Genomic DNA, 57,671 nt, shown 5'->3' with positions numbered 1-57,671 from the left:
TCACCACCGTTACGGATGATACCGTCACAGTCTTTAACAGTACCGATGTTACCGCAAACTTCTACGCGGTGACCGTCAGTTGTTTCTGCGTGTAGGTCTTTTAGCTTAGCTAGCTCTTCTTTTTCAGCAAGGAATGCAGCTTTAACTGCTTTTGCTTCTTCTAGTTCAGCGTCAGATGGGTTGATAACGATCTTGTTGTTCATCGCATCAAGAATCAGCATGTCGCCGTTCTTAACTTGCTTAGTGATGTCGTTAGTACCAACGATAGCTGGAAGCTCAAGAGAGCGAGCCATGATTGAAGTGTGAGAAGTACGACCACCGATGTCACAAGCGAAACCAAGAACGTAGTCTAGGTTAATTTGCGCTGTTTCAGATGGTGTTAGGTCGTAAGCTACTAAGATAACTTCTTGATCGATATCGCTTAGAGAAACGATGTTGATACCTAGTGCGTTCTTAACAAAACGAGAACCGATATCACGGATGTCAGTTGCACGTTCTTTCAGGTATTCGTCATCTAGAGACTCAAGAGCACATGCTTGCTCTTCGATCACTGAGTGAATCGCGTGATCAGCAGTCATCTTGTCGTTTTTGATAAGTGCTAGGATTTCCTCTTCTAGCTCTTCGTCTTCAAGAAGCATGATGTGACCTTCAAAGATCGCTTCTTTTTCTTCGCCAAAAGTTTCAAGCGCTTTTTGCTTGATAGTTTCTAGCTGAGCTGCAGATTTGTTACGAGCGTCAAAGAAACGTGCAACTTCTGCTTCTACTTGATCATCAGAAATAGTGTTTGTGTTTAGGACAATTTCATCTTCTTGAAGTAGTAGTGCTTTACCGATTGCAATACCAGGAGATGCTAGGATGCCTGAAATCATAGCCTTACCTTAAGTTGGTCAACTTTATAAAACGGGAGAATAATGGGTGCGCTAACGAATAGTATTAGCTTAGTTTTGAGCCTATTTCCAACGAAGCCATTTTGCTTTCACAAAATGGCTTCTGAAATAGGAGACCGAATTAGTGTAGTTGGTCCATTAGAGCAACTAGGTGGTCAACTGCTTGCTGAGCTTGTGGGCCTTCAGCAGAGATAGTTACTAGAGTACCTTTTACTAGGCCTAGTGTTTGCAGCTTGAATAGGCTCTTAGCGCTAGCGCTTTTACCGTTAGAAGTCACAGTGATGTCCGCGTCGAATGCTTTAGCTTCTTTAACGAACTGTGCAGCTGGACGAGTGTGAAGACCGTTTTCTGCTGTGATTTCTACTTGCTTCTCGTACATGTGATATACCCCAATAAATGTATTTTTTTGTTAGTTTATGACTAAGTTTTAGCTTAACTGCTTTACACCTTGTGCGCTAGCACGGGAGAGTTCAAAGCGTGTCAGAACTGATACTAGTCAAAAGTTTGGTCATTACGCAACTGTTTGCGTGCGTAATCACACTGAAACCTTTTTGGTTTTGATTCTTTATTTTGAACCTAAAAATAAAACACCCTGATATTACCAAAGGTGGGGCAGGGATCAACAAAAAAGCCCCTGAACGGGGCTTTTTTAAACGAAAAATTGATTTGACCACATATTACTGTTGGTTCTCTTTCTCGGTAAAGATACCAGCAAATAGTGCTGTACTTAGGTAACGTTCACCAGAGCTTGGTAGAACGGTTACGATAGTTTTTCCTGCAAATTCAGGTAGTTCTGCAAGACGGTTTGCTGCAACAACGGCGGCGCCCGAAGAGATACCTGCTAGGATGCCTTCCTCTTCCATTAGGCGACGAGCCATCTCGATCGCTTCTTCAGAAGTGACTTGCTCAACGCGGTCAAGAAGTTCCAAATCTAGGTTGCCAGGGATGAAACCTGCGCCAATACCTTGGATTTTGTGTGGTGCTGGCTGGATTTCTTCACCCGCTAGCGCTTGTGCAATCACTGGTGATTCAGCTGGCTCTACTGCCACAGAAGTGATGGCTTTGCCTTTTTCGCCTTTGATGTAACGGCTTGTACCTGTGATCGTACCGCCCGTACCGACACCCGCTACGAATACATCGATTTCGCCGTCAGTTGCGTCCCAAATTTCTGGACCAGTCGTCTTTTCGTGAATCTCTGGGTTAGCAGGGTTGTTGAACTGTTGTAGAAGAAGGTATTTGTCTGGGTTGCTTGCAACGATTTCTTCTGCTTTCGCGATCGCGCCTTTCATGCCTTTTGCTGCTTCTGTTAGTTCTAGGTTTGCACCTAGTGCTTTAAGAAGTTTGCGACGTTCAAGACTCATAGACTCAGGCATAGTCAGTGTTAGCTTGTAACCGCGAGCTGCTGCTACGAATGCAAGCGCAACACCTGTGTTACCACTTGTTGGTTCAACTAGCTCAACGCTTGGCTTAAGCGTTCCCGCTTTTTCTGCTTCCCAAATCATGTTCGCGCCGATACGACATTTAACACTGAAGCTTGGGTTACGCGCTTCGATTTTCGCTAGAACTTTACCGTTGCTCACTTTATTTAGGCGAACGAGTGGCGTGTTACCAATGGTAAGAGAGTTGTCTTCGTAGATCTTGCTCATAGTGATGTTCCTTCATTACACGTTTTGTGAATATGGTTAGAAGAATATGCGGTATAAAAAAAAGGGAAAAGGATTAAAAAGTTATATCTTATGAGGTTGGTCGAGAAATGAGCAAAATAAAAGGGAAGGCTGATTCTGCCTTCCCTGAATAGGTTTAAAAGTGGGCTACTGTTGATGTTTAAATTCTGTCACCCACATGGCCGTCGCGCCACATACTGCAACTGGCATCACAATGAGATTAAGAATGGGAATGGTTGTAAAGACAGAAACCAGCACACCGAAGCCGTATGCTTTACCTTGCTTTTGTTTCAATTTGTAACGCATGTCATTGAAAGGTACTTTATGGTTATCAAATGGATAATCACAGTACTGAATTGCCAACATCCATGCAGTGAAGATGAACCACAAGAAAGGCCCAACGGTTTGGCCTAATGCTGGGATGAGTAGCAGCAAAAATAAACCTATCGCTTTTGGTAACACATATAGCAGCTTGCGCCATTCTCGGGCCATGACTCGAGGCACATCTTTAATCAAAGCTGCAAAGCCATCGTCATTGACTTTTTGTCCAGTGAGGGACTCTTCGACCTTTTCTGCCAACAAACCATTAAATGGCGCGGCGATGAAGTTAGCCAATGTGCTAAAGAAGTAAGAGAAGGTGGCAAGAATGGTCAACACCAAAATTGGCCACAAGATATAGGTGAGCCATGAGAGGAACTCAGGCAATTTGCCAATCCAACTCTCGATCCAAACATCGAGATGAGAGAATAAATAGAAGATAGCACCACCAACAAGCAAGATGTTGGCAAGCAGTGGCAAGACGACAAAGCGACGTATCTCTGGAGAAAGTGCTATTTGAATTCCATATAGGAAGTAACCGAATCCGGTTCTAGGCTGATTATTCGACTTCATATCCATTTTGCTTCGTGTAAGTGAAAACTCATTGTACCTGTGGATGCTTTTCTTTCAATGCCCTAACAATTTAGGTCTTGTAAAGTGGAATCGTGGCAAGAATCACAACAAAAAGCGGAACTTCTTGCATTAAGTTGTTCTAAACCTACATATAGTTTTGGTAAAGTAAAAGCATCATTCGGATTTATTGCACTTGGGTTGCTGCTCAAGGATGTGCGAGTAGTAAGAACAAGTAGATTGAGAGTAAATAATGCAGGAATTGCGATTCGTACTCATTGTTGTTGGCGCATTAGCCATCGCCGCGCTGCTGTTTCATGGTTTGTGGACAAGCAAAAAAGAAGGCAAAGCAAAATTTGGTAACAAGCCACTTGGCAAGTTGGACGTTGACCAAGAGGATAAAGACACTCCTGAACAAGAGCGCGATTTTGCTCCTGCTCCAGAAGACGATTTTGAAATCATTCGTAAAGATCGCAAAGAGCCAGATTTTGGGATGGAAAACTCATTCGATAACAAATTCTCGTCTGATCCTCTGATCGATGATGTCCTTGAGGCAAAAGAAGACAAAGAGCAGAGAGAAGAGCAAGAGATTCCAGCGTTTGTTGCGACGAAGACGGATGACGAGCAAGTCGAGCCTGTACTACAAGAACCTGTGAAGGCTTTTGCCGAAAAAGAAGAAGTTGCAGAAGTTGTTGAAGAAACTCTCCAACCAGTGTTTGAAGCTCCTTTAGCAGCGCAAGCGCCAGAAGTGGAAGTTGCGCCAGTGATCGTTGAGCCGGTTGTCGAAGAACCGAAGCCTGAACCAGAAATGCAAGTGATTGTATTGAACGTCCACTGCGCTGGTGATGAGCCTTTTGTGGGCACTCAATTATTCGACAGCATGCAACAAAATGGCCTCATTTATGGCGAGATGAACATTTTCCATCGTCATGTAGATTTATCTGGTAACGGCAAAGTGCTATTCAGCGTAGCCAATATGATGCAACCAGGTACGCTAGAGCATGGCGATCCAGCAGAATTTAGCACCAAAGGTATTTCGTTCTTCATGACGCTACCTTGCTACGGTGAAGCAGACCAAAACTTCAACCTAATGCTGCGCATTGCGCAACAAATCGCTGACGATATGGGCGGTAACGTTCTGGATGATCAACGAAACTTGATGACACCAGATCGATTAGCATCATATCGACGTCAAATAGTTGAGTTTAATGCTGCTAACGCATAACCTTAACACCAAATAATGAAAGGGCTCCGTTAGGAGCCTTTTTTCTTAGATTCCCAACCTCATTGATGAATATACACGGGGCTTTAATATGTCTGAATCAGTACTTCAGCGACTAGAAGAACTAAAAGAGTCGCTGCATTACCACGCTGTTCGTTACTACGTGGAAGATAACCCAGAGATTCCAGATGCAGAATACGACCGTATGATGCGTGAATTATTGGATATTGAAGCCGAACACCCAGAACTGGTCACTGTTGATTCTCCAAGCCAACGTGTTGGTGGTCAGCCATTGTCTGAATTCAGCCAAGTTACTCACGAAGTGCCAATGTTGTCATTAGATAACGCTTTTGATGATGCAGAGCTAGATGGCTTTCATAAACGTGCTCAAGACCGTGTCGTTGGCCATACCATTAAACAATACTGTTGCGAGCCTAAGCTTGATGGCTTGGCTGTGAGCTTACTGTATGAAAATGGTGTATTGGTGCAAGCTGCGACTCGTGGTGATGGTACGACGGGTGAAAACATCACTGAGAACGTACGCACCATCAGTGCCATTCCATTAAAGTTACAAGGTAAAGACTGGCCGACGCGTCTAGAAGTACGCGGTGAAGTATTCATGCCAAAAGCCGGTTTTGACAAACTTAACGAGAACGCACGAAAAAAAGGCGAGAAAGTTTTTGTTAACCCACGCAATGCGGCAGCAGGTAGCCTACGTCAATTAGATTCTCGTATCACGGCTTCACGTCCTCTAAGCTTTTATGCATACAGTGTTGGCGTTGTGGAGGGGGCAACTCTTGCTAACAGTCACTACGAACGATTCTTACAAATCAAATCGTGGGGCTTGCCAATGTGTCCAGAAACCAAGCGAGTCGATAGCTTGGAAGAGGTTAAAGCGTACTACCAAGATATTCTTACTCGTCGTGAAGCTTTGGCTTACGAAATTGACGGTGTCGTTATCAAAGTGGACGACATTGCGATTCAAGAGCGCTTGGGGTTTGTTGCTCGTGCTCCTCGTTGGGCGATTGCCTACAAATTCCCTGCTCAGGAAGAAATCACCACACTGAACGAAGTTGAGTTCCAAGTTGGTCGTACTGGCGCGATTACTCCAGTAGCCAAGCTTGAACCAGTATTTGTTGGTGGTGTAACGGTCTCTAACGCGACGCTTCATAACGCAGACGAGATTGAGCGTTTGCAAGTGATGGTCGGTGACCAAGTTGTTATTCGTCGTGCTGGTGACGTGATTCCACAAGTGGTGTCTGTTATCAAAGAGCGTCGTCCAGAAACTGCGCGCGAGATCGTTTTCCCGAATGCTTGTCCGGTATGTGGCTCTCACGTTGAGCGCATCGAAGGGGAGGCGGTAACACGTTGTACTGGTGGTTTAGTTTGTCAGGCTCAACGTAAAGAAGCGCTGAAGCATTTCGTGTCTCGTAAGGCTCTTGATGTTGATGGCTTAGGCGATAAGGTGATTGAGCAGTTGGTGGATCGCGAAATGGTGGAAACCCCAGCTGATTTATTCAAGCTTTCTGCGGGTGTCTTAACAGTACTAGAGCGAATGGGACCTAAATCGGCAACTAACGTAGTCAATGCGCTTGAAAAATCAAAACTCACAACGTTGCCACGCTTTTTGTACTCGCTGGGTATTCGTGAAGTAGGGGAGGCGACAGCGGCCAACCTAGCACAATACTTCAAAAACCTAGATGCAATTCAGCAAGCAACAGAAGAGCAATTGATTGAAGTTCAGGACATTGGTGTGATCGTAGCAAAACACATTACGACGTTCTTTGGTGAAGAGAAAAACCAAGCCGTTGTTCAAGACTTGCTAGCACAAGGCATCAATTGGCCAGAGATTGCAGCACCACAAGAAGGTGTTGAATTACCATTGGAAGGCAAGACGGTCGTATTAACTGGTACGCTTTCTCAACTCGGTCGCTCAGAAGCGAAAGAAGCATTACAGAATCTAGGCGCGAAAGTAACGGGTAGTGTATCGAAGAAAACAGACATTCTGTTTGCTGGTGAGAATGCTGGTTCTAAGCTTGCAAAAGCACAAGAGCTAGGTATTGAGATTCAAACTGAACAAGACTTGCTCAACTTAATGAAATAACACTTATCAAAAAAGCTAAAAAATAACTAAAAGCCCTAAATGCCAGTCGTTTAGGGCTTTTTCTTTGCAATTAAAAAGTCACTTAATAGCCATCCAATGCACCTTTTACTGATTTCAGTGATCAGGATCTCTCCTTCAGTTATTCATCTCTCATAGCAAAAAAGTCTGCGATCGACTTCAAATTGAGCGTTGTTGAATCTATTTAAGTTATTGAATAATAAGAATTTGGTGTTTGGTTGTGTCTTTGGTGTTAAAAATAAGATCTGGATCAACAACTTATATGGAACTTTGGCGTTGGTCATATTTTTTTAGAAAAAAAATAAGTTCCATTTGGATGTTTTTAGATGCGAAGTTAGTCTTAATAGCGTGGATACACGGTGTGTATGCAGGAACTAAAAATAACTAAATTAGAGATGATTTAGGTTTATTCAGGAATTTACTTCTCCCCTTCGGCGGCCAACTTAAGGTGAGATAGAAAAATACAGCTATACCCATTTTTAGGAGTTTTTTTCCATGGACAAATTTTTCAAGGTATCTGCTATTACAGCAGCAATGATGGGTGCACTTGCAAGTGCTCCTGCGATGGCGGCAACTGACTCTGCTGCTGGTGACCAATATGTAGACGCTCTTTCTGAGTTTCTTGATGGTGCAACACTATCTTTGGTAGCAGTGACAGACACGCGTTACCGTTCTCATAAGTATGGCGTAGATGCTGAGCACAAAGAGAACCTAAACTACACAGATTACAACGTTGCTCTAAACTTTTCTTCTGGTTACCACAATGATTCAGTAGGTATCGACCTTGGTGGTTACTTCAGTGGTTCAATGTACAACAACGGTGCTTGTTCAGAGATTTCAATGTGTGACGGTTGGGGCCAGGATGAGTCTCAAAACGGCGCGCTTAAAATCACTAAAGCTGCAGTTAAATTTAAAGGCGGCGAAAGCTTCCGTGGTGACTTTGGTCTAACTCAAATGGGTGTTGGTACGATTGGTAACGTATGGTCTTTCGTTCCAGGTACTTACAAAGGCGGTAAAGCATTCGTTGATGTTGGTGGCTTCACTCTAGGTTACGGTGCGTCAACTGGCCACACTGCTCCTTGGTGGATGACATCTAAGCAAGATCCAAATGTTAAAAAGTCAAACGACAGTACTTTTGATTTTCTACAATCTATCGGTTTGACGGGTAAAGTAGGTGGTGTTGGTCTTAACTTAGGTGTTGGTCATGCAAACCTAGCTAAAATGGATGAGTCAAACACATCATACAAAGCTCAGTTTGATTTCAATGTTGGCGATGCAGCACTAGCTTACGACCTTTACGCAGTTAACTCTGATGTAGACTACGATGGTTTGGGTGCTCACCACGGTCTGTCTTTGACAATGCCTGTTGGCACTATGAACTGGATGTCTCAAGTTCGCTACACTCACACTGAGAACAGTGCAGAGTTCACTCCACGTACAGTTCGTGGCTACGGTACAAACAACGGTACTTGGAGCCAGTGGTGGGATGCACTATCTGACTGGAACCAAGATACTCAAATCGCATGGTACAACCGTCTAAGCACTGACTTCGGTGGTGGCTGGTTCGGCTACGTTGGTCTAGGTCTATCAACTATTTCTGAAGACAAAGTTGGTTTCGATTCAGAATACGCAGTTAACGGTACAGTAGGCTACACGCTTCCAGCAGGTGCAATGAAAGGCACAACAATGCGTTTCCACTCTACTTACCTAACTCGTGACATGAACAACAACGAGGACTACGAGCGTTTGGACTTCCGTTTCCAAGTTATCGTACCGCACAACTTCTTCTAAGACACAGTCTTGTTGAAAGTAAAATGGCCTCATATAGAGGCCATTTTTTATTACATTTCTTTCCCTTCTAACAACTTACAATATTCTACCGGCATAGAAACAATATCGCCGTTTTTAATCATGCATTGTACTTCTGGGCCTAAAGTTCTTCCTTGGTTACCATTTGCACCACTGTAAGCGTGAGCAGAGTTAAATGACAAGGCAGCAATTGATATCGCGATTGATAATATATATCTCATAACAAAATTCCTATAAATATTGTCCGTTTCTAAATGAGCTATCTTAATCATTCGAAACTACGTAACTAATTACTAAATTTAAAACGTGCTTAATGACTGCTCATTATTTTATGACTCTCATTTCTAAGCCAATATTTGATTTAAAGCTGTTGATTAATAGAAAAATTTAACGACAAATCTCTGACAACTAAATGCCGTTATCAGTATTTAGTCTTACCATTTTGATGTTGGCATAAGACTATTGGCATGTAATCGCTAGTCCCATCTGGCAGGTAGCATTGCACGTTAGGTCCTGTCGCGCTGTTGCCGTTAGAGCCTGTGTAGGCAAACACACTCGATGAGAACAAGACGACAGCGAATAACATCATTGTCTTTTTCATAGTACTTCCTCTTACTTACCTTAAAAAATATAAGCACCTAATTGACATGCTTATGCGTTAAGTATGTATAGAGACCTAGAAAGATCAAAATTAAATTCAACAGTGTTTTATTTTTTAAAATAAATTTAGATTTAGAAAAAGGAGTTATATTTTTCTATGTGTCTGAATTGTTAGATTTTAATAAATGAAGATTGGATGAAAAAGAGAGGATATTGATAATATTTCTGTTACTTAATTTTTATGGATAATTTAAATAACTCAATGAAATAAAAGAGGTAGTTAGAATAAATATGAAATAGGATGCTTTGCACCCTATTATTTTGACACAAATCAGCGAGAAATCGGCTTAATCTTGAGAATGATGCCCTCTACAGCCACAATCTCGACCCGAGTTCCTGCCGGTAAGTCGTGCTCTGATTCGGCAGACCAAGTCGTATCGGCAACTCTTAAGCGGTTCATGCCGACAGTGAAGTCTTCTTCCAAAGTGACAATATTGCCGATCAATTGTTTATGCTTTTGATTGAGGTCGCGCGCTTTGTCGCTTTTGCGATCCTTCGACCATTGTTTTCGCCACCAAAGCCAAGTTGTCACTAGGCTGAAAGCAGCAAATGCTAACCATTGCATTTGCCAACTAATCGGCAAGAAAGACAAGATGGCACCCACAATTAGTGCAGAGAGGCCGAGCCATAAAAAGTAGCCAGCTGTCCCGAGCAATTCAACGGCGAGTAACGCGAGACCAAACGCAATCCAGTGCCAAAAGGTGACACCTTCTAATAGGCTAAATAAATCCATAAGCAGACCTTAGTCTTTACTTTGTTTGAACATTTCAGCGATACCCGCGACAGAGCCCATTAGCCCAGTGGCTTCGATTGGCAGCATGATGATCTTACCGTTTTCAGCTTGGCCAATACTCTTCAATGCTTCGGTGTAACCTTGGGCTATAAAGTAGTTCACGGCTTTTACGTCACCTTTAGCGATTGCCTCAGATACCATGTAAGTCGCCTTTGCTTCTGCTTGTGCGGCGCGCTCACGAGCCTCCGCGTGTAAGATAGCCGATTGCTTTTCACCTTCCGCTTTTAAAATCTCTGACTGTTTTTGGCCTTCGGCACGTAAGATCTCAGCTTGGCGAACCCCTTCAGCTTCGAGAATTTCCGCACGTTTGTTACGCTCTGCTTTCATCTGAGCATTCATTGCTGCTGTTAGGTCCGCTGGTGGTTGAACATCTTTGATTTCAATACGAGTGACTTTTACGCCCCAAGGGTTGGTTGCTTGGTCGACAATAGAGAGCAGTTTGGTATTGATCATGTCACGTTGGCTAAGCATCTCGTCCAATTCCATTGAGCCAAGTACGGTACGAATGTTAGTGAGGGTTAGGTTACGAATCGCATGTTCTAGGTCGTTAACCTCATAAGCGGCTTTCGCGGCATCGATGACTTGAACAAAACCTACCGCGTCAATGACTACATTGGCGTTATCTTTCGAAATTACTTCTTGTGCTGGAATGTCGAGTACACGCTCCATCATGTTGACCTTTTGTCCGACACGGTCAACAAAAGGAATGATGAGGTTGAGGCCTGGCTTGAGGGTATGGGTGTAACGACCAAAGCGTTCGACCGTCCAGTTGTTGCCTTGTGGAACGGTTTTTACTGCAGAAGCGAGGAGGATAACGGCTAGAGCAACGAAAATACCGATGGTGATCAATGAGTCAATTGGCATGTACTATTCCCTTAAGTGCATAATGTTGATTCATTTTTACTCATTTAGGCTGATGAAACAATCGTAGAAATGAGAGGCTCGATAAATTCCAGACAAAATAAAGGCCGGTTTTTCCCGGCCTTTCGCTATTTAATCTCACCCATCACTTAAGGCAGATTGTTTATTACGTTGACTATTTACTTCGGATATTCAATCCAACTTGAGCCGTCCAGCGAGACGTAGTACTTACCATTGACTTCGATAACGGTTGAACCTGAGTTCTGCGCAACCACTTGAGTTTCAGGTAAGTTCTCGGCTAGGTCGCTCGGATTAAAGGACTTTTTCTCGTAAATGTTTTGCTCGAGAATATTTGACACCAGTTGTGATAGCGCTAAATAACTTGAAGGTGCTTTCACGTGTTCAGTTTCCCCTTGACGCTGAATCCCTTCGCCAAAAACTTTAATACCTACTGGTGTATGTACAATGGTCGGAGCCGGGATCTCTCGCATGCCAGATATTTGCATTCTATCGCCTCGCATACCCGCACCATGTTCTGGCACTAATGCGACCACGATGTTGCGTTTAGAGGCTTCTAGCTCTTTAAAGAAGGCGTAAAGATCATCAAGTAGATTCTTAAGTCGTTTCTTATAACTCACCATTGAGGTTGTTGAGTTGGCATTGATGATTCGGTTTCCGTCATGCAATGAAATAGAGTTGTATAAGGCAACCACTTTTTCATCATCGCTTTTTATCCTTTGTTGCCACCAGTTATCAAGCACTTGCTTATCACGGAAGATAGAGGAACCATCAAATGATTTTTGGTAAGGCGTGAATCCTGCTTGTGACATGAGGTCGGTTTTTAGATCGCCATCTTTCTTAATTAACTCCAAGAAACTATCGAATACGCCGTTGTGGTTCATCAGTAAGTTTTCTTGAAAGCCAAGGGCCTTTAAGTCGTCGAATAGATAACATTGCTTGGGCGCGGGCTCAAATAGCTGGCTGTGTTCCTGCTGGCCACAGCTTGCTCTTAATAGTCGAATAACAGCAGGGCCACTGTAGGAGGTTGCGGCACTGAAGTTGTCGAACATGATGTCGAATTCTTTGAACAGCGGATGATCGGCCAAGCCAGCAATTTCAATATCATCCCAAGCGACGGAACAGATACTCAAGAACAGTAAGTCAAATGGCGCGTCTTGAGCGTTATCTGGGTTAAATGACACGCGTCGCGACGCTTCTTTAGCAAAGAAATCTGCTTTCATGCTGTTGAGCGTGTCGTCGTTGATTTCTGTCATTTGCGGTTTTGTTGTTTCTGCTACGTCAGTCGTGGTTGGTGGTGCAGGTTGGGGTGCTTCAGCCGTTACAGGACTCTCGGCATCTTTGGGAACGCTGACGTAAAGCATCGCGATAACAACAAACACCGAAATGCGCAAAAACTTACTCAGGATGTAATAAGCAGCACACAACGCAAACAGCCCTAGCAGCGCTTGAGCAGAGATGAAGCGGCCCAGGAGTTCAACAAGATAGCTAAACTCAAATTGCATTAGTTGGCCAGCTTGTGCCCAAAGTCGATCGAGTGGTGGAAGAAAGGAATCGTAATGAAGCAACCATGCTGCGATAACAACCGCAACCACATGACGGAGGGTATTTAACGCTTTTACTGGCATTGGGAGCAAAATGAACAGCAGTAGTGCGAAGTTTTCTAGCGGGTGGAAGTCTATGACCCCTTGTAGATAAAGGGCAACCTTGGCAATAAAATAAATGTTCCACCATCCCAATCCAATCGTGAACTGGGCAGTTTGTTTAGGATGTGAAGTCATCACTTAAGCTTCTTATTTTTGTTGATGGACAGATCTTGTTCAAAATAGCGCGAGCGTTTTAGGTTCCGCTGGTAGAAGTCATACACCACACCGACAATATCCCGTAAGAAGTAGCCCAGAATCAGGCCTACACTAAGGCTAATGCCAACAGTGAGAAAAAAATCGTTTATGTTCATGCTTGCCCTTTCAGGTTGATGGGTTTCCTCACAGCAAATAAAGTGGGTACGTTATTTAAAGATTGTTTTGATGCTGAAAAAATCTGCTTCTCTGTGGTTAGGTTAGAGACCTCCTCAGAGATAACGACCTCATCTTCCATGATGTATTTTAGTTCACTTTCAATGTCATACTGGGTTTCAAAACTACGAGTTGAGTGAAACAAGTCTCGAGTTGGGAACTCAAATATATTGTTGAGCGCAACTTCAATATCGTTGTGACGGATGGCACTAAATAAAACGTAAAGCGCTTTATTGCAGGCTGTCACTACGTCACCATCTCTGCGGATATGACACAATCTGAGGCACTCTTCAGCGCTCATGCCTGGTAATAAGTTGAGTTTGATGAGGGCGAAGTTCACATTAGATCGAGTAGAGCTAGCGATAACGTCTGTACAATATTGAACAAAGTCTCGGTTATTTAGGTAGCCTTTACTGCCAAACTTAACGTCGTATTTTAGTAAGGCGTCCAAATTTTGTGGCAGTGAGCGCGTTAGCATCTGGCCCTGTATGGCTTCCACTTGAGTCATAAAACGCATTTGTGGGACTTGAACAGGTGAGATTAAATTCACCCCAGCACGGAGAAGGAACTTCTCGTCGGCGTACCTCAGACATTGCTGTGTTTCACGGATGATGATTTTTAATTGACGACCCGCCTTCATTCTCAGACGGTAACAATCCAATGCCAACTGTTGTACTTCGTCTTGGCTCGCGCAGCTAAATATGAGCGTTGATGCCCTAGGACTGTCTAGCATGCTTATCAGGCTCTGATTGTCTTCTGCAATGTGCATTTCTTTTGGCACGTTAGTGCTCTCGCCAATAGCCTCTCTGGAAATATAAATCCGTTCACTGTCTGCTTTGTCTTCGGTGACTTCCGATGCTTGTACTTTTTCATACGGTGTCGCTATTAACTTATCGGCTTTATCATGAGTGAGGATGTACTCTTCTTCTGATTTCACGCCATGCTTATTTGACCAAAAATCAACGAGGTAACCGTAACGAGAGTCATCTAAAGCCGTCATGGTGGCTAAACCGGAGATAAAGTGATTATTGGTCAATAACTTTGGTTTTAGTATTGAGGTCGCAAGGTGCCCATAAATATATACATTGACCACAGACTCTTTCTTATAAGATAAAGCGCTTAGTTGCTGTAGGAATAATCTCACATCACTGTCTTCGCATTGAACTAAAATTGAGTCCGGAATAATTAAATTAAAATGTGAGTTTTTGGCTATATTTATTCTGTGAATGTCTTTGGCTAGAAATACCGGATTTGGCTTCTTTGTTGAGGCCTTATTACTGATAAAGAACATCTTATCCAAATGTTCGGCAGATAAGTTATTGAATTTAAGTAATGTGCTGTCATTTAGACCGGAAAGAAAAGAAGCTTTATCAGAGAAGGATGTAAGTGAACTGTTGCCAGTATTGCATGTTGTATTTATTAGGTAATCGATTGCCATACGCTTGTGGGAAAATAAATTGACGTAGACAGACTTAATCTCACGCTCACTTGTAATCGCGGATAAACCGTGTATTGATGACATTAACTTTACCTTATATATCAGTTGTTTAATATCATTTGCTTTAATGGCTAACAATCCGCTGTATGCCAATCCTTACAAAAAATGCATTCTTAGTGACAAGAAAATGACGCTGAGATATTAAACGAAATTGATCAAAAATAAAAATAGATATAGCATTATCTGCCTTGATGTTTATAAACCTAAAAGTTCTGCATTCTGAAATCTATATGTTCTAAGTATGCCTATAGCTATGGTTTATATATCGTAAATGGATAATTACAACATATCTTCATAACTTCGGTTTCTGAAGCCAAACATCACTTAGGAATTTAATAATCATGTGCTCAATGACTTAGGTTGTTCACATTTTTTATTATTCTGTAAATATGTGATGCACGGATAAGTGCGTCAAATTTTCATCAGTATGGCTTAATCAGAGTTTAAGTGTAGGACAGGAATCCCGCCATTTTCTGAGTAAGTGTGCGAGAAATATGGAAATATGTTGTGACAGAACCAGCAAAAGATATTAATTCGATCTACTCTTCATATAACTTAGCTCAGCACCAGTATGTTGAAACAACAGAAAATGAGTCATACCACAAGGTGAAAAGTAAGTGGTTAATCTTTCAATCACAGTGTACTGGCGAGACCAAAATGGGCAGTAGAAAGAATCAAGCAGGTCTTAAAACGGAAGCGATATGAAGCGCCTTCTTCTTGTGAGCCTAAGAGGCGGTTGTGGCTCGACAACACTGACCGCAAACTTAGCTCAAGCTTTAGTCAAAATTAACAAGCAGGTTCTCGCGATAGATGCGTTACCTGAAAACTTGTTGCGTCTTCACCTTGGCCTTCCCTCTGAAGAGCAAGATGGTTGGGCTAAGCGAGTACTCAATGGCGGGCCGTGGATGGAGGCTGGCTATCAAAGTCCTCAAGGCGTGACTTTCCTTCCGTTTGGCCAAATATATGATGAGCAGCATTCTCAGTTTTCTCACGCTCATCACCATCCCCTCCAACAGCTTGCTGAGGCCACTCTCGAAATTGATGAGAGCGAGCAATGGCAGTTATTTCATGGTGATTTGTCTTATCTAAGTGCGCCAAATCTAGCAGGCTTTATGGCTTCTATGGATATGGTTTTGGTTGTACTTAATGCAGATGCCATCAATTACTCTGTATTGAAAACCCAATTTCAACATCAGCATGGTATTCAAGCGTTGATTGAACAGGGCAAACTCAAATTTGTCCTCAATAAGTATCAACCGGAAACAGAAATTGGACGTGACTTCATGCTGGTTTTGAAAAAAGAGTTAGGGGATGCTTTAGTGCCTGTGATGATGCACAGAGACACGGCACTGCCGGAGTGCGTTGCAAACTTGACCACGGTGCAGCATTACTCTCCAATTAGCCAAGCAGCGAAAGATTACCAGTCCTTGGCGTTTTGGTGTGTGTCTACACTCTCGGCAACCAGTGCCTAGGGTGGTGTAGTAATGCGTAGCCTTAATCTTATCTTCCAAAGCTGGGTCGTTGAGCAGTTTAATGTGCAGAAAACCGTTTATGAGCAGGCTTGGAACTGCAAATCTAACTGGCTCGGGCGCTGTTTGCTTTCGTTTTGGTTTTCGCTGAGTTTTATTTTCTTAAAACCAATGATCGGCGGTGTGCCGTCTTGGAAGTTGCCTCTCGTTTATTTCCCACATGTTAATTATGCAGCGCCAAGACTATTCGACCCGGTTCGTTTCGTTATCCAAAGTGTTTGGTTGCTATGCTTCAAGCAAAACCTCAATGCATCTTGGTCGAAAAAGTTCGGTGATTTTTCTCTTCATATCGCGGAGCAAGTTCGCAACGCGTTTTATCTGCCATTTGAATTGGTAGCGAAAAGCGTTCGCTGGTTGGAAAAGACCGCTAACCAAGTCAAAGATCCTGAGGTCCGTGAGCGCATCAAAGCGAGCAAACCAGCAATGGCACTCAATTACATTCTTTTGTTCGTTGTCGTTCTCATTGCTCTGCTGTGTTTTACCGTCCCATTTGGTTATGAGGCGCAGACGGTGTTTGTATTGCTACTGTGGGCATTAGCCATGATGGTAAGACGCATGCCGGGTCGCTTCCCGACAATGCTGCTGATCATCTTATCTGTGACCGCTTCTTGCCGTTATCTTTGGTGGCGTTACTCTTCAACCTTAAACTGGGATGACCCTGTTGCTTTGGTACTGGGTGGCATTTTGCTTTTGGCAGAAACCTATTCTTGGATCGTATTGATGTTGGGTTACTTCCAGAATATTTGGCCACTCAACCGCAAGCCCGTTTCTATGCCGACGGATCAATCCACTTGGCCAACTATCGACCTGATGATTCCTACTTACAACGAAGATCTCGATGTAGTGAAAGCAACCGTGTATGCGTCGATGGGGGTGGACTGGCCAAAAGACAAATTGAAAATTCACATTCTCGATGATGGTAAGCGAGATAGCTTCCGTGATTTCGCCAAGAGTGTTGGAGTCAACTACATTCGAAGGCCGACGAACGAGCACGCCAAAGCCGGTAACATCAACTATGCATTAAAGCAGACGGATGGTGAATTTGTGGCGATCTTCGATTGTGACCACATTCCAACCCGCGCCTTTTTCCAGCTTACCATGGGCATGTTCCTTAAAGATCCGAAGCTGGCGCTGATTCAAACTCCGCACCACTTTTTCTCTCCGGATCCGTTTGAACGTAACTTGTCGAACTTCCGCAATGTGCCTAACGAAGGCAACTTGTTTTATGGGTTGATTCAAGATGGTAACGATTTATGGGATGCGACGTTCTTCTGTGGCTCGTGTGCCATTTTGCGTCGTGAGCCGCTTGAAGAAGTCGGTGGTATTGCGGTCGAAACCGTAACGGAAGACGCACATACCTCATTACGTATGCACCGTTTGGGTTACCGCTCTGCTTATCTCAAGCAGCCGATTTCAGCGGGTTTAGCGACTGAAACCTTATCAGCGCACGTCGGGCAACGTATTCGTTGGGCGAGGGGGATGGCGCAGATTTTTCGGGTCGACAATCCGCTCACTGGTAAAGGGCTCAAGCTGTCCCAGCGGCTTTGTTACGTTAATGCGATGTTGCATTTCTTATCCGGTATTCCGCGTATTGTGTTTTTGATAGCACCTTTGGCGTTTTTGTTACTACACTCTTACGTCATTTACGCGCCAGCACTGGCGATCATTTTGTACGTCTTGCCGCACATGATCCATGCCAGTATGACCAACTCACGCATGCAAGGTGACTATCGCTACTCCTTCTGGGGAGAAGTGTATGAAACCGTGCTTGCTTGGTATATCGCAAGACCAACCACTGTCGCTTTGTTTGCGCCCCATAAAGGGACATTCAACGTGACAGCGAAAGGTGGCTTAGTCGAAAAATCACATTACGACTGGGTGATCTCTCGACCTTATTTGGTGCTGGTGGCACTGAATGTCATAGGCTTTGCTGTGGGGCTGTATCGCATGGGGTGGGGGCCCCAAGACGAGGTCGGTACTGTCATCGTTAACTTAGTGTGGACGATGTACAACTTGCTGATCTTAGGTGCAGCGGTTGCGGTTGCGGTAGAAGCGAAACAGGTGCGAAAAGATCACCGTGTAGAGGTGGCGATTCCTGTTGCGGTGAGACTTCACTCTGGGCATTTGATTCAAGCTCAGATGAAAGACTTTTCATTAGGGGGTGTTCGTATCGAAATCGATGGAATGGATGAACAAACTTGTCAGTACCTACTCGGTCAATCACTGGAAGTGATTCTGAATCGTGGTGGTCAAGAATTCGTGTTCCCGATGACCGTTGCCTATGCTCATAAAGGCATCTTTGGTATGCAACTAAATGAACTGTCGCACCAACAACAAATCCAGTACGTCCAGTGCACGTTCGCGCGAGCAGATACATGGGCGAAATGGCAACAAGGCTATCAAGCAGATAAGCCACTATCGAGTATGCAAGCCGTGCTACAAGTCGGCTTCAATGGATACAAGCGCTTGCTACAACACTGTCCTAAATTTGTCATGGTCAGTGTGGATGCTCTTTTATTTTGTATCGAATTTATTTGGTCACTTAGACCTCGCTATGTCCCAACCAGGACCCAAAGTCATGCTAAATAATAAAAAACTAACAGCGTTGACGACGGCAATCACTCTGATGTGTATGTCGGGCAGTCTCGCGGCACAAGAAGTAAAACAGCAATTGTCGGAACCTCAAGCTCAGCAACAAGACGCGGAAAATGCCACTGTCTTTAAGCGCGTGGTTCCATTTACTCAACTGGGCTACAGTGGCTCAATTGCGATTCAAGGTAGCGAAGCGAATGCTTACGTTGGTTTTGGTTCTCGCCTTGATGAGGTGGTGTCTAAAGCCACTTTGTATTTTGACATCACGCCTTCACCAGCGTTGCTTGCCTTGGTTTCTCACGTCAAAGTGTATTTGAACAATGAACTCATGGGTGTCGCGTCCATTGTTGATGGCCAACAAGGCAAAAAGCTTAGCCTTTCTATGCCTTTAGATGCGCGTTATTTCAGCAACTACAACCAAATTCGTTTTGAGCTGATTGGTAATACTCACAAAGATTGTGCGAACCCGAACGACTCGAGCATTTGGGCAGAGATCAGCCAAAGCAGTCGCATCGAAATGTTCGTGCAAAAGACGCAGTTGGAAAGCGACTTGAGTCTGCTGCCTGCCCCATTTTTTGATGTACGCGACTTTAGCCAACTCAACTTACCGGTTGTGATGGGCGATAAATATGACTTGGACGAAGTGAAAGCCGCTGGTGTTTTGAGTTCCTACTTTGGCTCTTTAGCAGCTTGGCGTGGGGCGCAGTTCCCTTTGAGTTTCGACACCCTGCCAGAGCGCAACGCCGTAGTGTTTATCACCAACGATAACAAGCCAGAGTTCTTAAAAGATTTTCCGGACACTGATGGCCCTCGTTTACAGGTGATCACTCATCCAACAGATCCTTACGTGAAGTTACTTTTGGTGATTGGCCGTGATAGTGCAGACCTCAATACAGCCGTACGTGGTTTGGCATTGGGTAACCAGATTCTTACTGGACCAATTGCTAAGATCAACGAGGTGAAGCAAATCAAACCTCGTGTGCCTTACGATGCGCCAAACTGGGTGAGCACCGATCGTCCGGTTGCGCTTTCTGAGCTTGTCGAGCAAAAGAGCATGCTGCAAGTGGAAGGTCGCACACCACCACCTATCAGCGTGAGCTTACGTTTGCCGCCAGATCTATTCACTTGGCAAAGCCGCGGTATTCCAATGGATCTGAACTACCGTTACTCACCACCGACAGAAGACCATTCAGGCTCTCGTCTAACACTGAGCATCAACGATCAATTTATTGAAGCGTTTAACCTCACAACAGAAGGTCAGGGTGGTGATTCCAACCGTGTTCGCGTGCCTTTGTTGGATGACAGTTTTCTCAGTTCTGACGACCAGGTTCGTATTCCCGCGTTTAAAGTTGGCAGCAAAAACCAAATCGACTTTGAATTTGGTTTTGCCTCGGTTACCGATGGACAGTGTCAGGTTACTCAACCGAGCAAACAATATGCTGTTGTAGATGGAGACTCTACGCTCGACTTCAGTGGCTTCCCACACTATATCGAAATGCCAAATATGCGTGCGTTTGCCACATCAGGTTTCCCGTACACACGTATGGCCGATCTGTCTGAAACTGCGGTCGTCGTTCCTAAAAATGCCCCAAGAGAGGCGTTGCAGACGTTTTTAAACATGATGGGCTCGCTAGGTGCTGACTCTGGTTATCCGGGTATTCAGATTCAACTAACGGACCAATGGGATGCAGAGACACTAAAAGACAAGGATATCTTAAGTATTGGCGTTGTGCGTTCATTGGAAGAAGCGGCTAACGACCCAGAGCAAGTTAACCTTGTGGTCGAAGCAGGCGAACGTCAAATTCGTCTGCCAAGTAAGAATGAGCAACAACTTGGTATGAACTGGATGAGCCCTAGTGACGCTAACCAAGTCCCTGCCGATTATGTCTCAGTTGAAGCTGATGGCTCCTTTGCTGCGATATATGGCATGGAGTCGCCATACACAAGCAATCGTAGCTTGGTGTCAATCATGGCCGCACACCCAGCAGATTTTGCCTCGGTGGACAAAGCACTCTCAGATTCGGGGAAAATCGAGCACATGTTTGGCTCTGTGGTGACGTTAAGAAACGACGAAGTCGCAAGTTATAACGTAGGCTCTCATTACTATGTCGGTGAGCTCCCTGTATGGCAGTTGGTTTGGTATCACTTCTCAAATCACCCAATTGTAGTGGCTTGTTTTGCCGCGATATTGATGGTGATTGTCACTATCGTGCTGTGGCGTGTGCTACGTCAAGTGTCGGCTAAGCGCCTCGAAAAAACGGAGGAAGAGGAAGAATGAAAAAGCTGATAGCACTCATGATTCTGATGGCTTCTCCTCAACTCTGGGCAAACACGTGTGACTGGCCGCAGTGGGATACATTTAAGTCGGTTTATATTGAACAGGGAAGAGTGGTAGATGGCAGCGATGAGCGCATGATCACTACATCGGAAGGCCAGTCCTATGCGTTGTTCTTTGCTTTGGTTGCCAATGATCAAAAAGCCTTCGCCGAGGTATTAAACTGGACTCAAGTGCATTTAGCTGGTGGCGACCTTACGGCAAGATTGCCAGCATGGTTATGGGGCAGAAAAGCGAACGGCAGTTTTGGTGTGTTAGATACCAATGCAGCATCGGATTCCGACCTTTGGATTGCTTACGCTTTAGTGGAAGCGGGGCGACTGTGGGATAACTATTACTACCAATCGCTTGGTCATCTGCTTGCTAGTCGTATTCTACGAGAAGAGACTGTAACTATTGACGGTGTGGGTACCGTGTTACTGCCTGCACCAACAGGATTTGAGTTTGGTGATCGCTACCGTGTGAACCCGAGCTATGTGCCGTTACAGCTGATTGCACGAATGGAAGCTCTGTATCCGCAATATTCATGGGATGGTATGTATAAAGCAAGCGCGCGAATGCTAACGCAAACCATGCCAAAAGGTTTCAGCCCTGATTGGGCAACGCTCAGCCAAGGTCAGTACAGTACCGATTCGGTGACTGGGCCAATTGGCAGCTACAACGCCATTCGTACCTACTTATGGGCAGGTATGCTTGATGACCAAGTCGCAGAAAAAGCTCAGCTGATTCAGCAAATGCAGCCCTTTGTCGCAGCGACTAAAGCGCTCGGTGCACCACCACGAGAAGTGAATACAGAAACGGGTGAATACACTCAAGTTGGCAGTGCAGGATTTTCTGCTGCTGCTTTGCCTTTGTTGGCGGCGCCTGGTGAGTCTGAGCTGCTCAAAGCACAAGCAAGCCGAGCGCAGCAAGAGCTTATCTCGGGCAGAAACGACCACTACTACGACAATGTTTTGAGCTTGTTTGGCCTAGGCTGGCATCAGGCACGCTACCGCTTTGGCAAACAAGGTGAACTGTTGCCTGCATGGAGCGAGCAATGCCAATAGCAAGACGTGCTTCGTGGTTAATTCCATTGGCCATGATGGCGAGTGGGGTTTACCCCGTTCACGCGCAAAGTTTCAGTTCAAAACCGCTGAGCCAAGCGCAGTTAGCCGCGGTTTATCAACCGATCGAAACGGTTCAGTTCTCGACGTCTCTTGCTCGAGTGAACTCGGTAGAGTGGTTGGTTGAACAGCTTAAGCTGGCGGATGCGATAGGGCGTGACGATATCGTTGAAAGTACCCTTGAGCGTTTGTTTGCGATTGAGGAAGGGAACCCGATTGGCTTGTATTACCAAGCCAATATGTATTTAAAGCGTAAACAGCCGGAGCTTGCCAAGCAGACGTTTCAGCGTTTAACCAAACAATCGCCAAACTCCCCGCAAGCGAAAGATCTTGCCGCCATAATGGCTCTTCAAGGAGATAAGAAAGGCGATTACCAGCGAGCGAAGCTGCTTGCTAAATCTGGCCGTTACGAAGAAGCCATCAAAGCGTATAAAGCCATTTTCCCAAACGGCATGCCCTCGGCTGCCTTGCAGTTAGAGTTTCTTCAGCTGCAAAGCAATCTTGATGGCAGTTGGCAGACTGTCAAACAAGGCCTAGAGCGGTTGAATGCAGACTATCCAGGCGTGCCTCAGTTTCAACTCGCATTGGCGAATCATATCCGCAAAGAGAATCCAGCTGACCCATGGATTTTAGATACCTACAAAAAGCTCGCTTTAGCGCCAGTCATTGGCAGCAGTGCGGCGACATCTTGGTTGCGTGCCCTCGACCAATTGCCGATTTCAGAACAAGTGGTTCAACAATACGCGATTCTAGCGAGCTACTATCCTTCGGACCTAGAGATTCAACGTGCTATCCAAGGTGCGAGGCAACGTTGGGAAACCGAGCAAGACCTGCGTAAGGATCCAACCTATCTTGCCAAATTGAAAGGTCTCAAACTGCTGGATGAGGACAAAACTTCGCAAGCTGAGAAGCAGTTGCGTTATGCGATGACGACGCGTCCGAACGACCCAGAAATATTGGGTGGAATGGGCAAGGTATATCTGCGTAAAGGTCAGCAACAAAAGGCGCTTGAGTATTTTGAACGTGCACAGCAGCTAGATAAAGATCCAGATAGTGCCTCAAAATGGGCCACTTTGATTGAAACCTCGCAATATTGGGCTTATTTGGATCAAGGTGATGCGCTAGCCGAGAAAGGGCAGTTTAAACAAGCTGAAAGCCTTTACCGTAAAGCCATTCAATCCGATAAAACTCAGCCTTATGCTTTTACCTCTTTGGGGGCGCTTTACTTAGCACAAAAGAACTATGCCGCGGCAGATAAAGCCTATATCCAAGCACTCAAACTTGAGCAACACAACGGCTCTGCTTTACGTGGGCGGCTAGACGTTCGTATTGAGCAACAAGATTGGGTGGGTGCGGAGTCGGTTGCGCAGCGTTTTTCTCCCGCGCAAAAACAGGTAGTGGCTGAGAAAATCAATGGCATTCAATCTGAAATCATTCTTGCTCGTTTGAGAGTTGCTATCGCCCAGAATGATCAAGCGGGTATGCAATCTGCGGTGGAAGAATTGATTGAGCTAAAACCAATATCGCCGTGGTTGAGACTGGATATTGCTGGTGTTGTTCGTTCTATGGGGGACAAGCAACGTGCAGATGCCCTGATGGCTGAGTGGACCGCATCCAGCTCAGACCCTGAGATGAAGTTTGCTCATGCCTTGTACCTCGCGCAAGACTTCAAAGTCGAAGAGGCAATTTCTGAGCTAGAAAGCGTGCCAGAGAAAGCGGTCACGCCTTCCATGCAGCGCAATTTGACTCGATTGAAGATCGATGCTGAATTACAAGATATTCAACAGCGTTACCTTGAGGAGCCAGCGTCTGTGCAAGCTAAGTTGCATGCGTTGGAGCAGGACTATCAAGGCCAAGTACAGGCATTAGCACGTCTTGCTGGAGCGTGGGTAGAGATCGATCAAGCCGTTGAAGCTGAAAGAATTTATCGAAGCCTCGAACAATCACCACACTGGTCTCGCGATGAGCAACTCGCTTACGGCAGTATGATGGTGAGTTTGAATCAGTTTGAAGATTTTGACCAATGGTACGAGCAATTAGCGCTGAGTTCGGATGAGCAAAAGGTAAGTGCTTCTGAAACTTTGCAATTTGATGAGCTGAAAACACGTCGAACCTTAGCGCAAGCGGATTTGTTACTTGCGAATCAACAACCAGAGCAAGCAATGGCTTTGTATGAACGTATCTCATCAAAACCTGAACCATTCAAGACGCAAGCTCAGGTCGGGATGTTGCAAGCCAGCGCCCAGAGCGGAGACGAAGCAAGCTACCATGATCTGCATCTTATCTTGAATAAGAAGCGTGAGACGCTTTCTGCTGCTCAATTGATGACGGTTGCCTCTGTATTTAATCAACTTGGTTACCGCAATGATGCGAACACCCTGAACCGCTTGCTCGATGACGTGCAAGGTGCTGATGCTTTGGCTTACCGAAACAGCATGTCGATTGCGATGGACAATCAGCAATGGAAGTTAGCTGAAAAACGAGGTTACCAAGCGCTAAATAGCGACCGAATTGAAAAAAGCGCAAATCCGAACAAAACCCAGCAAGATACTCTCACTTTGCGCGAGTTGTATGACACAGCGGATGACTACTGGTTGACTCGCAATGTTAAGTCAGACATCGATACGCTCCATGATCGTAGTGATGGTCATGTGCTTATTGGTTGGGACTACAGTGCTCGAGACGGGCTGAACGCATCTAATCAAGTGCCAATCGAAGCACGCATTCCTATCGAATCACTCGACGGTCACTTGTTGCTGAGAGCGGATTACGTCTCTGTAGATTCTGGTGAGCTAGATTACTACGAGAAAAAGGGAGGCTTTGATAGCACCTCATTCCAAGATGAAGCTTCAGGCATGGCACTTGGTGTAGGCTGGCAAGCGAAAGACTGGCAAGTGGACATCGGTACTACACCGATTGGCTTTGATCATACTACTTGGGTTGGTGGCATCAGCGTTGATGGCGATCTTGGGGACTTTGGTTGGACTGCAGAAGCGTCTCGCCGACCAGAAACCAGCAGCACACTTTCTTATGCTGGAATGACGGTACCGAGTGGAACCAGCGATCCTCAAGGCAAAAAGTGGGGAGGTGTGGTTCGCACTGGTGTTAAGCTCAATTCAAGCTGGGATGTTGGCGGCCCTTACGGTTTTTGGAGTAGCCTGCAATACCATGCTCTGACGGGGGAAAACGTTGAAGATAATACTCGTCTCGGTGTGCTGGGTGGGGCTTACTACAAACTGATTGCCACGGATGACCAGCGTTTGAGTATCGGCACCAACTTGATGTATCTCGATTACGATAAAAACTTAGGTGAATACACGCTTGGGCATGGCGGCTACTACAGCCCGCAAAGTTATTTCTCTGTATCACTGCCAGTGAACTATTACGGTCGTTACAACAGTACATGGTCGTATCAGCTTAGCGCTTCTATTTCTAATTCATGGACGCAAGAAGATGCGCCTTATTTGTCTACAGGTGACACTTCTGAGAGCGGTGGCGGTTTTGGTGCCTCGTTGCAAGCAGCCGTTGAGAAACGAGTGAGTAAACGCTGGTACCTTGGTGCGCTGGTGGATTTGCAGCGTTCAGAGTTTTATACGCCAAACCATTTCATGCTTTACGCCAAGTACACCTTTAATGATCGCTGGCAGCCAATTGAATACCCACCAGCGGTTCCAACACTGTACAGTGATTTCTAGCGCTAGCGATTGGTTGAACAAGTGTTTTAAGAAATCGCAGAAACACAAAAGGCCGGAGATTTTCCGGCCTTTTCTATTCAAATTCTTTAACTTTACGAAGATTTGACTAGTACAAAATCGAGTAAAGTTGACGGCGGTACTTGCTTGCTAATGCGTTACCTTGGCCAAGTGCGCTCAAGATATCCATAAAGACTTTCTTCACTTCACCGTCTTGTGCACCAAGGTTAGCTTTGAGAATGTTCCAAAGCAGCTCAAGTGCTTCTTCATCACGGCCGACTTGGTTGTATTGAACGGCAAGCTCACACGCGAGTTCTAAATTATCAGGGTTTGTGGCTAGCTCTTGTTCAAGGCGTTGAAGCTCTGGGCTATCTGCGGCTTGAAGATGTAGATCTAACTTCGCGATCAAACCTTTGTAGTAGTTGTCTTGGTATTCCAGTGGAATCGCACCCAACAGCGTTTGTGCCAATTCAAACTGTTTGGTTTCCAGTAAACAATCTGCCATCGCTAGTTTTACATCACCACGGTTTTGAAGCTCTTCCGATAACGTTTGTAGAATCGCCAAAGCTTGAGCATGTTCACCTTGTTGGAGCAGTTCGCTGGCTTGCTTCAACTGCATTTCATCTTGGCTTGGTAGATGCTTTTGCAGCATTGCCGTAATCGCGTCAATTGGCTGAGGACCACCCATCCCATCGACTGCTTGACCATTCATAAACAATGCGATGGTCGGTAGCACTTGCACGCCGAATTGAGAAGCAAGAGCAGGCTGCTGTTCACAGTTCAATAGAGCAAGGGTGAAAGCGCCGTTGTATTGCTGAGCCAGCATTTGTAATTCAGGAATCACTTGTGCACTTTCTGGTTGAGCACTCGCCCAAAAATGAATCAACACCGGCGTGTTCATTGATCCTTCAAGCGTTTCACGGAAGTTTTGTTCTGTTAACTCAACGATAAATGGGGATTGCATCAGAGTATCCTTGCTTTTTGTTTCTTGTCGTTGATTGTAGATATGGAGTTGATATTTGGGAAATTCAAGCGATAGAAAGGAAAAACGCTGCCGAAGCAGCGTATTCCTGATAGCAAGCGAAAGTGCTATTAAATTTGGCAAGTCCAGCACGGGTTAAAGAGTCTTGTTAGACGTTATAGTTGTGTGCTGGGTGTGGTATCAAAATAGGATGAACATGGTCAACACTACACCCACACTAAGCCAGTTAAGCTGATTTAATGTCATTATTGTCTCGCGAAAATACAAAACAGAAAGGGTGGCGATACCAAATCTAAAGTGAGTATCCACATCGCGTTCAGGCTCGATGGATGAAGATACTAACCTAGAAATTGATTCGAACATTGAGGTTTTCTTAACCTACATGCTCATAATGACATCACATTGTTACGGTAAAATTACATTGTGATAAAAAGTTTTTATGCTGCTTGTCGCAAAATTTTATCAAGAAGACGAGTGGGTAATAGGCGCTTTAAAACGGCAAAGACTTTGGTTGGTGTGGTGATTCTGTAGCGAATCTTTGGCTTATCACTGGTGAGTGCGTGAAGCACGGGCTCAATACAAGATTCAGCAGGAAGCACAAACTTGTTGTTCGACTTGTCGTTATCTAAACGCTGCTTTTGGCCCTCGTAAGCTGCTCTGTGGGCGCTGCTTTCCACATCAATCCATTGCTCAAACGCCTTTAAGGCATTTTGTCTAAACTGGGTCTCTATCGGCCCTGGTTCGATCAATGCTACCTTGATGTTGGTGTCCATCAATTCCAAACGTAGGGTGTCTGTCCAGCCTTCTAGCGCGAATTTAGAGGCGTTATAGGCGCCACGATACTTCATGGCGGCAAAGCCGAGTACGGAACTGTTTTGGATGATGCGCCCTTCACCTTGTTTACGCATGTGCGGTAGCACTTCTCTTACGAGTTGGTGCCAGCCGAAGAAGTTGGTTTGAAATTGTGCTTGAAGGGCCACTGTCGGCAAATCTTCCAAAGCACCTGGTTGGCCGTAAGCGCCATTGTTGAAGACGGCATAAAGTTTACCCTCAGCCAACTCGAGCGCTTGTGCGACGCCGGACGAAATACTCTCAGGATCATTCAGGTCCAGCTTAATACACGTTAAGCCCTCGTTGGTTAGGCGTTCAATGTCTTGGTCTTGTCGGCAGGAAGCAATGACGTGAAAGCCTTCCTTTTGCAAAGCGTGGGCACATACGTAACCGATGCCGGTAGAGCATCCGGTGATAAGAACAGACTTTTTCATAGTTTAGGGCTCACTGAGAGTTCGTGAGCCTTATGATTCAACAACTTCTATCTTGAAGCAAGTTCTTGAGTGCAGGCTCCACTCGGGAGTAACTGAATTTAAAGCCAAGCTCGGTGAGCTTTTTCGGTTTTGCACGTATGCTATCAAATAGCAGGCAAGAGGATTCCCCCATTGCCATGTTCATCACCCATTTCGGGGTGAACAAAATATGCGGACGCTTAAGAGTCTTGGCCAATGTGCCACTAAAAATTTTGTTGCTGACAGGGTGTGGAGCGCACAAGTTGAATTCGCCATGCGCATGCGGCGTTTCGAGTAAGTACATGATGGCGCGAACCATATCCAAGATATGGATCCAAGGCATGTACTGTCTACCGCTGCCTAGCGGGCCACCTAAGCCCAGTTTGTAAGGCAGCAGCATCTTGGCGAGAGCACCACCATTAGGGCCAAGAACAACCCCAGTTCGTAATAGGCACACACGTGTCTGCTCCGATTCTGCTCGTTTGGCGATTTGCTCCCATCGAGCACACACAGAATGGGCGAAGGCCTCACTGTTTACGTGTAGGCATTCATCAAAGGGGTGGTCTTGTTGATCGCCGTAATAGCCAACCGCAGAGCCGCTTATGAATACTGAAGGGGGCTCGGTACTGGCGTGGATCAGTTCGACAATGCGCTCTGTCACTTTCCAGCGACTGTTGCAGATGATCTCTTTTTGTTCCTGACTCCAGCGTTTGTCCGCGATGGGCTCGCCTGCAAGGTTGATCACTGCGTCAACATCGTTGAGATCTTCCAGGGAGTCTAGGGAATCAAGGTATTCAATATTACCGACATCGGCATGCTGAAGTCGCTGTTTTGCCTGCGCGGGGGTGCGCGTCAGCAAAATGACTTGATGAGTGGTGAGCATTTTGAGTAGCTCAGAACCAATAAAGCCTGTTCCGCCAGTCAGTAGTATCTTCATGTCGTCCCTTTGAGTGTGAAACCATTCAGACATTATAGTCGTTAACCGTCTTGCATGATCATATCAATGACTTGCAATGTCGATTTTATTATTAGTTCCTAACGAGTTAGAAGTGTTTTCTTCTCAATCGGTGCGAAGTTCACAGTTTGAACAAGTGTAACAAAATGTTATCAGGCTTTGAGTGTTGCTCACACTTAGCCCAGAGAAACTGTGCCATGCTGATTTTAAAAGAAGAAGGCACTCGGGTAGGAGGTGTGTATGGAAGCATTTGTTGCTCTGTTTCGAGCCTTACTCAGTAGCGCCCGTGACCTACTGCCTATCGTTGTTGTTATCACCTTCTTCCAACTTGTTGTCCTTCAAGAGCCACTCCCCAATCTTGTCTCAATCTTATTTGGTCTCCTTCTTGTGATTCTCGGTTTGACCTTTTTTATCTTTGGTCTGGAGCTTGGCTTATTCCCTATCGGTGAAAATATGGCGCAAGCTTTTGCCAATAAAGGCAGCGTCTTTTGGCTCTTGATTTTCGCATTCTGCTTGGGTTTCGGCACCACCATCGCGGAACCTGCTTTAACGGCGGTTGCAGAGGAGGCGTCGGAGGTTGCAGCTGAAGGTGGCATGATCGCTAATACGGAACAGTCGATGGAAGACTACGCTGATGGACTGCGTTTGACGGTTGCTTTGTCGGTGGGGGTAGCGATTGTGTTAGGTGTGCTGCGGATTCTAAAAGGTTGGCCGATTCAGTACATGATCATCGGTGGCTATATCGGTGTCGTGATCCTCACAGGGTTTGCGCCTGAGTCGATCATTGGCGTTGCTTACGACTCTGGCGGTGTGACGACGTCTACCATCACGGTGCCACTGGTAACAGCCCTTGGTGTCGGCTTAGCATCGGCGATTAAAGGACGAAACCCGATGATTGATGGCTTTGGTTTGATCGCGTTTGCCTCGTTACTGCCGATGATGTTTGTCATGATCTATGGGATGGTGGTGGCATGATTTCGTTTGCACATTTCATCGATACCTTCGTTTCTACCATCAGCGATGTGGTTCCCATTGCGACGATTATCTTCGGCTTTCAATTGGCGGTTTTACGTCGTCCCATTTCTAATTTACCTAAGGTATTGCTCGGTTTTGCTTACGTCATTCTAGGCTTATCGCTGTTTTTGCTTGGGTTAGAAATGGCGTTATTCCCATTGGGCGAAACCATGGCAACTCAATTGACGGCACCGGCTTTCTTGATGGAATTTAAAATCTCCATTGGCCAAGCTCTGAGCTGGATTGATTATTACTGGGTGTACATCTTTGCTTTCTTTATCGGTTTTAGCACCACCATTGCAGAGCCTTCTCTCATTGCTGTTGCGATTAAAGCCAATCAAGTGTCCGGAGGCAGCATCAGTGTTAACGGATTACGTATCGCTGTGGCTCTGGGCGTGGCGTTTGGCATTGCACTTGGCAGCTATCGAATTGTCGTCGGCGACCCGATTCATTACTACATCATTGCTGGTTACATCGTGGTGGTGATCCAAACCTTTTATGCCCCCAAGCTGATTGTGCCGTTGGCTTACGATTCAGGTGGCGTCACGACGTCGACCGTAACGGTACCTTTAGTTACGGCCCTTGGTTTGGGATTGGCATCGACGGTTCCGGGACGAAACCCAATGATTGATGGCTTTGGCTTGATTGCCTTTGCCAGCTTATTTCCAATCATTTCAGTGATGGGCTATGCCCAGATCACCCAGTGGTTAAACAAAGAGACCGCGGAGGAAAATGAAAATGCGCTTTAAATTGATTCTAGCCTTTGTAGAGGACAGTAAAACCGACAAGGTGCTTGATGCAGCTCGTGAAGCTGGCGCAACAGGAGCGACGGTTATTAATAATGCACGAGGGCAGGGCTTAAACCAAAAACGCACCTTCTTTGGTTTGACGCTGGAAGTGCAGAAAGACGTCTTACTGTTTGTGGTGGAAGAGCACCTATCAAGGCATATCTTGGAGACCATTAGTGACGTCGGAGAGTTCGACCAGGAATCTGGCCAAGGCATCGCAGTGCAAATTGATGTTGAAGATGCGGTTGGCGTCGCGCACCAAGTAGAAAAACTGACCAAAGTGGTAGAGGACGAGTTATGAGTAATCATGAGCTGATTCGAGTCAGAGACGTAATGGCGGCAACGTACATCATTGTCGATGGATTAATTACAGTACACGAAGGCATAACACTTGCGAGAAAGAGTGAAGTGAAAGCGTTGGTGGTAAAAAAACGCCATGAAGATGATGAATACGGCATTGTGTTGATGAACGACATTGCTAAAAAAGTCTTGGCGAAAAATCGCTCACCGCAGCGGACTAATATCTACGAGATCATGACCAAGCCAGCACTGTCCGTCGACCCAAACATGAATGTGAAATACTGCGCTCGTTTGTTTGAGCGCTTTGGTATTAGCCGTGCGCCAGTGATCGAAAACGGAGAAGTGATTGGTATGGTGAGCTACAACAATATCGTGATCAATGGGATGGCTAGGGAAGCTTTGTAACCGTGTTTGCTGAGAGGCTCAAGTGCAAACAGGCTGATAATTTTTCTCAGGACAGCGACATTTAGCAAAGCCCCTGCGAATTGCTTAGTTGTGCCATTGCATATATGCAATCTGAGGCTTATTCTTTGAGAATTAAAGAATAATTGAGGATGTCATGTCATGCCGCTAGTTGCTTGTCCTGTTTGTGAAAAACAAATTTCAAAACGAGCTCATACTTGCCCCGGATGTGGTGAGCCTGATCCGCTCAACCATTTAGCGAAGTCGAAGTTTCTATCGTTCATTTTTTGGATCGTTGTTTTAGCTGGTGTTGGCTATGTCGCTTGGTTCTATCTAGTGCCAATGCTGGTGGAAATGCTACGCAGCCATTAATAGGTACTTAGGTTGAGCTTCTATAAGAATGCCGTAGAATAGCCTCATACTTTATGAGGAGACGATGTCGTGAAACTATTTTTTGCCTCAGACTTGCACGGCTCTTTGCCAGCAACCGAAGAAACTATTCAGCTTTACTTGGCCTCTGGTGCCGATCATCTCATCTTGTTGGGGGATACGCTAAACCATGGGCCAAGAAACCCTATCCCAGAAGGTTACAACCCACCGCAAGTCGCTGAGTTACTGAACCAATACAGCGATCAGATTATTTCTGTACGTGGTAACTGTGACAGCGAAGTTGACCAAATGCTGTTGAGTTTCCCGATGATGATGGATTATGCGTGGATACTACTCGAATCTGGTAAGCGCATGTTCCTTACTCATGGGCACTTGTACAACAGTACGAAACGTCCACCACTGCGCGAAGGTGACATCATTGCTCATGGCCATACTCATGTGCCTGTTGCCGAAATGCAGGATGGGGCAGTGATCTTCAACCCTGGTTCGATGACTTTCCCAAGAAATGGTTTGTCGCGTAGCTATGGTCTAATGGAAGGCAATACACTCACGGTGCAAACCCCGGAAGGTGAAGTGTTGGCTCAAACCACGATCTAATCAACGAGTCATAGAGCACATAGATATCAAACAATAGGGAGCCACTGGCTCCCTATTTTGTATCTGAATGGCCTAAATCACGCTCTGGGTCGATGATGTCCCTTACTCGTTGTTTAAGGACCTTAGCCTCAGGAAAACCGCCGTCTTTTTTACGCTCCCAAATCTGCGTGCCGTTGCAGAAAATCTCAAAACGACCGCCTGTGTCAGGGTGCAAGCTGACGGTCTCAATTTCTTCACTGAACGTATGAAGCAGCTCTTGCGATAGCCAAGTAGAGCGCAACATCCAATTGCACTGGCGACAGTAGTAAATGTCTATAATGGCTTTATCCATTTCTCATTTCCTTTCTCTAAAGACTAAAGTAGCAGTTTGATGCCGACTGCAAAGGTGAGGACCTCAAACGCAATCTTGATAACGCGATTGCTGTATCGAGTTGCTGCCCACGCACCTAAACTGCCACCTAAAAATGAACTCAATAACAGCACGGGTAGCCATGCCCAATGAATCGGAGCGCCTGCTTGTACGACGGCAACACCACCAATACCATTCCAAAACAGACCGACACAGATCATGGTGTAAGCCACTGCTTGTTTGTAATCGTAACCAAACCAGCGCACGAGGAACAGCGTCACGAGGAGACCTGAACCTGCAGTTAGCGAACCATTCACGACGCCTATCAGCATCAACCCTAATCCGCCGGTGATCCAACCCAATGTGTCTCGATGAGTCGCAAGCTCGACTTGGCCAAGTTCTTTTTTAAAGCGGGAATAGATGCCAAGAGCAAGGATCATCGCGCCAAGCATTTTCTCTGCGATATCGTCAGGTATTTGGACAATCAGATTTGCACCAATCACGACACCAATACTGCCGACTAGAATCAGATAAAGCGCGATCTTCGGTTTTATTGTTCCGGCTTTGAGGTGCGTGCTTGCAGCGCCAAGCCCCAGCGCGACGGAAGCCACTTTGTGTGTTCCAAGAGCGACAGAAAAGGGTAAGCCGAGAAAAATCAATAATGGAAATTGCAATAATCCTGCACCGCCGCCAGAGAGAGAAGCGAGTGTATTTGCAACGAGGGAACCGAAGAAGAGAGTGAGAGTATCTAGCCAATCCATGCGAAAAATAAAGGGGCCATCTTGGCCCCTTATCATTGAATCAAAATCAGTTTCTAAACAGTACCGTAGAACCGTGGTTCAGGCTAGTCAGTAGTAGTGTTTTTTCGTTGACTACATCAATACGGCGACTTTGTTCTGCATCCAACTTAAAGATTTGTGTGATGAGACGAAGCTGTGACTCAGAGAAGTCTTTCGATTGCGATGCTGAGATATCTTTGAATTCAGAAGGCGAAACCAGCAAGTAGTTATCACTTACTTCCCAGCGACCTTTCTCAGAGATATTGATGGTTGATTCAGTATTTGAGCCTTGAGCAAACAATCGAATGTTCGCAACACGAATGTACTCACCGTTAGGTAAGTATTTCACATTCGACTCAACATTAACTTTGCGTAGTGGGCCAACTGTATCGTCTGGCAGAGTATCGGTGATGAGTGTCACCATGGTTGACTGCCATTCGTTTGAAGTCAGAACCTGTTCCACTTTTAGATCACTGCCCCAATATAGCCAGCCACTAAAAAGGATGGATACGGCCAAAACCGCAGATGCTATTTTAATCTTCATTTCAGCCTCCCTTAGTTGCAGATGTCGGTTGGGTCATTACGACCAGCGAAAATACGCAGCGTGACATTCTCGTATGAATGATCGCTATCGTGGATATAGTTCAGAATCAGTTGGTTGTTTTGACCACCTGTCGCGATGACTTCGACTGGTGAAGATTCCGCGGCGTGGTGTTCGACATAACGTTGGATACATTGCTCAATGGAAGGCAACCAATTATTTAATTGAGGGTGGTTAATTGGCGTCATTACTGGCACATTATGGTATTCACCAATTTGACGGAATTGAGATTCTGCTGGGTTAGTCAACATCAGTACACAAACTGGCAGCAGCAAAGCAACGACAACCAAAATACGGAATAGCCAGTTCGCGTTCTTCTGCGCTGGTGTTGGCTTCGGCTTTTCTACTGGAGCGGCGGCTTCTGGAGCGATGTCTGCTGGCGTTTCTGTGGTAGCTTCGGCAAATTGCTCTAAATCAACCACTGGCGCTTCGTTCTCTTCTTCTTGAGCATCAATATCAGGGGTAGAGTCAGAAGAAAGCGGGCTTAAACGCTCAACAGAACAAATAAGTTGATAGCCGCGTTTTGGCACGGTTTTAACGAATTCTGGTGATTTTGTTGAATCCTTCAACATTTTACGCAGTGTAGAGATCGCTTGGGTTAAGCTTGAGTCATCCACCTCAAAGCCTTGTTCACGCCAAACGAACTCGTGCAGTTCGTTACGTGTTATCACTTCGTTAGGTCTCTCTGCCAACATGAGGAGAATACGGCTTTCGTTGCTGCCTAATCGTACAACTTCGTTGCCATTTTGTTGGTCAGCGAGCGAATTACTATTTGGGTCAAAGACGAATCTTTGAGCAAGCAGAAATTTGGTGCCGATGTTAGTCATTTAGTTCTTCTTAGGTGGATGATTCTGTAATTATAGTGATTTACGTCACGTAATAAGGCGTGCGCAAAAGGACATGTGCCACGTTTTAGATGCTTTTAGATACGTAGGATAATTAAAATTTTCTAAAAAAACACCGTTTTTAGCAATATTGACCTTGAATTTACATTTGTCAGCCACATGTTAAATGACATCTTAGTAATGCTGCTTTTATGAAGCGGCGGTTAGGGCTTTGTCATTAAAAGTCTAATTAGTTTAGATGTTATGGAGTAAACATGAGCGAAACCGTATCCCACAACAAAGAAACTCGTGGCTTTCAATCGGAAGTAAAACAACTACTTCATCTGATGATTCACTCTCTTTATTCCAACAAAGAGATTTTTCTACGCGAGCTGATCTCAAACGCGTCCGACGCATCAGATAAACTTCGTTTTCAAGCGCTATCTAACCCAGATTTATATGAGGGCAACGCTGACTTAGGCGTGAAGCTTGCGTTCGATGAAAGCGCGAACACATTAACCATCTCTGACAACGGCATCGGTATGAGCCGTGATGATGTGATTGAGCACCTAGGTACCATCGCGAAATCAGGGACTGCAGAATTTTTCTCCAAGCTGTCAGATGATCAGAGCAAAGATTCTCAACTTATCGGTCAGTTTGGTGTGGGTTTCTACTCTGCATTTATTGTTGCGGATGCGGTGACTGTGCGCACTCGCGCGGCTGGTCTCGCTGCTGATGAGGCGGTGCAATGGCACTCTGCTGGCGAAGGTGATTACACCGTTGAGACCATTACCAAAGATTCTCGAGGTACGGACATCGTGCTTCACATGCGTGAAGAAGGTAAAGAATTCCTAAACGAATGGCGTCTACGCGATGTGATCAGCAAATACTCTGACCATATCGGTATCCCTGTTTCTATCCAAACTGCGGTTCGTGATGATGAAGGCAAAGAAACGGGTGAGAAGAAGTGGGAGCAAATCAACAAAGCTCAAGCACTTTGGACGCGCAATAAATCAGACATCTCGGAAGAAGAGTACCAAGAGTTCTACAAGCACGTTTCTCATGACTTTGCTGACCCTCTTACGTGGAGCCACAACCGCGTAGAAGGTAAGAATGACTACACCAGTCTACTTTACATCCCAGCGAAAGCACCTTGGGATATGATGAACCGCGATCATAAATCGGGTCTGAAACTGTACGTACAGCGCGTATTCATCATGGATGACGCTGAGCAGTTTATGCCTTCTTACATGCGCTTCGTGCGTGGCCTGATCGATTCAAACGATCTGCCTTTGAACGTATCACGTGAAATCCTACAAGATAACAAAGTCACTCAGTCATTACGTAATGCTTGTACCAAGCGTGTGCTTACTATGTTAGAGCGCATGGCAAAGAATGATACAGAGAAATACCAATCATTCTGGAAAGAGTTCGGCCTTGTTATGAAGGAAGGTGTTGCAGAAGACATTGCAAACAAAGAGAAAGTTGCTGGTCTATTGCGTTTCGCATCTACTGAAGTGGACTCCGCAGAACAAACCGTTGGTTTGGCTTCTTATGTTGAACGCATGAAAGAAGGTCAAGACAAGATCTACTTCCTAACGGCAGACAGTTACGCTGCGGCGAAGAACAGCCCACACCTAGAGCAATTCAAAGCGAAAGGCATCGAAGTTATTTTGATGTTCGATCGAATTGACGAGTGGTTGATGAACTACCTAACAGAGTTTGATGGTAAGCAGTTCCAATCGATCACGAAAGCGGGCTTAGACCTAAGCAAGTTTGAAGACGAAGCGGAAAAAGAAAAACAGAAAGAAACGGAAGAAGAGTTTAAGTCTGTTGTTGAACGCACTCAGTCTTACCTTGGTGACCGTGTGAAAGAAGTTCGCACCACCTTTAAACTGGCAACAACACCCGCTGTTGTCGTGACGGATGATTTCGAAATGGGCACGCAGATGGCGAAGCTTCTTGAAGCGGCTGGCCAAGCGGTACCAGAAGTGAAATACATCTTCGAAATTAACCCAGAGCATGCACTAGTGAAACGCATGGCGGATGAAGCGGACGAAGAAGTGTTTGGTCGCTGGGTGGAGGTATTACTGGGCCAAGCGATGCTCGCTGAGCGTGGTTCGATGGAAGATCCTTCGCAATTTGTTGGTGCCATCAACAAGCTTTTGACTAAGGTTTAATAACTCAATACCCCTAAAAAGCTCGCGAAATGCGAGCTTTTTGTTTGTAAACGCATAGATTCACACTTTAAGTGTTGAGTTAGTAATCAACAAGACGGGAAAGCTGGCATCGCTAACATTCTTTAGTCTTAATCTGCTCATAGCGCAGTGAACCTGTGTTAGAATCTCAACACTTGAATGTGAGTAATAAGGCGTGTATTTTGGCTCGCCTAAACGTTATACCGAAACTTATCGTTGCCAGTGCTTCGTGGGGTTATTCCTAGAAGTCCAGCTATTGTGAGCTTCGGTATAAATCTTAAATATTAAAGAGGATAAATCATGCGCATCATTCTTCTAGGTGCTCCAGGTGCAGGTAAAGGCACACAAGCAAACTTCATCATGGATAAATACGGTATTCCACAAATCTCTACTGGTGATATGCTTCGTGCTGCTATCAAAGCAGGTACAGAGCTTGGTAAACAAGCTAAAGCTGTTATCGACGCTGGTCAGCTAGTTTCTGATGAAATCATCCTTGGTCTAATCAAAGAGCGTATTGCTCAAGACGATTGCGAAAAAGGTTTCCTACTTGATGGTTTCCCTCGCACTATCCCTCAAGCTGACGGCCTAAAAGAGATGGGCGTTGACGTTGATTACGTAATCGAATTTGACGTAGCTGACGATGTGATTGTTGAGCGTATGGCTGGTCGTCGTGCTCACCTTCCTTCAGGTCGTACTTACCACGTTGTTTACAACCCACCAAAAGTGGAAGGTAAAGATGACGTAACTGGTGAAGATCTTGTTGTTCGTGATGACGACAAAGAAGAAACAGTACGTGCACGTCTAGGTGTTTACCACGAGCAAACAGCACCACTGATCAACTACTACGGTAAAGAAGCTGAAGCTGGTAACACTAAGTACCTTAAATTCGACGGTACTAAGCAAGTTGCAGAAGTAAGCGCAGATATTGAGAAAGCACTAGCATAATTTGCTAACGGCAAAATTTAATATTTTGATATATTTAAAAGCGACCCTCGGGTCGCTTTTTTATTTTTTGCCTGTAAGTACGATGAACCATCTGGTTTGTTCCACCGTACAAAGCAAGCCGATCACCATGAATAGGATGTTATGAAAAACAACAATAATAAACAGGGCGTGTTATTGGTTAACTTGGGTACGCCTGATGAGCCAACTGCACCAGCTGTAAAACGCTTTTTAAGTCAGTTTCTTCATGATCATCGTGTCGTTGATATGACGCGTTGGCTTTGGTGTCCGATTCTTCACGGTGTCATCTTGCCAATTCGCTCGCCGAAAGTCGCCAAGCTGTACCAGTCTGTCTGGATGGAGGAGGGGTCACCTCTGATGGTGTACTCAAAACGACAAGCTCACAAGTTAGCCGTTGCACTCGATATGCCAGTTGAACTGGGTATGACTTACGGTAATCCAAGCTTACAATCTGGTTTTGAAGCGCTGATTGCACAAGGCGTAGAGGAAGTGATTGTCTTGCCTCTTTACCCGCAATACTCGGGTACAACGACGGCCGCAGTCTCAGACGGTATGACGAAGGCATTCAAAAAGATGCCAGTAATGCCTGAGTTCAGCTTTATTCGTGATTACCACAATCATCCCCAATACATCGCGGCACTTGCTCAATCGGTTCGTAACCATTGGGCTGAGCATGGTCAAGGCGATTACCTACTTTGTTCTTACCATGGTATCCCTAAGCGTTATGCAGACAATGGTGATATTTACCCTAAGCATTGTGAAGAGACGACTCGCTTGCTTGGTGAAGCACTGGGTTTGGGTGAAGCGCAAATCGGAATGACATATCAGTCACGTTTTGGTCGTGAAGAATGGCTACAGCCATACACGGATAAGACGCTGGAAGTATTACCAAGCCAAGGTAAGAAGAAACTTAACGTGATTACGCCAGCTTTCTCTGCAGACTGTTTGGAAACATTGGAAGAAATCTCAGAAGAGTGCCGAGAGATTTACCTAGAGGCTGGTGGTGAGAGCTTCAGTTACATCCCGTGCTTGAATGACAATGATGAGCACATCGCGATGATGGTTGAGCTTGTTCGCTCTAAGCTTTAAAGCGAAACCTGTATCTATCTCCAAGGTAGTTTGGGTTGTAGAAAACAAAAAGGGTCGCGATTGCGACCCTTTGTTTTTATTTGCACTTTATATTAAGCAACTTGCGTTTGTTGCTCTTCAATTTGTTCTGCTGTGCTGTGAGTATTTTCAGCACCATGCATCCAACGAACTAGCGTGTTAGAGAACAACAATAGAATCACGCCAGAAATCGTCGCGGTTACCGCAATACCACTAAAGATTGCTAGTGCGCCTAGTTCACCAACGTGAGAGCCAACATAACCTGCAACGTAGTTTGCGATTGCGTTACAGCCGAACCATGCGCCCATCATAAGCGATGCAAGACGTAGCGGAGCTAGCTTAGTTACTAGAGATAGACCAATAGGAGATAGACACAGTTCACCAAGCGTATGGAAGAAGAACGCACCTACTAGCCATAGCATTGATGTTTTAACCGCAGTATCACCACCTTGCTCCATAACAGCACCAACCATACATAGGAAACCCAGTGCTAGGAAGAACATCGCTAGGGCAAATTTCATCGGTGAGTTAGGTTCACGTTTACCCAGTTTCACCCACAAAACGGCTAATACAGGTGCAAGAGTAATAATGAAGAACGGGTTTAGTGATTGGAACCACGCAGCAGGCACTTCGAAGCCACCGATCATACGATCTGTGTATTGCTGCGTGTAGATGTTCATTAGACCGCCAGCTTGCTCGAAGCCTGCCCAGAAAACGATAGTAAACAGGCTCATCACAAGGATAACTTTGATTCGATCCACTTCTTCTTTGGTTAGTGGCTCTTTCTTCGCAGATTTCTTAATTGCTAGGTCACGTTTTGCTGCTGGTACGCGGCCAATGTCACCTAACCAAGATTGTGCCATTGTCATTTGCATCACAAGGCTAACAAGCATACCAATACCGGCAGCAACGAAGCCTGCTTTCCAGCCAAATTCGTTCGTTACAGAGCCCGATACAACACCAGCCAGCAACGCACCTAGGTTGATACCCATGTAAAAGATAGTGAAAGCGCCATCACGACGGTTATCGCCTTCATTGTATAGATCACCAACCATTGTAGAGATGTTTGGCTTGAATAGACCGTTACCACAGATAAGCAGAGCAAGACCTAGGTAGAAAGTGTGTAAAGAGCCAAGACCCAGAGCATCTGCTGGCATTGCTAGCGTAAATTGGCCAATAGCCATCAACGCGCCACCAATTAGGATAGAACGGCGTTGACCTAGGTAGTTATCCGCAAGGTAGCCACCAATAAGAGGGGTGATGTAGACAAGTCCAGTATAGATGCCGTAAAGATCTAGAGCATCTTTAGTCGACCAGCCAAGACCGCCGTTCATTGTTGTGTCTGTCAGATAAAGTACTAGAATGGCGCGCATTGCGTAGTAAGAAAAGCGTTCCCATAATTCTGTACCGAACAGAAGGAACAAGCCACGTGGGTGACCAAAGTATTGATGTTGGTTTGACATAAGCTCTTCTAATAGTAGTTATTACATTTTTTAACGAAATCTACGTATACATGGCAATTTCTTGTCTGACAAACAATAAAATTTCATGTGACGATTCATTTGCCTTATGAAATGCCTGCTCAGTGCTGAAATGACGGGGTTTTTGTCGGTGATTTGCTCGTGTTACAAACTTACTTTTCATTTTTGACTATAGACTTATTTTCTTAATACTCTGAAAAGGTGTAAGTTTTAATCTTAATATTAAGCAGCCAACTAATAGGTTGCTTGAATGTCCATGACTCGTCTTTTGCTTAATGTTAGGATCGAGCAAAAATATAATTGGCTAGTAATAAAATGAAACGTTGGTATTTATTGTATTGTAAGCGAGGAGAGCAAGTTAGGGCGAAGCAGCACCTTGAAAACCAGGGTGTGGAGTGTTTTTACCCTACTGTCGAAGTCGAAAAGATCTTACGTGGTAAACGACAGAAAGTCGAAGAGCCACTGTTCCCTTGCTATGTGTTTGCTCGATTTGACTATGAAGAAGGCCCAAACTTCACATCAGTTCGCTCTACGCGAGGTGTGGTGGACTTTGTTCGCTTTGGTGCACAGCCGAAAGAGATACAGGGTGACCTGGTTTATGAGCTTAAGCAGCTGGATAAATGCATCGACGACCAGACCGATGCTGAGAACATGCCAAAACCTGGTGATCAAGTGCGGGTGAAGAGCGGGCAGTTTGCCGGTATTGATGCCATCTTCCAAGAACAAGATGGTGAGAAGCGCTCAATAATGTTGGTTCAGATGATCACCAAGCGTGTGCCTGTCAGCATAGACAACAGCGATTTAGATTTAAAATAGCCTGATTCCATCAAATATAAAAAGAGGTGCGTACGCACCTCTTTTTGATCGTATCTATTATGTTTGCTTTAAAAGGGTTGGTGTAGCCAACCCTCTTTGAAACAACGAATAATTAATATGCGTCATTGTGAACGGTCTGTACTGCACGGCCTGACGGGTCAACACAGTTTTGGAACGACTCATCCCATTCAATCGCTTTCGCTGAAGAACACGCTACTGAAGGGCCACCAGGTACACATTCTGCTGCAGATGGTAGCGGGAACAACTCTTCAAAGATTTCGCGGTATACATAACCTTCTTTGGTTGTTGGTGTGTTGTAAGGGAAGCGGAATTGTGCCGTTTCCATTTGTTGATCCGTTACTTTCTGTTCTGCCACTTCTTTCAAAGTATCTATCCAGCTGTAACCTACACCATCAGAGAACTGCTCTTTCTGACGCCATGCGATTGATTCTGGTAGGTAGTGCTCGAAACACTCACGAAGAATGTGTTTTTCCATCTTACCGTTGCCACACATCTTATCTGCTGGGTTCAAGCGCATTGCAACATCAATAAACTCTTTATCTAGGAAAGGTACACGTCCTTCTACGCCCCATGCTGCTAGTGATTTGTTAGCACGTGCACAGTCAAACATGTTCAGAGCAAGCAACTTACGTACCGTCTCTTCGTGGAACTCTTTTGCGTTTGGCGCTTTGTGGAAGTACAGGTAACCACCAAAGATTTCATCTGCACCTTCACCAGACAGTACCATCTTGATGCCCATTGCTTTGATCTTACGACCCATTAGGAACATTGGTGTTGAAGCGCGGATAGTCGTTACGTCATACGTTTCAATGTGGTAAATCACATCGCGAATCGCGTCCAGACCTTCTTGAATCGTGTAGGTCATCTCGTGGTGAACCGTACCAATCTGGTCTGCAACTTCGCGAGCGGCTTTCAGATCTGGTGCACCTTCTAGGCCCACTGCGAATGAGTGCAGCTGTGGCCACCATGCTTCAGATTTTTCATCGTCTTCAATACGCATCGCTGCAAATCGTTTTGCAACTGCTGAAGTGATAGAAGAATCCAGACCACCAGAAAGAAGCACACCGTATGGCACGTCAGTCATCAGTTGGCGTTTCACTGCTGCTTCTAGCGCTTCAGTCAATTCCTCTTTGCTTGTACTATTGCCTTGTACTGCTGCATACTCGTTCCAGTCGCGGATGTAGTAGCGTTGAGGTTCTGCATCGGTACTGCCGTAGTGACAGCCTGGAGGGAACTCACTCACGGTCTTACACACTGGTACAAGCGCTTTCATTTCTGACGCAACGTAGTAGTTACCGTGCTCATCGTAACCTTGGTAAAGCGGAATGATGCCAATGTGGTCACGGCCAACTAGGTATTCATCTTTATCTTCATCGTAAAGTACGAACGCAAAAATACCGTTTAGTTCTTCAAGAAGGTCAGCGCCCATGTCTTGGTATAGCGCTAGGATAACTTCACAGTCTGAATCGGTTTGGAATTCGTATTTGCCTTCATAGCGAGCACGAATCTCTTTGTGGTTGTAGATTTCACCATTTACCGCAAGGATGAGTTTTTTATCAGGGCTGTATAGTGGCTGGGCACCACTATTTAGACCAACGATCGCCAGACGCTCGTGCGCTAGGATTGCGCGCTCTGATGAGTAAATACCAGACCAGTCTGGACCGCGGTGACGAAGCTTTTTCGACATCTCAAGTGCGATAGGGCGCAATGCCGCTGCATCGCTCTTAATGTCTAAAATGCCAAATACTGAACACATACAACATCCTTTTTAAACTAAACAATTTTTAATCGGTATAGGTTCAATTTGCCATTCTGAGTAAAAAAAGCAACGTTTGATGATTAAAAAAATGATAAAAAGCCTTGTTGATTAGATGGTATCTAAAAAATGTCTAATTTTGATGAATGAGATCAAGGTTTGGTTTAAAAAACGTACAAAAAAGCCCTCTAGTTAAAAGAGGGCTCTGAAAATATATCCATCTCGATGCTTATTTCATCGGTGTAAATTGAGGTTGAAGTTGATCGCAAACATGACGTGCAAAACCGCTACCAGCCTCACTATAGATGTTAAATGCAGCATCGACTCCTGTCTCTAATAAGCCTTCAAGCTGATCTGGGTATTCAGCAATCGCTGCAATTTGTCCTTTATAGTTTCGACTTTGTAACTGCTCCAATGCGGTTTGGTTACCTTGGTGATGTGGCATTGCGAGAAGCACCATTTTCACGTTAGCCGTGTCCAAAATACGCTCCCAAAAATCTGGGTCAGTCGCATCGCCAGAGATGACATTGCGGCCTTCAGAGCGATGCTTATGTGCGGCCTCTTCACGGACTTCAACACCCAGTGAAATCTTGCCATAACGAGCGCGCAGTTCGTCGTAGGCGCCAGTGCCAATTCGTCCCATACCAAGGATCAATACTTGAGCATGACCTGGATTGATGAGTTGGTCTCGTTGGTTCAGTTTCTCTGCTGCGGTTTCTTGTAGCCATTTACCAGAATGTTGGTAAATCTGATGGCCCAATCGGTTTAGCGGGGCAGAGATAATAAACGAGATTGACACAGCGACAGCAATTGCGGCCAACATGTCGCTCGGCATCCAACCCATCTTGTAAGCCAGACCACCAACAATCAGACCGAACTCACTGTAGTTGAAAAGCGATAGCGACGTCAGCAATGAAGTACGTACTCGGAACTTAAAGTGGTTGATGGTGAGGAAGTAGAGCAGCCCCTTGATAGGCAGCAGCAAGATAAATAGCAGCGCTAAGCCTACGCCGGTAAAGCTCAATGAAGCTGATAAACCAATGTTAAGGAAGAAACAGACGAGGAATAGTTCCTTCATATTAAACAACGATTTGGATAGCTCGGACGCTTTACGATGCCCAGCCACTAGCATACCCAATATCAAAGCACCCAAATCTGGCTTCATGCCGACCAGTTCAAATAAGCCGGCACCGACCACGAGCGCGAAGAAGATACCAAACAGCACCAGCATCTCGCCGTGACCAACTTTGTCTAGCAGCTTGTAGAACAATGGGCGGAGAAACGGCAAGGCAAATAATCCAATGGCGTACCATTCAGGAATCTTACCTGTGGAAGCGGTAAGGAAGACCACAGCAAAAATATCCTGCATAACCAAGATACCAATGGCTAGTGTGCCGTAGGTGGCGTTCATCTCACCCTTCTCTTGCAGCGTTTTAACTGCAAATACGGTACTAGAGAAAGAGAGAGCGAAAGCGAGCAGTAGGATCTGACTGTGATCCATGGTGGCAAGGGATGAAAGCCCAAGCAGCTTCAGCCCAACGAGAACCAGCGCAAAGAAAAGAGTCGAGAGAATGTTGTGCGCTGTAGCACCGCCCCAAATTTCTTTAGAAAGCAGCGTTTTTACATCCAGCTTTAAACCAATGGTGAAAAGCAGCAAGGTCACACCAAGGTCTGCGAGCGTGACAATGACGTCATTACTTTGGTAGCCAAACGCATGAAGGCCAAAACCTGCAAGTAGGAAACCGACCAAAGGGGGGAGGTTACATTTTAGAGCGATGAAGCCGGCGAGGAACGCCGTTGTAATTAGAATAATTTCCATACTGTTGAGCTATATTCCTGATATACAAAAACGGGCTGTGAAACCACAGCCCGAGATTGTAACTCAATTGGTTGTATAAACTTAGTCTTCTAGTAACTTTTGTAACAAAACTCCGTTCAACATAGCGCGCTTGATCATCGCAAATGCACCCATCGTTGGTTGCTTATCAATGTGAGAGGCAACAATTGGAAGTTCGTTATGGAAAGTCTTCAAAGATTGGTTTTCTACGTTGCGCTGGATTGCTGGGAACACAATTTCTTCCGCGGCAGTAATGTCACCAGCAATGACGATTTTTTGCGGGTTAAACAAGTTAATCGTGATTGCGATAGCTTTACCAAGCTGGTTACCTACGCGAACTAGGCTTTGTTTCGCCAGCTCGTCACCATTCATCGCATGAGTACAAACGTCATCAATGGTGATGTGTTCAAGCTGAGTAAGGCTTGATTCGTAACCTTGTGCAATCAGCTTTTTCACGCGTTGTACGATGGCCGGGTTGGCAGCAACCGTTTCTAGACAGCCAAAGTTACCGCATTGGCATTGCTCGCCAAGTGGGTCGATTTGGATGTGACCGATTTCACCGACGTTGCGGTTGAAACCAAGGAATACCTGACCGTTCACGATAATACCTGCACCAGTACCGCGGTGAACACTGACCAGAATCGAATCTTGGCAGTCTTGGCTCGCGCCAAAGTAGTGTTCAGCCAGTGCCATACCACGCACGTCGTTACCAACAAAACACGCGGTATTGAACTTTTCACGAATGATTTCGCCTAGAGCGAGGTTATCGATGTCTGTATTCGGCATGTACTCAACAACACCTGTGGTTGGGTTCACCAAACCAGGCAGTGTGATACCGATAGCGATAAGTTGGTCGATCTTGTCTTGGCAACGATTTACGAAGTCTTTCAGTAAATCAATCAATCCAGCAATCAAGTCAGCTTGGTTGCTGTAGTGAAGCTCGTGTTGATCTTGTGCCAATGCTGTGCCGCCTAAGTCGTACAAGCAGAATTGCACGTAGTCACGACCTAATCGAACAGCGATAGAGTGGAAAGGTTTTACTTCAGTGGTCAACGAGATTGCTCGACGACCACCGGTAGAAGCTTGTTGCGCGACTTCTTTAATTAAGCCGCGCTCTAAAAGTTGGCGGGTTATTTTGGTAACACTCGCTGGGGCGAGCTGACTAACATCCGCGACTTGAATACGGGAGATTGGACCTTGTTGGTCAATCAGCCTGTATACCGCAGCGCTGTTAAGCTGTTTTACTAAATCTACATTACCAATCTGTCCGCCATTCATGCTTAATTTTGCTCGTATTGTCCGTTAACAACCGTCGCTTTTACATTGAAGTCACGATCGAAAACAGTAAGGTTTGCTACCATACCTTTTCGAACTCGGCCAAGACGGTCCTCAACACCGATTGCGGTTGCTGGGTACAGTGTAGCCATTCGTAGAGCTTCGTCTAAAGCGATGCCTGCGTGCTCAACTGTATTCTGAACTGCTTCGATCATAGTCAGAGCTGAGCCGCCTAGTGTGCCATTTTCATCAACACACTTACCATCTCGGTAATATACTTTCTTACCGACAAAAATAAAGTGATCAATGTTAGCACCTGCTGGAGCTGTGGCATCCGTCACCAAAACAAGCTTTTCGCCCTTGATTTTATGAGCAATTCGGATGTTTGCGTAATCAACGTGGAAACCGTCTGCAATGATACCTGCATAAACTTCTGGGGTGTCGTAAATCGCACCAACCACACCTGGTTCACGACCAACCATTGGCGTCATCGCATTGAATAGGTGAGTGGCAAATGTGATACCTGCTTCGAAACCTTGACGTGCTTCTGCGTATGTTGCGTTGGTGTGACCGATAGAAACTACGATGCCAGCCGCTTTCAAACGAGAGATATGCTCAGGGTCATTTTGTTCTGGTGCTAGTGTTACTTTTGCGATGATGTCTGCGTTTGCGCAGATCAGGTCAATCATGCCGTCGTCAGAAGGGCGGATGAAGTCAACGCTGTGAATACCTTTTTTCGCTACGTTTAGGTACGGACCTTCAAGATGCAAACCTAGCGATTGGTTTTGGTATTTGTTGTGGTACTCACGAGCTGCAGCAATCGAAGCGCGCATGTCTTCGTCTGAAGATGTGATTAGAGTAGGTAGGAAGCTTGTACAACCAGATTTAAGGTTTGCTTCATGCATGATCTGCATTGTTTCTGGTGTGATTTCGTCGTTAAGCATCACACCGCCACAGCCGTTTAGCTGTAGGTCGATAAAACCAGGGCTTAGGTTAGCACCGTCCAGATCTTTTACTTCAATACCTTCTGGTAGTTGAGTCACTGGCACAACTGATTGAATCTGGTCATTGTCGATGATGACAGCATGATCGGTAAGAACATCACTACCGGTATAGATTTTACAGTTACTTAGCGCGTACATAGTCAGCTAGTCCTTATAGATGAGAATTCATTTTCTGTTCCGTTATCTAACTGGCGACTCCATGAGTCGGGCTGGTACTTAGTTTGTATCACTGAATTAGATAACGAGTCACATACAGCAAGTCGCGTTTTATCGATGTCATTATCAGAGTAACTAACTGAAAAATAATAAATGAATTAGTTTTTATGATTGTTTTCCAGAGCAAAGTTACTGCGAATCATCTGTAGAGATACCAAAATAACACTGATTCTGTCTTGCATAAAGTCCGAGAATCTTATCTCTAAAACGCCATTTTTTCGTATAATAAAATAAGTTTTATGATCTCGCTAGCAAAAACCTTCTGAATGACCAATTTCTGGTGATTATGATCACAAACAATGAGGTTTTAATTTGCGGAGCAAAATTAATATCATAAACTGGTAGCGACTAAATTGAACGACTGAAATAAGTCATTCAACAAAACATAAAATCCTATAGGGGGAACTTAAGGTGAATATTCTTGGATACGCGCAGAAGTTAGGTAAAGCTCTTATGCTTCCTATCGCAACGCTTCCAGTTGCAGCGCTTTTACTACGTTTGGGTCAGCCTGACCTGTTAGACATCGCGTTTATGGCATCTGCTGGTAACGCAATCTTTAGTCAACTACCACTGCTATTCGGTCTAGGTATCGCGATCGGTCTTTCTAAAGACGGTCAAGGTGCTGCAGGTCTGGCAGGTGCAGTTGCTTACTTCGTACTTACTGCAACAGCAGCAACAATCGATGCAAGCGTTAACATGTCATTCTTCGGCGGTATCATTGCAGGTATCATCGCTGGTCACTCTTACAACGCTTTCCATGCTACTCGTCTTCCTGAGTGGTTGGCATTCTTCTCTGGCAAACGTCTAGTACCAATCATGGCGGGTCTATTCTCGCTAGTAGCTGGTGCAATTGCTGGTGTTGTATGGCCAACAATCCAAGGCGGTCTTGACGCACTAGCACACGCAGTTTCTACTTCTGGTGCTATCGGTCAATTCGTATACGGTACTCTTAACCGTGCACTTATCCCTGTAGGTCTACACCACGTACTAAACTCGTACTTCTGGTTCGGTATGGGTACGTGTCAAGAAGTTCTAGTTTCTGGCGCAACTGCTGCTGGTCAAGCGCTTCCTGCACTACAACAGCTTTGTGTTGACCCAGCTCTAGCTAAGACTCTTGTTGCTGGTCAAACTCACACATTCGAATTCGCTAACTCTGTAACTCCAGAAATCACTGCAACAGTTAAAGAAGTAACTGAAACTCTGAAATCTGGTGACCTACACCGCTTCTTCGGCGGCGATAAGAGCGCTGGTGTATTCATGAACGGTTTCTTCCCTGTGATGATGTTCGGTCTACCAGGTGCGGCACTTGCTATGTACCTAGCAGCACCAGTTGAGAAGCGCAGCCAAGTTGGTGGTGCACTATTCTCAGTAGCATTCTGTTCATTCCTAACAGGTATCACTGAGCCTCTAGAGTTCATGTTCGTATTCCTAGCACCTGCTCTATACGCAATCCACGCAGTATTTACAGGTCTGTCTCTAGTAATCGCAAACATGCTTGGTACGCTACACGGCTTTGGTTTCTCTGCAGGTCTAATCGACTTCGTACTGAACTACGGTCTAGCAACTAAGCCACTAGTACTGTTCGCAGTAGGTCTAGGCTTCGGTGCTCTATACTTCTTCACATTCAGCTTCGCAATCCGCGCTTTCAACCTGAAATCGCCAGGTCGTGAAGACGACGATAACGAAGCTGCAGCTGCTCCAGCTGGTGATGCAGCAAAAGGTGACCTAGCTCGTCAATACCTGAAAGCGCTAGGTGGTCACGATAACCTAACTTCAATCGACGCGTGTATCACTCGTCTACGTCTAACGCTTAAAGACCGCTCTGTTGCTGACGAAGCAGTACTTAAGAAACTAGGCGCGAAAGGTGTGGTTAAGCTTGGCGAAAACAACCTTCAAGTTATCCTTGGTCCTCTTGCAGAAATCGTTGCTGGTGAAATGAAAGCAATCGGTGCAGGTGAAGACCTATCAGATGTAAAACTGCCTTAATTACATCTTAATGACTCTCTATAAAGACCTCCTTCGGGAGGTCTTTTTTTGTTTGTGCAGATTTAATATGCTGTGCTTTCAAGCGAAGAAGAGAAATATTGCCGTTTTAACGACGGTTCTTGTTGTCTAATCGCTAAGAATTGTGGATCATTAGGAACAATGCACTCTGTAAACCGAGTACGGTTACGGAGTACTGTTTTCTCTGACAATACTAATATTTTTGAGGTGCTATAGATGAGTGAAGCTGATGCTCGTCCATCAAACTTTATTCGCCAGATCATTGATAAAGATCTAGCGGATGGTAAACACACTAGCGTGCATACTCGATTCCCGCCGGAGCCGAATGGCTACCTGCACATCGGTCATGCTAAGTCTATCTGTTTGAACTTCGGTATTGCTCAGGACTACCAGGGCCAATGTAACTTACGTTTCGACGATACAAACCCTGAAAAAGAAGACATCGAATACGTTGAGTCTATCAAGAAAGATGTAAACTGGTTGGGCTTCGAGTGGGATGGTGAAGTATGTTACTCATCAAACTACTTCGACAAGCTTTACGAATATGCAATTGAATTGATTAATAAAGGCTTAGCGTACGTTGATGAGCTAAGTCCTGAGCAGATTCGTGAATACCGCGGTACGTTAACGGCTCCGGGTAAACCAAGCCCATACCGTGATCGCCCAATCGAAGAAAACCTAGCGCTATTTGAAAAAATGCGTGCGGGTGAGTTCGAAGAAGGTAAAGCGTGTCTTCGTGCGAAGATCGACATGGGTTCTTCATTCATGGTTATGCGTGACCCAGTTATCTACCGTGTACGTTTCGCGACTCACCACCAGACTGGTGATAAGTGGTGCATTTACCCAATGTACGACTTCACACACTGTATCTCTGATGCGCTAGAAGGCATTACGCACTCTATCTGTACTCTAGAGTTCATGGATAACCGTCGTCTGTACGACTGGGTTCTAGATAACATCACAATTGATTGTCGTCCACACCAGTACGAATTCAGCCGCCTAAATCTTGAATACACAGTGATGTCTAAGCGTAAGCTAAACCAACTAGTAACTGAGAAATTGGTTGATGGTTGGGATGACCCACGTATGCCAACCGTATCTGGTCTGCGTCGTCGTGGCTTCACATCTGCATCTATTCGTGAGTTCTGTAAGCGTATCGGCGTAACGAAGCAAGAGAACATGATTGAGTTCGGTTCACTGGAATCTTGTATTCGTGATGATCTAAACGAAAATGCACCGCGTGCGATGGCTGTTCTAGATCCTGTTAAGATTGTTATCGAGAACTTTGAAGAAGGTGCGGTAGAGTCGCTAACGGTTGCTAACCATCCAAACAAACCTGAAATGGGTGAGCGTGAAGTGCCATTCACTCGTGAAGTTTGGATCGAGCGCGAAGACTTCCGTGAAGAAGCAAATAAGAAATACAAGCGTCTTGTTCTAGGTAAAGAAGTACGTCTACGTGGCGCATACGTGATTAAGGCTGAACGCATCGAGAAAGACGCGGAAGGCAACATCACGACAATCTTCTGTACTTACGATGCTGACACGCTAGGTAAGAACCCAGCAGATGGCCGTAAAGTGAAAGGTGTAATTCACTGGGTTTCAGCAGACAAAGCTCTGCCTGCAGAAATTCGTCTGTACGATCGTTTGTTCACAGTACCAAACCCAGCGGCTGCAGATGACTTTGCTGCGACAATCAACCCAGAATCACTAGTGATTCTAAAGGGTTTTGTTGAGCCAAGCCTAGCAGCATCAGAAGCTGAAAAAGGTTACCAATTTGAGCGTATGGGTTACTTCTGTGCAGATTCAAAAGACTCTTCAGCGGATAAGCTAGTATTCAACCGTACGGTTGGTCTACGTGATACTTGGGCGAAAATCGAGAACCAATAATCTCAATACCTCGCTAACAAAAATGCCAGCATCATTGCTGGCATTTTTTATGGTTATTCTAATCGTGTCGGTTTGGATGTTGTGACGCTACCGGTTTTTGAGTCGTACCATATGACGTAGGTTGAACTCTCAGGGTTTCGTTCGTAGCCTTTCTTGGTATACGTGTAATAGCAAACAGATTGATGAGAGTCTTTGTCTTGGACCCGACGAGTAATAAAGTCAAACCGATCGTCAGCGTTGCGATTATTTGATAGGGAATATTCGTCACCAAGTAGGGCTTGCCATACGGCAATACAACCCGAATTCCCTTGCCCTATGTTGTAGGGGTTACCAATCACTCCATTTCGGTTGCCTTTGTTTGTTCCTAAAGGGTAGCCAAACTCATTTACATCCAACTCTCCACCACCGTAACCTTCTAAGTCTTGCTGAGCTTCAGGTGTACCGCCATTTACCAACCATTGGCTTTGTGTGAAACGAACCGCTGTTTCGAATTGATCTGCAATTGCTTCCATTTTTGCTTCATAGGCATCATCTTGGATATTTAAGAATCTTGGTGCCGCGACAACGGCAAGAATACCGAGAATGACAATCGCAATAATCAGTTCGAGTAAGGTAAAGCCACAAGAATTCCTTTTCTTCATCACTTGTCTCCATAAAAAAACGCCAGCCGAGGCTGACGTTTAAGTCTTTCTTAACAAAAAGCGTTACTTTTTATTTTGCTGGCTTGTGAGCGTCAGGGTTTGTCTTACATGAACCGTCGCTACATTTACCGTATAGGTACAAGCTGTGGTTAGTAAGCGTAACATTGTACTTAGCCGCAATTTCTTTTTGACGTTCTTCGATCACGTCGTCTGAAAACTCAATCACTTCACCACAATCTAGACACACAAGGTGGTCGTGGTGATGTTGAGTTGACAGTTCAAATACTGATTTACCGCCTTCGAAATGGTGACGAGTAACAATACCAGCATCATCGAATTGGTTTAGTACACGATAAACGGTTGCTAGTCCGATCTCTTCACCTAGATCAATTAGCTTTTTGTACAAATCTTCAGCACTGATGTGCTGGCAGTCTGGCTGCTGAAGTACTTCTAGAATTTTTAGCCTTGGAAGGGTTACTTTTAGACCCGCATCCTTCAGCGCCTGATTATTGTCTGACATATACTTTCCCGTTGGATCATCTGCAGCGATTTAACAGAATATAATATTCCTATCATTATAGGCGAAGCGTACTGAACATTAAACCACGAACTTCAAAGGGTTAATAGATTCTTTTTGTAAATTGGAAACAGGTCGATTATATTACAGATCAGACCAGTTACATATTGATAACATTGGAACGCAACGACTACGGACAGTTATGAATAAGCGACTTGCTAAGATATATAAACCAGGAATTGTGAAGTTTTCGCTGAATATTTGGCCGCCATTCTGGGGGGCTGGTATTAAAATCTTACATATTTCTGAAGACTTTCGAACGGTGAAAGTTCGTTTGAAACTGCGCTGGTGGAATAAAAACGCCAATCGAACTCAGTATGGAGGAAGTATTTTCTCTCTCACTGACCCAATTTACTCTTTGATGTTGATGGGCATTCTTCGCGAGGAATACTACGTCTGGGATAAAGAGGCGAGTATCAACTTCATTAAGCCCGGGCAGAGTGATTTGTTTGCGGAGTTTGAGGTGACAGATGGCATGCTAGATGAAATCTATCAAATGACTCGTAATGGTGAGAAGTGCTTCCCTGAATTCATTACTCACGTAAAAGACAAAGAGGGTAATGTTGTTTCGGAAGTGCAGCGCAAATTGTACGTGAGGAAGAAACCTCAGTACCGAGAAGAAGAAATTGCGACAGAAATCTCTTAGTCCATGTTTAGATACAAAAAGACCTCCACGAAGGAGGTCTTTTTTATGAATGCTTACTTAGCCTTCAAGCTCAGCTAGGCACATCTCTTCGTAGACTTGCTTAACCCAGTTTTCTACGCGCTCGTCAGTCAGTTCTGGTTGACGGTCTTCGTCGATACACAGACCAACGAATTGGCTGTCGTCACCTTCTACTAGAGCTTTAGATGCTTCGAACTCGTAACTTTCAGTCGAAGTGTGGCCTAGGATAGTACCGCCTTTCGCTTCAACGATGTCACGTACTGTGCCCATTGCGTCACAGAAGTACTCTGCGTAATCTTCTTGGTCACCACAACCGAAAATAGCAACTAGCTTCGTAGAGAAATCGATTTGCTCAAGTTCTGGGAAGAAATCATCCCAATCACATTGTGCTTCACCGTAGTACCAAGTCGGGATACCTAGAAGTAGAAGATCAAAGTTATCAATGTCTTCTTTGCTGCTTTTTGCGATGTCTTGAACGTGAACTAGTTGTTTACCTAGTTGCTTTTGAATCATCTTTGCAACGGCTTCAGTATTACCTGTGTCGCTACCGAAGAAGATACCTACACTTGCCATAGAGTCTATACCTTTACATTGTTTGTTACTGGCGATGGGGGAGCGGAGCTTAACCTAGCCCTGTGCCTTCCCAACTGAGCTGAATCAGACCTTTGGCGATGAAACCAGCACAGCCAAGGAAAAGAACCAACCACACAATACGACGACCAAAAACAGGTACATTGCCTTGCTTTAGTACATCTTTTATCGCCATCCCAATGAAGAAGAAGATAGCAGCAAAAAGAAGATCGAGCCCGATCGACTCGAGCATGTCCATATAGTCGTATAGCATTGTCGTCCTTCATGCCAAAAATTCTTGGGCGCACTATACCACTGTTAAACGGTAAAGTTAATGCACTACGAGAAGGGTTATTTCAATAATCTGGCGTTGTTTTTCGAATTTGTTAACTCGAAATATATTTCCTGATCACACGCATAACTTCTGCCGGTTTCTCGGCATGTAACCAGTGTCCGGTGTTGGCAATAATGTGTGCTTTTGCGTTGTTAAATTGGCGTTTAACCGCAGGTTGATGCTCAGGCATCAGATAGTCGGAATCACCGCCTTTAACAAACAACGTAGGAATGTCGGTTGGTGCAATTTCTTGCCAGCCAATGATGTCGTCGTAGTTGTTGAGCAAACTTGCAACGTTAAAGCGCCAGTCCATTTGGTCACCATTTTTGTACAACGATTTCGACAGGAATTGTCTAACGCCATCGATTTCAATATGTTGAGCAAGAATATCCATCGTTTGCTGGCGATTGGCCGGTTTTTCTTTGATTACCGCTTGCAGGCCTTTAAACACGTTATCGTGACGGTTTGTTTGGTAAGACACTGGCGCCATATCGAGTACGACTAGTCGTTTAACAAACTCTGGCGCAACATCCGCCAATTTCATCGCAACTTTTCCGCCCATTGAGTGACCGATGACAAGTGCTGGCTCGATATTCAAATAACGAAGTAAATCAGCAACATCTTGCGCCATTACTTCATAGTTGTGTGTTTCTGAATGGAAAGAAAGGCCATGATTTCGTAGATCAATGCTGATCACACAGTGATCTTGAACGAGGTCGCGAGCCAGTAAACCTAGATTACTGAAACTGCCAAACAATCCATGAATCAAAACAACCGTTTGGCCGTGCCCTTCCTGCTTATAGTTGAGTAATGCTGACATTTTATCTTATTCGTGATGGGTTTAACGTGGAGTATCCGCGAGGATCTCGTTATAATCCCCCAGAGTTTAAACATTGAGAATGTGAAAAGCGAATGAAAACAATTGAGGTTGATGAGGATCTATACCGTTACATTGCGGGTCAAACCAAGCATATCGGTGAAAGTGCCTCGGATATTTTACGACGCCTTTTGAACCTTGATGGCCAGTTGCAGGAAGCAGTTGTTGCACCTGTAGTAGAACAGCCACAAGGGATTGTAGTAAGTAAAGATGCTGGCAAAGCAGAATCAGTAGATACCGTAAAAGAGATGCGCTCTCTACTTATCTCTGACGAGTTTGCTGGTCTTAAGAAAGCGATTGATCGCTTCATGTTGGTACTATCAACCTTACACAAACTGAATCCAGAGAGTTTCTCTCAAGCAACAAAAGTGAAAGGGCGCAAACGCGTTTACTTTGCTGATAACGAAGAGACTCTGCTAGCAAATGGTAACACTACCAAACCTAAAGCAATTCCTGGCACGCCATTTTGGGTAATCACCAACAACAACACCAGTCGTAAGCGACAGATGGTGGAGCAGGTGATGGCTCACATGGAATTCCAGCCTGACTTAATAGAGAAAGTAACAGGTTCAATCTAAGAAACCTGATAGAAGCCTCATAATGTGTAGCGTTTAGCGGATATTATGAGGCTTTTTTGATTTTATTTGTTTTTAAAGAAAGGATGTCAAACATGGCTATGCACCCTCGTGCTGGGCAAAAAGCGCAGCAGGAAGATCTTCACAATATCCCAGCACTCGTTGCTAACTACTTCTTACTTCAACCAGACGCAGCAAACGCAGAACACAAGGTTCAATTTGGTACTTCTGGCCACCGCGGTACTGCAGACAAGCACACTTTTAACGAAAACCACATTTTAGCGATCGCCCAAGCGGTAGCAGAAGTTCGTGCTGAGCAAGGTACAACAGGTCCATTGTTTGTTGGTAAAGATACGCACGCACTATCAGAACCAGCATTTTCAAGTGTGATTGAAGTATTGATTGCAAATGGCGTGAAAGTGATTGTTCAACAAGACAACGGCTACACACCAACACCGGGTATTTCACACGCGATTCTGACTCACAACATCAAGCATGATGACAAAGCAGACGGTATCGTAATTACCCCATCGCATAACCCACCGCAAGACGGCGGCATCAAATACAACCCGACTCACGGTGGTCCAGCAGAGGCTGAACTGACTCAAGCAATCGAAGATCGTGCAAACGCGCTGATTGCTGAAGGTTTGCAAGGTGTAAAACGCCTACCACTGGCAGAAGCGAAAGCATCGGATCTGTTTGTAGAGATGGATTTGGTGAAGCCATACATCGATGACCTAGTGAATGTTATCGATATGGAAGCAATCCAAAAAGCAAACCTGAAGATTGGTGTAGATCCATTGGGTGGCAGTGGCATTGACTACTGGCGTCAAATTGGTCAGGCATACGACCTAGACCTAACGCTAGTAAGTGAAGCGATTGATCCTTCTTTCCAATTCATGTCTCTAGATAAAGACGGCGTTGTACGTATGGACTGTTCTTCTCCTTACGCAATGGCGGGTCTATTGGCGTTGAAAGATGAATACGACTTAGCCTTTGGTAACGACCCTGACTACGATCGCCACGGTATCGTTACGCCGAAAGGTCTGATGAACCCGAACCACTTCTTAGCGGTTTGTATCGATTACCTATACCGTCACCGTGAAGCGTGGGGTAAAGACGTAGCTGTTGGTAAAACGCTAGTTTCAAGTGCTTTGATTGATCGTGTTGTAGCGGATTTAGGTCGTGAGCTATGTGAAGTACCAGTCGGCTTTAAATGGTTTGTTGATGGTCTGTACACTGGTAAGTTTGGCTTCGGCGGCGAAGAAAGTGCAGGTGCGTCTTTCCTTCGTAAAGATGGTACGCCTTGGTCAACAGACAAAGATGGCATCCTGCTATGTCTTCTAGCAGCAGAGATCACTGCGGTAACGGGTAAGAACCCTCAAGATTACTATGAAGAGCTAGCAGCGAAGCACGGTGAATCTAAGTACAACCGCATTCAAGCTGTAGCTAATGGCCCACAAAAAGACGTACTGAAGAAGTTGTCACCAGAAATGGTAGCGGCTGAAACTCTGGCTGGTGATGCAATTACAGCTCGTCTAACGCACGCACCAGGTAATGGTGCTGCAATTGGTGGCCTTAAAGTAACGACAGCGAATGGTTGGTTTGCAGCTCGCCCATCAGGTACCGAAGACATCTACAAAATCTACTGTGAAAGCTTCAAAGGTGAAGAGCACCTAGAACAAATCGAAGCTGAAGCACAAGAAATTGTTAATCAAGTGTTTGCAGCCGCTGGTTTGTAATTCTAAAGATTAAGATTTTGAAAGGGTCGACATTGTGTCGGCCCTTTTTGTTTGTGAGAGGGAACGCTGCGCTTCGAGAGTCGGGAGCGCTTCGCTTTGGGAATTGAGAGGTGCTCATTGAGAGTATAGTGAAAAGGTATTTTGATTAAGAAGGTGTTGACGGAACTTGTTCCT

The 57,671-nt window shown here is 45.2% G+C and carries 51 protein-coding genes (1 of these 51 running past the window's edge); 23 read left to right on the top strand and 28 right to left on the bottom strand.

Annotation, left to right across the window (positions count from 1 at the left end; translation table 11 throughout):
• The 4 genes from ptsI to cysZ all read right to left on the bottom strand — a co-directional run.
• On the bottom strand, positions 1 to 869 hold the 5' portion of the coding sequence (gene ptsI, locus KIO97_RS13310; RefSeq protein WP_010643347.1) for a phosphoenolpyruvate-protein phosphotransferase PtsI. It extends 856 nt beyond the left edge of the window; the window shows 869 of its 1,725 coding nt (coding positions 1-869); the start codon lies at positions 867 to 869; its stop codon lies beyond the left edge, outside the window.
• A 139-nt stretch (positions 870 to 1,008) separates the two neighbouring features.
• Complete coding sequence (locus KIO97_RS13305) at positions 1,009 to 1,266, bottom strand: HPr family phosphocarrier protein (protein ID WP_005436894.1); 258 nt, start codon at positions 1,264 to 1,266, stop codon at positions 1,009 to 1,011.
• A gap of 298 nt (positions 1,267 to 1,564) precedes the next feature.
• Positions 1,565 to 2,533, bottom strand: a complete 969-nt coding sequence (cysK, locus tag KIO97_RS13300) for a cysteine synthase A (protein ID WP_285382901.1) — start codon at positions 2,531 to 2,533, stop codon at positions 1,565 to 1,567.
• A 165-nt stretch (positions 2,534 to 2,698) separates the two neighbouring features.
• Complete coding sequence (gene cysZ / locus KIO97_RS13295; RefSeq protein ID WP_038892169.1) at positions 2,699 to 3,442, bottom strand: sulfate transporter CysZ; 744 nt, start codon at positions 3,440 to 3,442, stop codon at positions 2,699 to 2,701.
• A 250-nt stretch (positions 3,443 to 3,692) separates the two neighbouring features.
• Here cysZ and zipA point away from each other — a divergent pair, with 250 nt between their 5' ends.
• The 3 genes from zipA to KIO97_RS13280 all read left to right on the top strand — a co-directional run bounded on the left by zipA (position 3,693) and on the right by KIO97_RS13280 (position 8,574).
• On the top strand, positions 3,693 to 4,664 hold the full coding sequence (zipA, locus tag KIO97_RS13290) for a cell division protein ZipA (protein WP_285382898.1): 972 nt from the start codon (positions 3,693 to 3,695) through the stop codon (positions 4,662 to 4,664).
• A gap of 88 nt (positions 4,665 to 4,752) precedes the next feature.
• Positions 4,753 to 6,765 (top strand): NAD-dependent DNA ligase LigA, encoded by a 2,013-nt coding sequence (ligA, locus tag KIO97_RS13285; RefSeq protein ID WP_038892158.1) that lies wholly within the window; start codon positions 4,753 to 4,755, stop codon positions 6,763 to 6,765.
• Between the two features lie 513 nt (positions 6,766 to 7,278).
• Positions 7,279 to 8,574: a porin gene (locus tag KIO97_RS13280; protein ID WP_285382896.1), complete on the top strand. Its 1,296-nt coding sequence runs from the start codon at positions 7,279 to 7,281 to the stop codon at positions 8,572 to 8,574.
• Positions 8,575 to 8,624: 50 nt separating this feature from the next.
• Here KIO97_RS13280 and KIO97_RS13275 read toward each other — a convergent pair whose 3' ends face one another.
• The 7 genes from KIO97_RS13275 to bcsE form a co-directional block, all read right to left on the bottom strand.
• Positions 8,625 to 8,813 carry a hypothetical protein gene (locus KIO97_RS13275; RefSeq protein ID WP_045455217.1) on the bottom strand — a complete coding sequence of 63 codons (189 nt, stop codon included), beginning with the start codon at positions 8,811 to 8,813 and terminating at the stop codon, positions 8,625 to 8,627.
• A gap of 200 nt (positions 8,814 to 9,013) precedes the next feature.
• Positions 9,014 to 9,193 (bottom strand): hypothetical protein, encoded by a 180-nt coding sequence (locus tag KIO97_RS13270; protein WP_077201026.1) that lies wholly within the window; start codon positions 9,191 to 9,193, stop codon positions 9,014 to 9,016.
• A gap of 330 nt (positions 9,194 to 9,523) precedes the next feature.
• The gene (locus tag KIO97_RS13265; protein ID WP_077261810.1) at positions 9,524 to 9,985 is read right to left on the bottom strand and encodes an NfeD family protein; all 462 of its coding nucleotides are present in this window, start codon (positions 9,983 to 9,985) and stop codon (positions 9,524 to 9,526) included.
• 9 nt (positions 9,986 to 9,994) lie between these two features.
• Positions 9,995 to 10,909, bottom strand: coding sequence for an SPFH domain-containing protein (locus KIO97_RS13260; protein ID WP_005425470.1), 915 nt, complete (start codon positions 10,907 to 10,909; stop codon positions 9,995 to 9,997).
• A gap of 176 nt (positions 10,910 to 11,085) precedes the next feature.
• The gene (gene bcsG / locus KIO97_RS13255; RefSeq protein ID WP_285382890.1) at positions 11,086 to 12,705 is read right to left on the bottom strand and encodes a cellulose biosynthesis protein BcsG; all 1,620 of its coding nucleotides are present in this window, start codon (positions 12,703 to 12,705) and stop codon (positions 11,086 to 11,088) included.
• Positions 12,705 to 12,881 carry a hypothetical protein gene (locus tag KIO97_RS13250; RefSeq protein ID WP_005425439.1) on the bottom strand — a complete coding sequence of 59 codons (177 nt, stop codon included), beginning with the start codon at positions 12,879 to 12,881 and terminating at the stop codon, positions 12,705 to 12,707. The genes bcsG and KIO97_RS13250 overlap by 1 nt, the downstream gene beginning before the upstream one ends.
• Positions 12,878 to 14,461 (bottom strand): cellulose biosynthesis protein BcsE, encoded by a 1,584-nt coding sequence (gene bcsE, locus KIO97_RS13245; protein ID WP_285382906.1) that lies wholly within the window; start codon positions 14,459 to 14,461, stop codon positions 12,878 to 12,880. Before bcsE ends, KIO97_RS13250 begins: the two co-directional genes overlap by 4 nt.
• 677 nt (positions 14,462 to 15,138) lie before the next feature.
• Here bcsE and bcsQ point away from each other — a divergent pair.
• From bcsQ to KIO97_RS13220, 5 genes are read left to right on the top strand one after another with little or no spacing between them, the layout of a single operon-like run.
• The gene (bcsQ, locus tag KIO97_RS13240; RefSeq protein WP_285382887.1) at positions 15,139 to 15,909 is read left to right on the top strand and encodes a cellulose biosynthesis protein BcsQ; all 771 of its coding nucleotides are present in this window, start codon (positions 15,139 to 15,141) and stop codon (positions 15,907 to 15,909) included.
• Between the two features lie 12 nt (positions 15,910 to 15,921).
• A complete protein-coding gene (gene bcsA / locus KIO97_RS13235; RefSeq protein WP_045377623.1) occupies positions 15,922 to 18,555 on the top strand; it encodes a UDP-forming cellulose synthase catalytic subunit in 2,634 nt (877 codons plus the stop codon).
• Positions 18,545 to 20,836, top strand: coding sequence for a cellulose biosynthesis cyclic di-GMP-binding regulatory protein BcsB (gene bcsB / locus KIO97_RS13230; RefSeq protein ID WP_285382885.1), 2,292 nt, complete (start codon positions 18,545 to 18,547; stop codon positions 20,834 to 20,836). The genes bcsA and bcsB overlap by 11 nt, the downstream gene beginning before the upstream one ends.
• Complete coding sequence (gene bcsZ, locus KIO97_RS13225; protein WP_285382883.1) at positions 20,833 to 21,939, top strand: cellulose synthase complex periplasmic endoglucanase BcsZ; 1,107 nt, start codon at positions 20,833 to 20,835, stop codon at positions 21,937 to 21,939. The genes bcsB and bcsZ overlap by 4 nt, the downstream gene beginning before the upstream one ends.
• Positions 21,930 to 25,691, top strand: a complete 3,762-nt coding sequence (locus tag KIO97_RS13220) for a cellulose synthase subunit BcsC-related outer membrane protein (protein ID WP_285382881.1) — start codon at positions 21,930 to 21,932, stop codon at positions 25,689 to 25,691. The genes bcsZ and KIO97_RS13220 overlap by 10 nt, the downstream gene beginning before the upstream one ends.
• 106 nt (positions 25,692 to 25,797) lie before the next feature.
• Here KIO97_RS13220 and KIO97_RS13215 read toward each other — a convergent pair whose 3' ends face one another.
• The 3 genes from KIO97_RS13215 to KIO97_RS13205 all read right to left on the bottom strand — a co-directional run bounded on the left by KIO97_RS13215 (position 25,798) and on the right by KIO97_RS13205 (position 28,890).
• Positions 25,798 to 26,652, bottom strand: a complete 855-nt coding sequence (locus tag KIO97_RS13215) for a co-chaperone YbbN (RefSeq protein ID WP_005425468.1) — start codon at positions 26,650 to 26,652, stop codon at positions 25,798 to 25,800.
• Positions 26,653 to 27,107: 455 nt separating this feature from the next.
• Entirely contained in the window at positions 27,108 to 27,935 is an 828-nt protein-coding gene (locus tag KIO97_RS13210) for an SDR family oxidoreductase (protein WP_005425448.1), read from the bottom strand.
• A gap of 37 nt (positions 27,936 to 27,972) precedes the next feature.
• The gene (locus KIO97_RS13205; RefSeq protein ID WP_010643330.1) at positions 27,973 to 28,890 is read right to left on the bottom strand and encodes a TIGR01777 family oxidoreductase; all 918 of its coding nucleotides are present in this window, start codon (positions 28,888 to 28,890) and stop codon (positions 27,973 to 27,975) included.
• A 258-nt stretch (positions 28,891 to 29,148) separates the two neighbouring features.
• Here KIO97_RS13205 and KIO97_RS13200 point away from each other — a divergent pair, with 258 nt between their 5' ends.
• The 6 genes from KIO97_RS13200 (at position 29,149) to yfcE (ending at position 32,399) form a co-directional block, all read left to right on the top strand.
• Positions 29,149 to 29,883: a DUF1538 domain-containing protein gene (locus tag KIO97_RS13200; protein WP_045377641.1), complete on the top strand. Its 735-nt coding sequence runs from the start codon at positions 29,149 to 29,151 to the stop codon at positions 29,881 to 29,883.
• Entirely contained in the window at positions 29,880 to 30,671 is a 792-nt protein-coding gene (locus KIO97_RS13195) for a DUF1538 domain-containing protein (RefSeq protein WP_005425423.1), read from the top strand. The genes KIO97_RS13200 and KIO97_RS13195 overlap by 4 nt, the downstream gene beginning before the upstream one ends.
• A complete protein-coding gene (locus KIO97_RS13190; RefSeq protein WP_005425459.1) occupies positions 30,661 to 31,011 on the top strand; it encodes a P-II family nitrogen regulator in 351 nt (116 codons plus the stop codon). The genes KIO97_RS13195 and KIO97_RS13190 overlap by 11 nt, the downstream gene beginning before the upstream one ends.
• Positions 31,008 to 31,415 (top strand): CBS domain-containing protein, encoded by a 408-nt coding sequence (locus KIO97_RS13185; protein WP_005425434.1) that lies wholly within the window; start codon positions 31,008 to 31,010, stop codon positions 31,413 to 31,415. Before KIO97_RS13190 ends, KIO97_RS13185 begins: the two co-directional genes overlap by 4 nt.
• 159 nt (positions 31,416 to 31,574) lie before the next feature.
• On the top strand, positions 31,575 to 31,784 hold the full coding sequence (locus KIO97_RS13180; RefSeq protein WP_005425482.1) for a hypothetical protein: 210 nt from the start codon (positions 31,575 to 31,577) through the stop codon (positions 31,782 to 31,784).
• A gap of 69 nt (positions 31,785 to 31,853) precedes the next feature.
• Entirely contained in the window at positions 31,854 to 32,399 is a 546-nt protein-coding gene (gene yfcE, locus KIO97_RS13175; protein ID WP_285382877.1) for a phosphodiesterase, read from the top strand.
• A 52-nt stretch (positions 32,400 to 32,451) separates the two neighbouring features.
• Here yfcE and KIO97_RS13170 read toward each other — a convergent pair whose 3' ends face one another.
• From KIO97_RS13170 to KIO97_RS13155, 4 genes are read right to left on the bottom strand one after another with little or no spacing between them, the layout of a single operon-like run.
• Positions 32,452 to 32,730 carry a SelT/SelW/SelH family protein gene (locus tag KIO97_RS13170; RefSeq protein ID WP_010643323.1) on the bottom strand — a complete coding sequence of 93 codons (279 nt, stop codon included), beginning with the start codon at positions 32,728 to 32,730 and terminating at the stop codon, positions 32,452 to 32,454.
• A gap of 23 nt (positions 32,731 to 32,753) precedes the next feature.
• Positions 32,754 to 33,509, bottom strand: a complete 756-nt coding sequence (locus tag KIO97_RS13165) for a sulfite exporter TauE/SafE family protein (protein WP_077201016.1) — start codon at positions 33,507 to 33,509, stop codon at positions 32,754 to 32,756.
• A gap of 46 nt (positions 33,510 to 33,555) precedes the next feature.
• The gene (toxS, locus tag KIO97_RS13160) at positions 33,556 to 34,071 is read right to left on the bottom strand and encodes a transmembrane regulator ToxS (protein ID WP_050905093.1); all 516 of its coding nucleotides are present in this window, start codon (positions 34,069 to 34,071) and stop codon (positions 33,556 to 33,558) included.
• A gap of 11 nt (positions 34,072 to 34,082) precedes the next feature.
• Entirely contained in the window at positions 34,083 to 34,955 is an 873-nt protein-coding gene (locus KIO97_RS13155) for a transcriptional regulator (protein ID WP_050905094.1), read from the bottom strand.
• A gap of 272 nt (positions 34,956 to 35,227) precedes the next feature.
• Between KIO97_RS13155 and htpG the strand changes: the two genes are divergently transcribed.
• The 3 genes from htpG to hemH all read left to right on the top strand — a co-directional run bounded on the left by htpG (position 35,228) and on the right by hemH (position 39,202).
• Positions 35,228 to 37,132: a molecular chaperone HtpG gene (htpG, locus tag KIO97_RS13150; protein ID WP_285382876.1), complete on the top strand. Its 1,905-nt coding sequence runs from the start codon at positions 35,228 to 35,230 to the stop codon at positions 37,130 to 37,132.
• Between the two features lie 318 nt (positions 37,133 to 37,450).
• Entirely contained in the window at positions 37,451 to 38,095 is a 645-nt protein-coding gene (gene adk / locus KIO97_RS13145; RefSeq protein ID WP_005425498.1) for an adenylate kinase, read from the top strand.
• A gap of 141 nt (positions 38,096 to 38,236) precedes the next feature.
• Positions 38,237 to 39,202, top strand: coding sequence for a ferrochelatase (hemH, locus tag KIO97_RS13140; protein ID WP_285382875.1), 966 nt, complete (start codon positions 38,237 to 38,239; stop codon positions 39,200 to 39,202).
• Positions 39,203 to 39,294: 92 nt separating this feature from the next.
• Here the strand turns inward: hemH and KIO97_RS13135 are convergent, their stop codons facing one another.
• Entirely contained in the window at positions 39,295 to 40,683 is a 1,389-nt protein-coding gene (locus KIO97_RS13135; protein WP_005425503.1) for a peptide MFS transporter, read from the bottom strand.
• A 333-nt stretch (positions 40,684 to 41,016) separates the two neighbouring features.
• Between KIO97_RS13135 and rfaH the strand changes: the two genes are divergently transcribed.
• Complete coding sequence (gene rfaH / locus KIO97_RS13130) at positions 41,017 to 41,517, top strand: transcription/translation regulatory transformer protein RfaH (protein ID WP_038892128.1); 501 nt, start codon at positions 41,017 to 41,019, stop codon at positions 41,515 to 41,517.
• A gap of 112 nt (positions 41,518 to 41,629) precedes the next feature.
• Here rfaH and asnB read toward each other — a convergent pair whose 3' ends face one another.
• From asnB to nagA, 4 genes are all read right to left on the bottom strand, one after another.
• Complete coding sequence (gene asnB / locus KIO97_RS13125; RefSeq protein ID WP_285382874.1) at positions 41,630 to 43,294, bottom strand: asparagine synthase B; 1,665 nt, start codon at positions 43,292 to 43,294, stop codon at positions 41,630 to 41,632.
• 229 nt (positions 43,295 to 43,523) lie between these two features.
• Complete coding sequence (locus KIO97_RS13120) at positions 43,524 to 45,113, bottom strand: cation:proton antiporter family protein (RefSeq protein ID WP_285382873.1); 1,590 nt, start codon at positions 45,111 to 45,113, stop codon at positions 43,524 to 43,526.
• A gap of 81 nt (positions 45,114 to 45,194) precedes the next feature.
• On the bottom strand, positions 45,195 to 46,409 hold the full coding sequence (locus tag KIO97_RS13115) for an ROK family protein (protein WP_005425462.1): 1,215 nt from the start codon (positions 46,407 to 46,409) through the stop codon (positions 45,195 to 45,197).
• A gap of 2 nt (positions 46,410 to 46,411) precedes the next feature.
• Positions 46,412 to 47,548 (bottom strand): N-acetylglucosamine-6-phosphate deacetylase, encoded by a 1,137-nt coding sequence (gene nagA / locus KIO97_RS13110; protein ID WP_005425436.1) that lies wholly within the window; start codon positions 47,546 to 47,548, stop codon positions 46,412 to 46,414.
• Positions 47,549 to 48,037: 489 nt separating this feature from the next.
• Between nagA and nagE the strand changes: the two genes are divergently transcribed.
• The gene (gene nagE / locus KIO97_RS13105; protein ID WP_005425455.1) at positions 48,038 to 49,612 is read left to right on the top strand and encodes an N-acetylglucosamine-specific PTS transporter subunit IIBC; all 1,575 of its coding nucleotides are present in this window, start codon (positions 48,038 to 48,040) and stop codon (positions 49,610 to 49,612) included.
• 234 nt (positions 49,613 to 49,846) lie between these two features.
• Positions 49,847 to 51,517, top strand: a complete 1,671-nt coding sequence (glnS, locus tag KIO97_RS13100) for a glutamine--tRNA ligase (RefSeq protein ID WP_285382872.1) — start codon at positions 49,847 to 49,849, stop codon at positions 51,515 to 51,517.
• 53 nt (positions 51,518 to 51,570) lie between these two features.
• Here the strand turns inward: glnS and KIO97_RS13095 are convergent, their stop codons facing one another.
• Positions 51,571 to 52,158 (bottom strand): type II secretion system protein, encoded by a 588-nt coding sequence (locus KIO97_RS13095; protein ID WP_045397453.1) that lies wholly within the window; start codon positions 52,156 to 52,158, stop codon positions 51,571 to 51,573.
• 70 nt (positions 52,159 to 52,228) lie between these two features.
• The gene (fcrX, locus tag KIO97_RS13090) at positions 52,229 to 52,678 is read right to left on the bottom strand and encodes a ferric iron uptake transcriptional regulator FcrX (protein ID WP_010643296.1); all 450 of its coding nucleotides are present in this window, start codon (positions 52,676 to 52,678) and stop codon (positions 52,229 to 52,231) included.
• A gap of 199 nt (positions 52,679 to 52,877) precedes the next feature.
• Between fcrX and KIO97_RS13085 the strand changes: the two genes are divergently transcribed.
• Positions 52,878 to 53,381: a DUF4442 domain-containing protein gene (locus KIO97_RS13085; RefSeq protein ID WP_038892119.1), complete on the top strand. Its 504-nt coding sequence runs from the start codon at positions 52,878 to 52,880 to the stop codon at positions 53,379 to 53,381.
• 57 nt (positions 53,382 to 53,438) lie between these two features.
• Here the strand turns inward: KIO97_RS13085 and fldA are convergent, their stop codons facing one another.
• The 3 genes from fldA to KIO97_RS13070 all read right to left on the bottom strand — a co-directional run bounded on the left by fldA (position 53,439) and on the right by KIO97_RS13070 (position 55,123).
• On the bottom strand, positions 53,439 to 53,972 hold the full coding sequence (fldA, locus tag KIO97_RS13080) for a flavodoxin FldA (protein WP_010643291.1): 534 nt from the start codon (positions 53,970 to 53,972) through the stop codon (positions 53,439 to 53,441).
• 49 nt (positions 53,973 to 54,021) lie between these two features.
• On the bottom strand, positions 54,022 to 54,243 hold the full coding sequence (locus KIO97_RS13075) for a DUF2788 domain-containing protein (protein WP_005446406.1): 222 nt from the start codon (positions 54,241 to 54,243) through the stop codon (positions 54,022 to 54,024).
• 112 nt (positions 54,244 to 54,355) lie between these two features.
• The gene (locus KIO97_RS13070) at positions 54,356 to 55,123 is read right to left on the bottom strand and encodes an alpha/beta fold hydrolase (RefSeq protein ID WP_045370490.1); all 768 of its coding nucleotides are present in this window, start codon (positions 55,121 to 55,123) and stop codon (positions 54,356 to 54,358) included.
• 92 nt (positions 55,124 to 55,215) lie between these two features.
• On the opposite strand from KIO97_RS13070, the gene seqA reads away from it, so the two are divergent.
• Positions 55,216 to 55,758 carry a replication initiation negative regulator SeqA gene (gene seqA, locus KIO97_RS13065; protein ID WP_005535181.1) on the top strand — a complete coding sequence of 181 codons (543 nt, stop codon included), beginning with the start codon at positions 55,216 to 55,218 and terminating at the stop codon, positions 55,756 to 55,758.
• Positions 55,759 to 55,850: 92 nt separating this feature from the next.
• Positions 55,851 to 57,497: a phosphoglucomutase (alpha-D-glucose-1,6-bisphosphate-dependent) gene (gene pgm, locus KIO97_RS13060; protein ID WP_285382871.1), complete on the top strand. Its 1,647-nt coding sequence runs from the start codon at positions 55,851 to 55,853 to the stop codon at positions 57,495 to 57,497.
• Positions 57,498 to 57,671: the final 174 nt, after the last annotated feature.

This window comes from Vibrio sp. B181a (assembly GCF_030248375.1).
Taxonomy (GTDB): Bacteria; Pseudomonadota; Gammaproteobacteria; order Enterobacterales; family Vibrionaceae; genus Vibrio; species Vibrio campbellii.
This window is presented reverse-complemented; position numbering and strand designations above follow the sequence as displayed.

Bases quoted from the DNA above. Each gene is read 5' to 3' on its own strand.
- toxS (WP_050905093.1), bottom strand. From the start codon at position 34,071: ATGAAGATTAAAATAGCATCTGCGGTTTTGGCCGTATCCATCCTTTTT.
- hemH (WP_285382875.1), top strand. From the start codon at position 38,237: ATGAAAAACAACAATAATAAACAGGGCGTGTTATTGGTTAACTTGGGT.
- ligA (WP_038892158.1), top strand. From the start codon at position 4,753: ATGTCTGAATCAGTACTTCAGCGACTAGAAGAACTAAAAGAGTCGCTG.
- KIO97_RS13280 (WP_285382896.1), top strand. From the start codon at position 7,279: ATGGACAAATTTTTCAAGGTATCTGCTATTACAGCAGCAATGATGGGT.
- rfaH (WP_038892128.1), top strand. From the start codon at position 41,017: ATGAAACGTTGGTATTTATTGTATTGTAAGCGAGGAGAGCAAGTTAGG.
- KIO97_RS13265 (WP_077261810.1), bottom strand. From the start codon at position 9,985: ATGGATTTATTTAGCCTATTAGAAGGTGTCACCTTTTGGCACTGGATT.
- bcsE (WP_285382906.1), bottom strand. From the start codon at position 14,461: ATGTCATCAATACACGGTTTATCCGCGATTACAAGTGAGCGTGAGATT.
- seqA (WP_005535181.1), top strand. From the start codon at position 55,216: ATGAAAACAATTGAGGTTGATGAGGATCTATACCGTTACATTGCGGGT.
- fldA (WP_010643291.1), bottom strand. From the start codon at position 53,972: ATGGCAAGTGTAGGTATCTTCTTCGGTAGCGACACAGGTAATACTGAA.
- bcsA (WP_045377623.1), top strand. From the start codon at position 15,922: ATGCGTAGCCTTAATCTTATCTTCCAAAGCTGGGTCGTTGAGCAGTTT.
- KIO97_RS13210 (WP_005425448.1), bottom strand. From the start codon at position 27,935: ATGAAAAAGTCTGTTCTTATCACCGGATGCTCTACCGGCATCGGTTAC.
- KIO97_RS13165 (WP_077201016.1), bottom strand. From the start codon at position 33,509: ATGGATTGGCTAGATACTCTCACTCTCTTCTTCGGTTCCCTCGTTGCA.
- KIO97_RS13190 (WP_005425459.1), top strand. From the start codon at position 30,661: ATGCGCTTTAAATTGATTCTAGCCTTTGTAGAGGACAGTAAAACCGAC.
- KIO97_RS13095 (WP_045397453.1), bottom strand. From the start codon at position 52,158: ATGAAGAAAAGGAATTCTTGTGGCTTTACCTTACTCGAACTGATTATT.
- KIO97_RS13250 (WP_005425439.1), bottom strand. From the start codon at position 12,881: ATGAACATAAACGATTTTTTTCTCACTGTTGGCATTAGCCTTAGTGTA.
- bcsZ (WP_285382883.1), top strand. From the start codon at position 20,833: ATGAAAAAGCTGATAGCACTCATGATTCTGATGGCTTCTCCTCAACTC.
- KIO97_RS13115 (WP_005425462.1), bottom strand. From the start codon at position 46,409: ATGAATGGCGGACAGATTGGTAATGTAGATTTAGTAAAACAGCTTAAC.
- pgm (WP_285382871.1), top strand. From the start codon at position 55,851: ATGGCTATGCACCCTCGTGCTGGGCAAAAAGCGCAGCAGGAAGATCTT.
- KIO97_RS13155 (WP_050905094.1), bottom strand. From the start codon at position 34,955: ATGACTAACATCGGCACCAAATTTCTGCTTGCTCAAAGATTCGTCTTT.
- KIO97_RS13260 (WP_005425470.1), bottom strand. From the start codon at position 10,909: ATGCCAATTGACTCATTGATCACCATCGGTATTTTCGTTGCTCTAGCC.
- KIO97_RS13170 (WP_010643323.1), bottom strand. From the start codon at position 32,730: ATGGATAAAGCCATTATAGACATTTACTACTGTCGCCAGTGCAATTGG.
- htpG (WP_285382876.1), top strand. From the start codon at position 35,228: ATGAGCGAAACCGTATCCCACAACAAAGAAACTCGTGGCTTTCAATCG.
- nagA (WP_005425436.1), bottom strand. From the start codon at position 47,548: ATGTACGCGCTAAGTAACTGTAAAATCTATACCGGTAGTGATGTTCTT.
- bcsQ (WP_285382887.1), top strand. From the start codon at position 15,139: ATGAAGCGCCTTCTTCTTGTGAGCCTAAGAGGCGGTTGTGGCTCGACA.
- cysZ (WP_038892169.1), bottom strand. From the start codon at position 3,442: ATGAAGTCGAATAATCAGCCTAGAACCGGATTCGGTTACTTCCTATAT.
- KIO97_RS13195 (WP_005425423.1), top strand. From the start codon at position 29,880: ATGATTTCGTTTGCACATTTCATCGATACCTTCGTTTCTACCATCAGC.
- KIO97_RS13120 (WP_285382873.1), bottom strand. From the start codon at position 45,113: ATGGAAATTATTCTAATTACAACGGCGTTCCTCGCCGGCTTCATCGCT.
- fcrX (WP_010643296.1), bottom strand. From the start codon at position 52,678: ATGTCAGACAATAATCAGGCGCTGAAGGATGCGGGTCTAAAAGTAACC.
- KIO97_RS13275 (WP_045455217.1), bottom strand. From the start codon at position 8,813: ATGAGATATATATTATCAATCGCGATATCAATTGCTGCCTTGTCATTT.
- bcsB (WP_285382885.1), top strand. From the start codon at position 18,545: ATGCTAAATAATAAAAAACTAACAGCGTTGACGACGGCAATCACTCTG.
- KIO97_RS13135 (WP_005425503.1), bottom strand. From the start codon at position 40,683: ATGTCAAACCAACATCAATACTTTGGTCACCCACGTGGCTTGTTCCTT.
- KIO97_RS13070 (WP_045370490.1), bottom strand. From the start codon at position 55,123: ATGTCAGCATTACTCAACTATAAGCAGGAAGGGCACGGCCAAACGGTT.
- KIO97_RS13180 (WP_005425482.1), top strand. From the start codon at position 31,575: ATGCCGCTAGTTGCTTGTCCTGTTTGTGAAAAACAAATTTCAAAACGA.
- KIO97_RS13200 (WP_045377641.1), top strand. From the start codon at position 29,149: ATGGAAGCATTTGTTGCTCTGTTTCGAGCCTTACTCAGTAGCGCCCGT.
- KIO97_RS13220 (WP_285382881.1), top strand. From the start codon at position 21,930: ATGCCAATAGCAAGACGTGCTTCGTGGTTAATTCCATTGGCCATGATG.
- bcsG (WP_285382890.1), bottom strand. From the start codon at position 12,705: ATGACTTCACATCCTAAACAAACTGCCCAGTTCACGATTGGATTGGGA.
- KIO97_RS13185 (WP_005425434.1), top strand. From the start codon at position 31,008: ATGAGTAATCATGAGCTGATTCGAGTCAGAGACGTAATGGCGGCAACG.
- zipA (WP_285382898.1), top strand. From the start codon at position 3,693: ATGCAGGAATTGCGATTCGTACTCATTGTTGTTGGCGCATTAGCCATC.
- cysK (WP_285382901.1), bottom strand. From the start codon at position 2,533: ATGAGCAAGATCTACGAAGACAACTCTCTTACCATTGGTAACACGCCA.
- KIO97_RS13205 (WP_010643330.1), bottom strand. From the start codon at position 28,890: ATGAAGATACTACTGACTGGCGGAACAGGCTTTATTGGTTCTGAGCTA.
- KIO97_RS13270 (WP_077201026.1), bottom strand. From the start codon at position 9,193: ATGAAAAAGACAATGATGTTATTCGCTGTCGTCTTGTTCTCATCGAGT.
- asnB (WP_285382874.1), bottom strand. From the start codon at position 43,294: ATGTGTTCAGTATTTGGCATTTTAGACATTAAGAGCGATGCAGCGGCA.
- KIO97_RS13085 (WP_038892119.1), top strand. From the start codon at position 52,878: ATGAATAAGCGACTTGCTAAGATATATAAACCAGGAATTGTGAAGTTT.
- KIO97_RS13075 (WP_005446406.1), bottom strand. From the start codon at position 54,243: ATGCTATACGACTATATGGACATGCTCGAGTCGATCGGGCTCGATCTT.
- glnS (WP_285382872.1), top strand. From the start codon at position 49,847: ATGAGTGAAGCTGATGCTCGTCCATCAAACTTTATTCGCCAGATCATT.
- KIO97_RS13215 (WP_005425468.1), bottom strand. From the start codon at position 26,652: ATGCAATCCCCATTTATCGTTGAGTTAACAGAACAAAACTTCCGTGAA.
- KIO97_RS13305 (WP_005436894.1), bottom strand. From the start codon at position 1,266: ATGTACGAGAAGCAAGTAGAAATCACAGCAGAAAACGGTCTTCACACT.
- adk (WP_005425498.1), top strand. From the start codon at position 37,451: ATGCGCATCATTCTTCTAGGTGCTCCAGGTGCAGGTAAAGGCACACAA.